This window comes from Micromonospora humi (genome assembly GCF_900090105.1).
GTDB classification, from domain to species: Bacteria; Actinomycetota; Actinomycetes; order Mycobacteriales; family Micromonosporaceae; genus Micromonospora; species Micromonospora humi.
The window spans coordinates 1-57,671 of the sequence record NZ_FMDM01000021.1 but is presented as its reverse complement, the minus strand read 5'-3'; the positions used below and the strand labels follow the sequence as shown (position 1 = coordinate 57,671).

The following is a 57,671-nucleotide window of genomic DNA, read 5'->3' as shown; positions in this document are numbered from 1 at the left end:
GTCCGTGACCTGGTGCGCGACCGACTCGGCACGGACCGGCGGGTCACCGCGCTGCACCGGCTCGCCGGTGGCACCCGCAAGGGCGTCTACCGGATCGGGCTCGACGACGGGTCGACAGTGGTCCTGTACGTCTGGTCGCCGCGCGAGAACTACTGGCCCGCGGCGGAGGCCGTCCCGGACGACCCGTTCACCGAGGCGTCCGGCGCCGAGCTGTTCGCCGTCAACCACGCCGCGCTCACCGCCGCCGGCGTACGCGTGCCGCACCTGATCGCCCGCGATCCCGCCGGCCACCGGCTCGACGCCGACGTCGCGCTGGTGGAGGACGTCGGCGGAGTGACGCTGGAGGCGTTGCTGACCCGCCACCGCGACCGGGCGGCCGAACCCCTGGCCCGGCTCGGGGACGCGCTCCGGCGGATGCACACCACGTCCGGCCCGCGCTGGGGCCGGCTCACGGACGCGGCCCGGGCCACGTCACCGGCCCGGCCCGCCGAGGACGTGGTCCTGGACCGCGCGCTCGGGCACCTCGCCGGCGCGGCGGCCCGCGATCCCCGACCGGCCGCCGCGCGGGACCGGATCGCCGCCCACCTGCGCGGGCTGCGCGACCGGGTGCCGCCACGGCAGGCGTACGCGCTGGTGCACGGCGAACTCGGCCCGGACCACGTGCTGGTCACGGCCGACGGCGCACCGGTGATGATCGACATCGAGGGTCTGACCTGGTTCGACGTCGAGTGGGAGCACGCCTGGCTGCGGCTGCGCTTCGGCGCGGCCTACCCGGCGCTGCGTCCGGTCGCGCTCGACGCCGACCGGCTGGAGTTCTACCGGTACGCGCAGGTGCTCGCGCTGATCGAGGGTCCGCTGCGGATCGCCGAGGGCGACTTCCCGGACCGGCGGTGGATGCTCGACCTCGCCGAGCGGAACATCGCCGAGGCGCTCGCCGCGCTGTGAACGCGGGCGACCCCCGTCGGGCGGCGAGCAGGCCCATGGGCGGCGACGGGAACGGGGTCGGATAGCGTGGGCGCGGGCGGGAGGGGATCGGATGCGGCTGCACGTCGGGTGTGCCATGTGGACGCACCGATCCTGGCCGGGGCAGGTCCTGCCGGCGCACGAACGGCTGCGGGCGTACGCCGGCTGGTGCGACGCGGTCGAGGGGAACACCACGTTCTACGCGACGCCGGCCCGGGAGACGGTGGCGTCCTGGGCGGAGCAGACCGACCCGGACTTCCGGTTCCTGGCGAAGCTGCCCAAGGTGGTCACGCACGAGCGCCGGCTCACCGGCGGCGAGGCGGAGCTGCGGGCGTTCCTGCACGCGATGGAACCGCTCGGGCCCCGGGCGGACACCCTCTGGGTGCAGTTGCCCGGCTCGTTCGGCCCGGGTGACGTGCCCGACCTCGACCGGTTCCTCCGCACCCTGCCCACCGACCACCGCTACGCCGTCGAGGTCCGCCACCCGGCGTTCTTCACCGACGCCGGCGCGGCCCGCACGTTGACGCAGACCCTCGGCCGGGCCGGCGCGGAGTGGATCCCGTTCGACACCACCGCGTTCTTCCGCACGCCGCCGACCAGCGACGCCGAACGGGAGGCGTGGACGCGCAAGCCGCGCCTACCGAGACGCGCCGAGGCGCTGACCGACCGGCCGGTGGTGCGCTACCTCGGCCGCGACGACCCGGCCGCGACGGTCGAGGGCTGGCAGCCGTGGCTGGACGTGGTCACCGGCTGGCTGCGCGAGGGGCGCTCGCCGACCGTGTTCGTGCACACGCCGGACAACGCGGACGCCCCCGACCTGGCCCGCCGGTTCCACGACCAGGTCCGCGCCCGCCTCCCCGAGTTGGCGCCGCTGCCCGAGCCGACTCCGGTCGGCCCGGCCACGCTGTTCTGACGCCGACGGCGCCCGCCGGGTCAGGCCGGCGTGAGCGGCAGCAGCACCACGAACCGGGTGTCGCCGGGCGCGGACTGCACCCGGATGTCGCCGTGGTGCTTGTTGACCACGATCCGGTACGAGATGTCCAGCCCGAGACCGGTGCCCTCGCCCACCGCCTTGGTGGTGAAGAACGGCTCGAAGATGCGCGGGCGCACCTCCGGCGCGATGCCCGGACCGGTGTCGCGGATCTCGACGGTCAGGCGGTCGTCGGTGCACCCGGTCCGGACCGTCAGCGTGCCGTCGCCGGCCATCGCGGCGAGCGCGTTGTCGATCAGGTTGGTCCAGACCTGGTTGAGCTCGGCCGCGTACGCCGGGACGGCCGGCAGGCCGCGGTCGTACTCCTTCACCACCCGGACGCCGGCCGGGATCTTCGCCTGGAGCATGACGAGCGTGGCGTCGAGCAGCTCGTGCACGTCCACCGTCTGGTAGGGCGCCCGGTCCAGTTGGGAGTACTGCTTGGCGGCGCCGACCAGCCCGGAGACCCGGGTGACCGCGTCGTCGATCTCACCCATCAGCAGTTCGGTGTCGATGGTGTAGGTGATCCAGTGCACCGCCGACTCCAGGTCGTCACCGCCGACCGCGGCGTCGACCTGGGCGAGCCAGCCGCTGTCGATGCCGCCGGCGACGAGTGTCGGCGCCAACTCCCAGGCCCCCCGTACCCCGTGCTCCTCCAACCAGTCGCCCAGCTCGTCCTCGGCGTCGCTGGCCGCCAGCGGCGACAGCGCGGTGGCGGCGGCGGCCCGCTTCACCGCCTCCTCCTGCAACGCGACGAGGTCGTGCAGCCGCCGCCCGTCGAGCCGGCCGTCGGCGATCATGGCGAGCTTGTGCCGCATCTTCGCCACCCGCCCGCGCAGCGCCGAGGTGGCCCGGACGGCGGCCGCCGCCGGATTGTTCAGCTCGTGGGTGAGCCCCGCCGAGAGCGCGCCCAGAGCCAGCAGTCGTTCCCGCTCACCGACGATCGTCTGCGTGTTGCGCATCCCGATGAACAGGCCCTCCAACAGGTGGGTGGCCATCGGGAACCAGCCGCGCATGGCCGCCGCGATGATCTCCGCGGGCAGGGCGAACACCGCGGCGTCGGTGACCGCGCGCAGGCTGTTGCGGTAACGCTGCTCGGCCGGTTCCCCGATGTACGCCTGCATGGCGCCGCCGTAGACGCCGCGCTGGCTGGTTCGACTGACCTCCACCTCGTCGCCCTGGACCCGCTGGTGCATCGCCACCGTGCCGTCCAGCAGCACGAAGAAGCAGCTCGCCGGCTCGCCCTCGACGTAGACCGCCTCGCCGGCCCGCCGCCGCTCCACCCGGCCGTGCTCGGCCAGGTGGGCGAGCTGCTCCGGGGTGAGCGACTCGAAGAGGAAGAGCTGCCGCAGCTCGTCCGGGGTCAGCCGGTCGGTCATTGCGCCTCCAGGTAACGGTGCACCAGCGAGACCGCCATCGCGCCCTCGCCGACGGCCGAGGCCACCCGCTTCACCGAGTCGGCCCGCACGTCGCCGGCCGCGAACACGCCCGGCATGCTGGACTCCAGGTGGTAGGGATCGCGGGGCAGGGACCAGCCGGCCGGCCGGTGGCCGCCGCGGGTCAGGTCCGGCCCGGTCAGCACGAAGCCCCGCCGGTCCCGGACGACCGCGCCGTCGAGCCAGTCGGTGTGCGGCTCCGCGCCGATGAACACGAACAGCCACGAGGTGTCGACCTCGCGCGTCGCGCCGGTGCGCATGTCCCGCAGGGTCACCCGTTCCAGGTGCTCCCCCCCGGCGCCGCCGACCACCTCGGTGCACGGGTGGACCTCGATGGCGTCGATCCGGGCGATCTGGTCGATCAGGTAACTCGACATCGACCGGGTCAGGTCGTCGCCGCGGATCAGCAGGTGCACCCGGCGGGCGTACCGGGAGAAGTGCACCGCGGCCTGGCCGGCGGAGTTGGCCCCGCCGACGATGTAGACGTCCTCCCCGGAGCAGCTCGGCGCCTCGCTCGCCACCGAGCCGTAGAAGCAGCCGCGGCCGGTCAGCTCGGCCAGCCCCGGCGCGGGCAGCATCCGGTAGGAGACGCCGGTGGCCAGCACCACGGTGTGCGCGGCGACGCTGCTGCCGTCGCTGAACCGCAGCAGCCGCGCGCCGCCGGCGTCCTCCAGCGACACCACCTCGCGGGCGCTGAGCAGCTCCGCGCCGAAACGCAGCGCCTGCCGGCGGGCCCGGTCGGTGAGCTGCGCGCCGGAGACGCCGTCCGGGAAGCCGAGGTAGTTCTCGATCCGGCTGCTCTGCCCGGCCTGCCCGCCGGTGGCCCGGCGCTCGATCAGCACCGTCCGCAGCCCCTCCGAGGCGCCGTAGACGGCCGCGCCGAGCCCTGCCGGGCCGGCGCCCACCACCACCAGATCGTAGAAGTCGGCGGCCGGCGTGGTGGCCAGGCCGACCTGCGCGGCCAGGTCGGACGGCGACGGCTGCACCAGCGACTTGCCGTCCGCGGTCACCACCAGGGGTACGTCGTTCGCGGTCACGCCCGCCGCGCGCAGCAGCTCGGCGCCCTCCGGCTCGTCGGCGAGCACCCAGCGGAACGGCACCAGGTTGCGGGCCAGGAAGTCGCGCGCCGTGAACGACGGCGCCGACCAGCGGTGCCCCACCACCCGCAGCTCGGGCGTGCCGGTGGTCCCGCCGGCCGTCCACGCCTCCAGCAGCTGGTCCAGCACCGGGTAGAGCTTCTCCTCCGGCGGGTGCCACGGCTTGAGCAGGTAGTGGTCGAGGTCGACCACGTTGATCGCGTTGATCGCGGCGTCGGTGTCGGCGTAGGCGGTGAGCAGGACCCGGCGCGCGGCGGGGAACAGGTCCATCGCCGCCTCGAGGAACTCGATGCCGTTCATCTGCGGCATCCGGTAGTCGGCAATCAGCACCGCCACCTGCTCGCCGCGCAGCTTCAGCTCGCGCAGCGCCTCCAGGGCCGCCTCGGCGGAGTCGGCCCGCACCACCCGGTAGCGGTCGCCGTAGCGGCGCCGGATGTCCCGGGCGACCGCCCGGGAGACGGCCGGGTCGTCGTCGACGGTGAGGATCGCGGGGTTGGGCATGACGTCCATCCAAGCACTCCCCGCCGTCCGCCGGCATTACCCAGGTCACCCGCCTCTTCCCTCGACGGGGTTTCTCGGGTGGGATGGCGGAGCAGGAGACCCCAGGGAGGACGACCCATGAGCGACACCGAGCAGACCGCCGACGAGTGGAACGTGGCCGAGGACGACGGCGTCCTGGACGCCTCCGACACGCTCGACGACTCCGTCGGGGATCCGCTCGACACCGGGATCGCCGCCGCCGACCACTGGACGGCGGCGAACCGGTTCGGCACCACGGCGGCCGAGGAGCGGGCCGGTGACTCACTGGCGCACCTGCTCGCCCAGGAGGAGCCGGACGTCGACCCGTACGCCGAGGAGGCCGACGGCGACGAGGACGAGCTGACCCGCCGGGGCTACGAGCGGGAGACCCGCAGCGGCCGCCTGGTCGCCGACGACCAGGGGTTCGGGGAGGACGAGCAGGCCGACTCGGTCGCCTGGGACGTCGGCATCGACGGTGGGGCGGCCAGCGCCGAGGAGGCCGCCGTGCACGTGGTCGACGATCCGTCCGGCCCGGGGGACGGCCCGCTGCGCTGATCCACCGGCGTCACCGCCGTCCCGGACCTCGACGGCGGCCCCGGGTCGACACGAACTGGTACGACATGGCCGCGAACGCGGGATCCCGCAGCAGCCGGCGGAACGCCTCCAGCTGGCCCGCTGACAGCCCGGCGTCCAGCAACTCCGGTTCCAGCTGCCGGGAGTTCGTGCCGTAGAGCGAGATGCCGAGCGAGCCGCCCGGCCAGCTCTGCGCGTGCGTGACCGTGTCGATGTCGACCAGGCCCGCCGCGGCCTGCTCGGCGTGCACGTCCTGCGCCCAGGCGAGGTCCGCGCCGTGGCTCTGCAGGATGCCCAGCATGGCGTCCGTCACCTGGGCGAAGAGTTTCGCCGCGTCGTCGCTCGGCGCGGTCAGCACCCGCAGCGGCGCGGTGCAGTCGAACTCCTCGACCACCAGCCACCCGCCCGGGGCCAGCGCGCCGGCCAGGGTGCGCAGGACCCGGCGCCGCTCCGGCAGGTGCAGCAGCACCAGCCGGGCGTGGATCAGGTCGAACGTGTCCCCCGGCGGCGGCTCGCGGCGCACGTCGTGCCGGCGCACGTCGAGGTTGGCCGCCGGCCGCAGGTGCGTCACGTCGAGGTCGGTGGCGACCACCCGGCCGGCCGGTCCGACCGCGGCGGCCATGGCCCGGGCGACCGAGCCGCCGCCGGCGCCGACCTCCCAGCACCGGGCGGCGTCCGGGGCGAGCAGCGGCCCGGCGATCCGGCCGGTGGTGATCGGGTCCAGGAAGGCTTCGAGCGCGTGCAGTTGGGGCACCGCGTCGGCGGCGCCGGTGTCGAAGGCGTAGTCGGTCTCGGGGGCGTCGGACGGCATCGCTCCTCATTCCTGTCGCGGTCGGTCGGTTCGTGGGCCCGGCGCGTGGGTCAGCCCGGGCCCGGGCCGGGAGGCCGGCGGCTCCCCGACCGCGGCGACGCTGAGCAGCGCCGCCACCGCGCCCGGGTCGGCCCGGGCCTCGCCGGCCGGTCGGTCGTAGACCACCCGGCCGTACTCCAGCACCGCGATCCGGTCGGCGACCTCGACCGCGTGCCGGATCTGCTGCTCGACCAGGAGCACGGTCGTGCCGGCCCGGGCCAGCGACCCGACCAGCTCACGGATCCGGACGGCCAGGTCGGGCGCGAGCCCCTCGCACGGCTCGTCGAGCAGCAGCACCCGGGGCTGACCGAGCAACGCCCGGGCGATCGCCAACATCTGCTGCTCCCCGCCGGAGAGCTGGTCGCCGCGATGCCGCAGCCGCGCCCCGAGACGGGGCAGCAGCTCCAGCACCCGGGCGACGGTCCAGCCCTCCCCACCCTGGGTCGCCGCCCGCCACGGCGCCGCCGCCAGCACCAGGTGCTCGGCGACGGTCAGCCGGGAGAAGACCCGCCGGCCCTGCGGGACCAGCCCCACCCCGGCGCGGGCGATCCGGTGCGGCTGCCGGCCGGCGACCGGCACCCCGCTGATCTCGATCCGCCCGGCGTGCGGCCGGACGAGGCCGGCCACGCAGTGCACGAGTGTGCTCTTGCCGGCGCCGTTACGGCCCACCACCGCCTGCACCGCGCCGGGTGGCACGTCGAGAGTCACCTCGTGCAGGACGGTGCCGCCGGCGTAACCGGCGCAGAGCGCTTCGATGCGCAGCATCACGTCACCCCCTCCGCGTACGCCTGACGGACCGGGACCGACGCACGGATCTCGGCGGGCGACCCGGTGGCGAGCGTCCGACCGTCGCGCAGCACGGTCACCGTGTCGCAGAGCGCGTAGACCAGATCCAGCCGGTGCTCCACCAGCAGCACCGCGACCGCACGCGGCAGCCCGCGCAGGAACTCCGCCAGCCAGCCGACCTCCACCGCGGAGAGCCCGGCGGCCGGCTCGTCGAGCAGCAGCAGCCGCGGCTGGCCGGCCAGCGCCACGGCGATCTCCAGCTGCCGGCGCTGCCCGTGGGCGAACTGCCCGGCCGGGACGGCGGCGAGGTCGGTGAGGCCAACCCGGTCCAGCAGCGTGTCGGCGGTGCGCCCGGCCGCGCGCCGCCGGGCCGACGGATACCACCGCCCCGCCCGCTCGGCCCGGGGCAGCGCGGCGACCAGCACGTTCTCCCGGGCGGTCAGCGAGTCCCAGACGGCGGGCCGCTGGTGGATGCGGCCGACGCCGCGCCGGGCCCGGGCGGCCGGGCCGAGCCGGGTGACGTCCCGCCCGGCCAGCCGGATCCGGCCGTCCACCGGCCGGGCGGCGCCGGCCACCACGTCGAGCAGCGTGGTCTTGCCCGCGCCGTTCGGCCCGATCAGCGCGTGCCGCTGGCCGAGCGGGACCTGGAGGTCGACCGCGTCGAGCGCGGTCAGCGACCCGTACCGCACGGTGATCGCCTCGGCGGTCAGCAACGGCGTCATGGGCGTACCCCGGTCATGGCGGCGGGCCGGCGCGCGGGGTGCGCGGCCGGGGCGGACGCCCGACCGCGCCGGGTCGCCGGCCGGGCGGACCGGGCGGTGGGCAGCAGGTGCGCGGCCACGACGAACGCCAACCCGAGCACCAGCGGCGCCTGCCCGGGCAGCGCGCCGAAGAGCCAGTCCCGGGCGGCGACGACGAGCACGGCCCCGATCAGCGCGCCGCCGACCGAGGCGGTGCCCCCGACGACCACGCCGAGCAGCAGCAGCGCGGAGGTGTCGAATCCGAAGTCGGCGGGCGAGACGTACTGCTGGGCGGTGACCAGCAGCGAGCCGGCCGCGCCGGCGATCGCGCCCGCTCCGACGTGGACGCCCGCCACCTGCGCCGGCACGCGGTGCCCGCTGGCCCGCAGCCGCGCCTCGTCGTCGCGGCCGGCGCGCAGCAGCAGCCCGGCGCGGGTCCGCAGCACCAGCAGCACCAGGCCGGTGAGCACCGCGACGACCACGAGCGTGTAGAGGTAGCGGGACCGGTCGGTGGCCAGCACCGGCAGCCCCCACAGCGGTCGGGTCGCCGCGATGCCGGCGAGCCCGTCGGTGCCGCCGGTCACCGCGGTCCACCGGCCGGCGAGGACCACCGCCAGCTCGCCGATCGCCAGCGTGATCATCAGGAGCACCACGCCGCGGGCGGGCAGCACCAGCGGCAGCGTCACCGCCGCCAGCGCCGCCCCGGCCGCCGCCGCGACGAGCAGTTGCACCGGCCCGACGTCGGAGAGCTGGCCACCGGCCAGCGCGCCGGCGTACGCGCCGGCCGCGTAGGGCGCGGTCTGGCCGAGCGTGGGCAGCCCGGCGACGCCGGTCAGCAGCGCGACGCCGACGGCGACCAGGCCCAGCGCCAGCGTGCGGGCCAGCAGCGACACGGTGTAGTCGTCCACCGCCCAGGGCGCAGCGACCAGCCCCACCAGCACCCCCGCGCCGACCGCCATCCGCAGCGCCCGCACGGCCCGGCCCCTCACGTCGCAGTCCGTGTCGTGGCCAGGCCGCGCGCCCGGACCGCGAGCACCACCGCCATGGCCGCGAAGAGCAGGAAGGGGGCCGCCGACGGGGCGAGCGCGACGCCGAGCGTCTGGATCTGGCCGACGGCCAGCGCGGCGAGCAGTGTGCCGGTCGTCGAGCCGAGCCCGCCGAGCACCACCACGACCAGCGAGAGCAGCAGCACCGCGTCGGCGGTGTCCGGCCCGGGGCCGATGATCGGCGCGCCGAGCACGCCCGCCGCGCCGGCCAGCGCGCCGGCCGCGGCCAGCACGCCGACCCGGACCGCGGCCGGGCTCACCCCGAGCGTCGCGACCATCTCCGCGTCGTCGACCGCCGCCCGCACCAGCATGCCGGCCCGGGTCCGGCGGACCACCAGGTGCAGCAGGCCGGCGAGCACCGCGGCCACCACGATGAAGACCAGACGGTACGCGGCGTAGCGGTGCCCGGCGACCGCCACCGAGCCGTCCAGCGCGGCCGGCACCCGTACCGGTGGGTCGTCCGGGCCGAACGCGGCCACGAGCAGGCTGCCGCCGGCCAGCGCGACGCCGAAGGTGAGCAGCGCCTGGGTGAGGTGGCCGGCCGCCGCGACCCGGGTGAGCAGCACCGCGACCAGCGCGCCGGCGGCGGTGGCGGCGGCCACGCCGACCGCCAACGCCAGCGCCAGGCTGGGCCAACTTCCGTCCAGCAGCGCCGCCGCGGTGTAGCCGCCGACGGCGAAGAGCGTGCCGTGGGCGAGGTTGAGGATGCCGGCCACGCCGAAGCAGAGCACCAGCCCGGCCGCGGCGACGAACACCAGCAGCCCGTAGGCGACCCCGTCCAGGGCCGGCACGACGTAGGGGTCGACCGGCACGCCCGTCAGCCCCCCACGGTGGCGAGGTCGCCGACCACGGTGTTGGACAGCGCCCGTCCGTCCTGGCGGACCTGACGCAGGTACCACTTCTGCACCGGCGCGTGCGTGGTCGGCGAGAACTGCCAGGTGCCGCGCGGGCTGGCGATCTGACCGAGCTGGCCGATCGCCGCGTTGATCTTCTCCGGGGTCGCGTCGTCGCCGGCCGCCGCGATCGCCCGGTCCAGCACCGCCGCGGCGTCGTAGGAGGCCATCGCGTAGGTGGTCGGCGAGCCGTCGTGCTCGGCCTTCCAGGCGGCCACGAACTCGCGGTTCTCCGCGTTGTCGAGGTCGGGCGAGTAGTTGAGCACCGAGTAGATGTCGCGGGCGGCGTCGCCCTGCGCGTCGAGCACCCCGCCCTCGGTCAGGAAGCCGGCGGCGTAGAGCGGCACGTCCTTGATCTCGGACTGGGCGTACTGCTTGACGAAGTCGACAGCCGCGCCACCGGCGTAGAAGGTGTAGACCGCGTCCGCGCCGGAGGCCTTGATCCGGGCGAAGTACGGGGTGAAGTTGGTGGTCGCCGGGAACGGCGTGAACGTGGTCTTGCCGTCCGGGTTGGCCAGCTTGCCGCCGGCGGCGGCGAACGCCTCGGTGAAGCCGCGCAGTTCGTCCCAGCCGCCCTGGTAGTCCGGCCCGATGGCGTAGACGCTGCCCTTGACGTCGTCGCGCACGTGCGCCGCGATCGCCTCGCCGGGCTCGTCGGAGAGGTAGGAGGTGTGCCAGACCCGGGACACGTCCTTGAGCTCCGGCCGCCCGTTGGAGCCGACGAACGGCACCTTCGTCTCGTTGAGCAGCGGGTACACCGCGGCCACCGAGCCACCGCCGACGACGCCGGTGAGCGCCACCACGCGGTCCTGCTTGAGCAGCTTGGTGGCGGCCGGCACGGCGGTCGCCGCGCCGTTGCCCTCGTCGGCGACGACCAGCTCGACCGTGCGACCACCGAGCTTGCCGTCGTGGCCGGACAGATAGAGCTGGAAGCCGTCGCGGATGTCCTTGCCCACCGACTGGTACGTGCCGGAGAGCGACGCGAGCAGACCGATCTTGACGGTGCCACCGGAGCCGGCGGCGGGACCGTCGTCGGCGCAGGCGGACGCCGCGAGCAGGACGAGGGCGAGCAGCGCCGCGGTGCGGGCACGGCTGCGCCGGGGCAGGGTCAGGGTCATGGTGTTTCTCCTGTGTCAGGGGTGCGGATCCGGCGTGCTGCCGGCGGTCAGCGGCTGCGGCTCAGGGCCGCCCGGGCCGCGGGGGTGAGCGCGTCGCCGATGCGGTTCGCCAGCTCGGTCATCTCGTAGGAGACCTTGCCGACGTCACACCGCGGATCGGCGAGTACGAGCAGGGAGGCGCCGTCGTTGAAGGCCATGGAGAACATGAAGCCGCCCTCCAGCTGGGTGACGTTGGAGATCACCGCGCCGGCGTCGAAGAAGGCCGCCGCGCCGCGCAGCAGACTGACCAGCCCGCTGCCGGTCGCCGCCAACTGGTCGGCCCGGTCCGGCGGGAGGCCGCGGGTGGCGGCCACCATCAGACCGTCGCTGGAGATGGCGATGGCGTGGGTGACCTCGTTGGCACGCTCGGCGAAGGCGTCCAGCAGCCAGCCGAGATCCTGGTGGTCGGTCACGTGCGCTCCCTTGTCGGGTCAGTGGGTGATCAGGTTGGCCCGGCGGCCGGCGACACCGCGGGCGTAGGCGGCCATCGCGGTGGCGACCCGGGCCGGGTCGCGGTGCTCCGTGGCCTGCCGGGGCGCCGGGACGCCACCGGGTACCAGGTGCTCCTGCGGCTGCCGGCGGGGCAGCCCGGACGTGGTGGTGCCGGCGACCCGGTGCTCGTCGGAGCGTGCCGCCGTGCGCCAGGCGTCGTCGGCGGGCCCGGCCCACGACGAGCCGTCACCGTCCGGCCGATCCGCCTGGAACCAGTGGTTGACCTGGTGGAAGATGACCAACTCCTCGGTGGGGGCGTCGCCCGGGCCGGGGCTCGCCGGCTGGAAGACCGGGGCGACCGGGAGCGCCCGGTCGGCGACCGGGCCGCCGGCCCACGGCTGCGGGGCGGGCCGGGCCCCGGCGGGCACGACGGTGGCCCGCCCGGTCGGGGACGTGACGGTGGTGCGGGCCGCCCGACGGGACGGCCGCTCCGGGGTGAGCAGGAACTCCTCGGGTGGCAGCGGCCGGGTCAACGCGGCCGGGAGCGCCACCTCGGCGATGGTGCCGCGACGCGGTCCGGAGCGGAGCTGGACGGCGGCGCCCAGCCGCTTGGCGAGCTGGCCCACCACGACCAGACCCATCGCCCGGACGGTGGCGACGTCGATGGCGGGCGGCTGGGCGAGCAGGTCGTTGAGCTGCTGCCGCCGGTGCGGGGGCAACCCGACGCCCTCGTCGCTGACCTGGACGATCACCCGGTCGCCGAGGCTGCGACCGGTCACCCAGGCCTCGGTCGCCGGCGGCGAGTAGCCGGTGGCGTTCTCCATCAGCTCGGCGAGCAGGTGCACCACCTCGTCGACCGACTCGGCGGCCACCGCGACGTCGCCGTCCACCAGCCCGATCCGGATGCGGGGGTAGTGCTCGATCTGGCTCTGCGCGGCCTGGAGCACCTGCGGCAGCGGCACGTCGTGGTGGCGGACCCGCCCCACGCCGACCCCGCCCAGCACCAGCAGGCTGGCGTTGATCCGGCCCATCCGGGTGGCGAGATTGTCCAGCGCATAGAGCTGGTGCAGCCGGTCCGGGTCGGTCTCGTCCCGCTCGACCTTGTCGACCTGGGCCAGCACGGCGTCGACCAGGCGCTGCTCCCGCCGGCTGAGGTGGATGAAGATCTCCGCGGTGTTGGCCCGCATCACCGCCTGCTCCGCCGCGGTCCGCACGGCGGCGCGGTGCACCGCGCTGAACGCCTGGCCGACCTCGCCGATCTCGTCGTCGCCGGAGACCTCCAACGTGTCGACGGCCTGCCGGCGGGCCAGCTCGGCCGGGTCCACCGACGCGCTGTCCGGCTCCTGCAATCGGGCCACCACCTGGGGCAGCCGTTCGAAGGCGACCGCGTTCGCCGCGTCCCGCAGCCGGCGCAGCCGCCGGGTGATCTGGCGTGCCACCGCCCAGGTGACCAGCGCGGTCAGCAGCAGGGCCAGCACGGCGGCCGCCGCCTCCACGACGGTGCGCCGGCGTTGCTCGGCGTGGGCGGTGCGGATGTCGTCGAGCACCGCGCCGTCGACCCGCAGGCGCAGCTCCGCCAGGCGGACCGCCCACTGCTGGGTGGCGGTGAGCCAGGTGCCCAGGTCCAGCTCGAGGCGGTCACCCGCGGCCGTGCGGGCGACCTGGTCGAGGAGGCGTTGCAGCCGCAGCGCGTTCTCCCCGCTGCCGGCCTGCTCCCACCAGCCCTGCCAGGCCGGTCGGGCGAGCGCCAGGAAGGACAGCGTCGCCTCGGTGAAGCCGGTCCGGGCGGCGGTGATGTCCTGCTGCAACGCGGGTGTCACCTGGCCGGCGGTGACGGCGCGCAGCACGGCCACCTGTTGCTGGCCGACCGCCTCGGCCACCTTGGACAGTGCGGCGGAGGCCCGGATGCCGTCGGCGATCCGCGGCTCGACCACGCCGAGGGTGACGCTCTCCCGCAGGCCGAGCAGGTCCGCGATGACGATGCGGTAGCTGAAGGTCATCGCCGACACGGAGGCGCGCTCGGCGGTGCGTACCTGGGCGCGCAGCGGGGCGAGGCCGGCCAGCGCGGCGTCGATCCGCGGCAGGACGGCCCGTTCGGCGGCGGCGCCGGAGGGCACCCGGGCACGTTGCCGGCGGTATCCGGCGACCGCCGCGTCGGTCGCGGTGGTGGCGTCGGCGAAGGCGTCCTGCTGGGCGGCGGCGCCCCGGGTCAACAGGTCGGCGGCGACGATCCGTTCGTGCTGGAGGCGGTGTGCCAGGCCGCCCGCCTCGGCGCCGAGCTGGGCGAGTTGGCCGAGGTCGCTGGCGCGGGAGGTCTGCCGGACGCTCTCGGTCAGCGCCAGCCCGGCGAAGCCCATCACGGCGACGAGCGGGGCCGCCACGATGAGACGCATCCGGCCGCCGATGCGCCACCGGCGACGGCGGGTCGGGTAGGGTCGGGCCGCGTGGGACCTCGTGCTCGACGCCACTGCTGACTCCCCGCCTTGATCGGCAAAGTTCAATCTGCATTTGCGGATTGCACGTCTCATTGCGCCGGAAGCCGTGCGTCGAGGCCAGACCCGACCGTGGTACAAACAGGCCGTACCAGCATCTGTACCCAGAGTTGGCGACGCCGGTGACCGTCCCGGCGCCGGGGGCCGAGCCCGGTCAGCGCCGGTCCACCACCGGCGGGGTCGGTCCGTCGGGCTCGGGCTGCGCGAGCACCTGACCGATCAGTTCCCGCAGCTCGTCGATCGCCGCCACCACGGCCTGCGGATCGCGCGGGTCGCGCCGCGCGCCCGGCACGCCGGCCGGGTCCGGCCGGGCCGGCTCGCCGAACCGGGGCCCCCGCCGGCCGTCCGCCGCCAACTGCTCCGCCGCGACCTGCGGCCACAGCTCGCACAACCGGCCGCCGGTGGCGAGCACCTCGTCGCAGCGCACGGCGAACTCCTGGCTGCCGAACCGCCGGCCGGACTCGACCGCGGCGACCGTCTCCCGGCTGAACCGCACCCGCTCGGCCAGCGCCCGCTGGGTCAGACCGCGCCCGGTCCGCCAGCGGCGCAGCTCGGCACGGAACTGTTGGCTGGCGGCGGAGGGAGCGGCGTTCGACGCGGGCGTGCGATCCATGTGCTCACCTTCGCGACGCCGGACCGGCATCGGCAGCAGATCGAGGGCGGGTGATTACCGGGCGTTCGCAGGGGGTCATTCTTAACCCACCGGCGCGCGGGTGTGAAGACGTGATCGCGCTGCGTGGTTGCCCGCGTCGACCGCTCGACACCCCCATCGGCCCGGGTCACGCCGCCGGTCGCTGGCCGGACGGGACCGCCGCGGCGACGGTCACCGGCAACGACCGGTGGGCGCGGAACGCCAGGTTGGGCCGGAAGACGCGGCGGTCGCCGCGCGCCGGGCGCAGGTCCGGCAGGGCGGCGGCGAGACGGGCGAGCGCGGTGCCCGCCTCCAGCCGGGCCAGTGCCGCGCCGATGCAGAAGTGCGGCCCGTGGCCGAAGGAGAGATGATCGTGCGCGTCCGGCCGGTCCGGGTCGAAGCGGTCCGGGTGGCGGAACGCGGCCGGGTCCCGGTTGGCGGCGCCGATCAGCAGCAGGCACCGCGCCCCGGCAGGGATGGTGACCCCGCCCAGCGTGACCGGCCGGTTGGTCACCCGCAGCCAACCGTCGATCGCGGGTGCGAAGCGCAGCGTCTCGGTGAGGAACGCCGGCACCCGCTCCGGGTGCTCGGCGAACGACCGCCACCGGTCCGGTTCGGACAGCGCCCGCTCGAGCGCGTGGGCGAGCAGCCCGGCGGTCGTCTCGTGGCCGGCGACCAGCAGGTTGAACACGATGCTGGACACCTCGGCGGTGGTCAGGACCTCGTCGTCGCCGTGCCGGTAGGCCAGCAGTTCGCTGACGTAGTCGTCGCCGCCCCCGTCGAGCCGGCGCCGCACGAGATCCTGGCAGTAGCGCCAGAACTCCAGCAGCCCACCGGCCAGCCGCACCTGCTCGGCCGGGTCCGGTCGGCCCCAGATCAGGGCGATCTGCCCGTCCGCCCAGGCCCGGATCCGCGGCACGTCCCGCGCCGGCACCCCGAGGATGTCCAGCAGGACCAGCAACGGCAGCTCGGCGGTGAACTCGGTGACGAGGTCGACCTCGGCACCGGCCCGGGCGGCCAGCCGCGACACCAGCTCGTCCACCCGGCGGCGGACGATCCGGCCGTAGCGCTGCTCGACGCGTTCCGGGGTGTTGGCGAACGTGACGCGCAACGCCCGGCGGGTCCGCGGGTGCACCGGCGGGTCGGCCGCGGCGGTGGTGGGCGGCGCGTCGATCTGGACGACCAGCGCCAGCGCCTCCGGGCAGACGTCGTAGACCGGCGCGAGGGTGAGGGCGTTGCCGAACGACCGCGCGTCGGCGAGCGCGCGCCGCACGTCGGCGTGCCGGGTGATCAGCCACAACCCGAGTTCCTCGTCGTGGTGCACCCCGCCGCCGTCGTCCAGCAGTCGGGCCCAGACACCGGCCGGATCGGTGAGATACGCTCCCGCGAACGGATTCAACCGCATGACCGCCTCCTGCACTACCGACCACTTTCCTTACCGTGCGCTACCGGACGAACACACGTCAAGATTTGCCGGCATCAATCTATTTCTGCCGCTTTCCCGCAACTTGCGCCCTGCTCCTTGCCCTTGTCAACGCCGCCGGACGGCATGTCAGGATGCGGGAATGCGAGCGGTGGTGTTCGACGAGTTCGGTGCGTGGCCCGAGGTACGACAGGTGGCCGACCCGACGCCGGCGCCGGACGGGGTGGTCCTGCGGGTCGGCGCGACCGGGCTGTGTCGCAGCGACTGGCACGGCTGGCAGGGGCACGACCCGGACATCCGGCTCCCGCACGTGCCCGGGCACGAGTTCGCCGGCGTCGTCGCGGCGGTCGGCGCCGACGTACGCGGGTGGCGCCCCGGCGACCGGGTCACCGCGCCGTTCGTCTGCGCCTGCGGGCGGTGCCCCTCCTGCCTCGCCGGTGACCAGCAGGTCTGCGAGCGACAGACCCAACCCGGCTTCACCGGCTGGGGCTCGTTCGCCGAGTACGTCGCCGTGCGGCACGCCGACGTCAACCTGGTCCGGCTGCCGGACGCGGTGGACGACGCGACCGCCGCCGCGCTCGGCTGCCGGTTCGCCACCGCGTTCCGGGCGGTGGTCGCCCAGGGCCGGGTGGCCGCCGGGGAGTGGGTCGCCGTGCACGGCTGCGGCGGGGTGGGCCTGTCCGCCGTGATGGTCGCGGCGGCGAGCGGCGCCCGGGTGGTGGCGGTGGACGTGGCACCCGCCGCGCTGGAACTGGCCCGGCGCAGCGGGGCCGCGATCTGCCTGGACGGCAGCACGCTCGGCGGCCCCGCCGAGGTGGCCGCCGCCGTGCGGGAGGCGACCGGCGGCGGCGCCCACCTCTCGCTCGACGCGCTGGGCAGCCACGCCACCTGCGTCGCCTCCATCGAGGGCCTGCGCCGGCGCGGCCGGCACGTGCAGGTGGGCCTGCTGCCCGCCGCGCGGGGCCGGCCGGCCCTGCCGATGGAGCTGGTGATCGCGTACGAGTTGGAGCTGCGCGGCAGCCACGGGATGCCGGCGCACGCCTACCCCGAGCTGTTGCGCCTGGTCACCGCCGGGGTGCTGCGCCCGGGCGAGTTGGTCACCGGCACCGTCGAGCTGGCCGGGGCGCCCGCCGCGCTGGCCACCATGGACCGCCCGACGACCGGCGGGATGCGGCTGATCCGCCCCTGACGACCACGGGCCGGCCCGGCGTCGGAGGAACCGACGCGGACCGGCCCGCGGGCCGGGCGGCTCAGCCGGTGACCGTCACCGAGACGGTACGGGGCGGCTGCTGGTACTGCCCGTGGTTGTCCATGCCGCGGATGGTCACCGAGTAGGTGCCGGCCGGGACCACCGGTGACGTGTACGCGAAGTTCGAACCCGGTGAGCCGGGGCTGGTGAGGAACGTGGCGATCCACGTGCCGGCCCGGCCGAACGTGCCGGCCGCGTTCATCCCCTGCCCGGCGCTGTTGGTGATCTGCACCTCCACCCGCTGCATCCCGACGTCGTCGACGGCGCGTCCGGAGACCACGATCCGGCCGCCGGTGTAGGCCTCGCCCTCGACCGGCGTGATGGCCGGCTCCAGCGTCGGGTCGAGGTCACCGGGGTAGACCAGGTACTTCGCGGTGGCGCCGGCGGTCGACCCGTCCTGCTGGCCGGCCGTGTCCACGGCCCACGCCTCGACGCTGTACGTGCCCTTCGTGGGCAGGTCGATCGAGAGCGTGAACGCGGTGCTCGTGGCGTCCGGGTTGGCGAGCGTCGCGTCGACGGTGGCGAACGCGGCGGCCATCGTGCCGTTCGGCTGCACGTAGCGACCGGTGTCCAGGTCACGCAGCGCCACCCGGACGGCCCGGACGCCCTTGTCGTCGGTCGCCGTGCCGGCCAGGTCCAGGTGCAGCCGGTCGACGTCCTGGTCGGTGCCGGTGAAGCTGAGCAGGCCGTTCGGGAAGGCGTCACCGGGCACCTGGGCGGTGACGGTGAGCCGGCCCAGGTCGCCGGTGGCGGTGGTCAGGTCGAGCCGGTCGGTGGCCCGGACCCGGAAGTCGTAGACGCCCGGGGTGAGCGGCACGGTGGTGAACGACCAGTCGAACGTCGCGGCGTCCAGGTTGAGCGGGGAGATCCGGTGGTACGCGGCCACCGAGTCGCTCCCCCAGGTGCCGTCCGCCGCGAGCGCCTCGCGGGTGGTGTTGTTGCGCAGGTAGATCTCGACCGACTTCAGGGCGTCCTCGTCGCGGGCCGTGCCGGCGAACGTGATCCGCGCGCCCGGCGCGACGGTCAGCGGCGCGGCGGCGGTCGGCGGGGTCATCGCCACCGGCGCGGTGATCGCCACGGTCGGTGGGACGCCGGTCGCCGAGATCGTCCAGTCCCGGTCGTCGCTGCGCAGGTCGCTCTGCCCGGCCGTGTCGACCGCGGTGGCGCTCATCTTCCACTGCCCCTCGGTCGGCAGCGTCACCTCGTACTGCCAGGTGGTGGACGTCGCGCCGATCACGTCCGGCTCGCCCCGGAAGGTGTGGTAGACCGCCGCGACGCTGCCGTCGTCCTGCAGGTAGCGGTTGTCCGGGGTGCGGAACGAGTAGACCATCGAGCTGACGCCCTTGTCGTCGGTGGCGGTGCCGGTGGCCACGAAGGTCTTCGTGGCCAGCAGCCCGGCGGCCGGCGCGGTGATCCGGGTCGCCGGCGGCAGGTCGTCGAAGCGGAACGTCTCGATCTTCTTGACCGCCTTGGTGGTGTCGCCGGCGCCGTCGCGGCCGAACGTCTTCGCCTGGATCTGGTAGACGCCGGCCGGCAGGGACACCGGCAGGGTCCAGGTCGTGGAGGTGGCGTTCGGCGCGGCGAGCGTCGCGTTGATGCCCTTGAAGTCGCCCCACGTCGTCAGGTCGGCCTGCAGGTAACGGCCGGTGTTGCGGTTCATGACCTCGACCTGGACCCGGGCCACGCCGGCCGGGGCGAGCCCCTGCCCGCCGAGGTCGAAGGTCTCACCGGCCGGCTTCACCGCGCCCTCGATCGGCGTGGTGACAGTGGTGTCCAGCGACGACGGCGCGGGCGCGGTGGACAGGTCGAAGAAGGCCACCCGGCCGGTCGTCTTGCCGCCCTTGACGTTGCCGTCGCCGCCGACGAGCAGGCCGCGCGAGGTGGCCAGCATCGCCTTCTCCCCCTCGTACGAGTCGGAGCCGGGGTTCCACTCCAGCGCGGTGCCGGTGACCGGGTCGAGCGCGCCGAGGTGGTCGCGGCGGACCACCTGGTCGCCGAGGCCGTAGCCGCTCAGTCCCTGGCCGGTGCCGTAGCCGACGTTGTCCTGGCCGGGCCACGGCACGTTCGAGGTGGGCGACTCCTGCCAGCTGAAGTGGCCGCCGACGTAGACGGCGGTGGCGGTGATGGCGACCGAGTAGATGCTGTCGAAGTGCCGGGAGATCCAGAGCGGCTCGACGTGGTCGTTCCCGGTCAGCGGGTACGCGATCGCGGTGTCGTTGATCGGCGGCCGGTCGCCGCCGGAGCCGCTGGTGACCACGAAGTACGAGTCGTCCGGCGCGATGTCACCGGCGAAGACGCGCTGGACGCCGCCGACGAAGGAGAGGTTGTCCTCCCAGAGCCGGGTGCGCCACGGCAGCAGCGCCTTGCTGGCGGTGCCGATCAGCGCCACCCCGTAGCGGTCCTGGCCGGCGATCTGCCGGCCGGTGTGCACCACCAGCAGCTTGCTCCGGTCGTGGGTGAGCTTGAGCTGCTGCACGGTGAGCAGGCCGCCGACGCCGATGCCGCCGGTGACCGGCAGGTTGAAGGCGGTGTCGACGGCTCCGGTGGTGGGGTTGAGCGCGGCCAGGCCGCTGCGGGCGACGCCGTTGACGGTGGTGAACTGGCCGCCGACGTAGACCGCGGTGGGGCTGACGGCCAGCGCGGTGCCCCGGGCGCTCGCGTTCGCGGTGAACGCGGCGACCGGCGCGCCGGTGGTCGGGTTGAGCCGGGCGATCTTGCGCTTGGTGACCCCGTTGATCGTGTTGAACGAGCCCGTGATGTAGAGCGACGACCCGTCCGGCGCGGCCTCGACGGCCGCCACCGCGCCGTCGATGGTGGGCCGGAAGCCGGTGTCCACCTTCCCGGTGTCCAGGTTGTACGCCGCCAGCGACCGCTGCGCGACCGCCGTGCCGCCGACGTTCGTGATCGACGTGAAGGTGCCCGCGACGAAGACGCGGTTGCCGATCACCTCGATGTCGGTGATCCCGCCGTCGGTGATCCGCGGGGTGTCGGTGCGGGGCACGGTCGGCACGAGCCGGGTGTCCCCCGGCGTCGTCAGCGCCCTGGTGGCGACCGTACGCGCGGCGTCCAGCGCGGCGCTGCTTCCGGTGGCCCGTACGCCGGTGCGCCCGGTGGCGCCGGCATCCGCCACGGTGACGGTGGCGGCGAGCGCCGGCACCCCCGCCACCACGACCGCGCCGGCGGCGAGCACCGCGACCGCGCGACTCCAAACTCGCATCGAGACAACTCTCCCTGTCCGCCCGGACGGCGCCCTCGGGTGGGTCCCGACTCCTCCCGTCCGCGTGCCGGACGTCACCGTAGGAGGCAAGGACTTCTCGCGATACGCCGCCGCACCGGTTATCGACCGCTCGTCATCAATTCCGGCCACACCGGCGGGTCCCGTCCACCGATCGGGTGGCTGCCACCTGCCGGCGGGTCCACCGCGCCGACCCGTCCGCCATCCCCCGCGCCGAGGCCGGCGAGGCGGTGGCCTTCCCCGGCCGGGATCCCCACCACCGCGGCGAAATGGTGCCGGTCAATCACGCCCTGACATTCGGCGGACCGATTCCACGCGAAATGTCGACAGAAATCGCAGGAGACGCGCCGAGGGGCGGATTTCCGACACGTCAGCCGGAACCCGAGGCAATTGTCGAATCAGAGACAGGACCGGCGGGGTCGCCCGACGATTGCCGTGACGCCGATCCCTCCACAATGCCCTCGGAGCGGGCGGAACTGCCGATGACCGATACGGGCGACATCACCTCGGCGGCCGACCCGAACCGCGGCGTCGGAGGCGCAATCGCATTTCTTACCGGCACCCGGGAATTGGCCGAACGTGTTGCCTCAGGCACCGAACGCGCCGACCGCCGACACGATCCGGGGATCGGCGGGTGAAGATCGCCGGTGCCATGATGAGCGAGGTTCCCCATCGAGGAATCCTGATCTTTTCCATCACCCGGCCGTTCCGGGCGCGGCTGTCCGCGCCCGGACGGAGCCCACCCGGCGGCCGGGCAGTGACGAAGGCGGAGGCGATGACCGACGTCCTGCGGACCCGGCGACCGGCCACACCGGAGCGGCCCGACCCCGGCCGCCCCGCGCCGGCCACCGCGGCCCAGCGCCAGATGTGGCAACTGGACCGGCTCGACCCCGGTTCGGGCGGCTATCTGGTGCCGTTGGCCTACCGGCTGCACGGCCCGCTCGACGTACCGGCGCTCTCCGCGACCCTCGACGACCTGGTGGCCCGGCACGCCGCGCTGCGCACCACCCTCGCGCCCGCGCCCGGCGGCGACGGCACCCGGCTGGTCCAGGTGGTCCACCCACCGCGCCCTGGGCTGCTGCGGGCGCACGACCTCAGCGGCCTGCCGAGCTGGCAGCGCGATCGGGAGGTGGCCACCCGGCTGCGGGCCGCCGCCCGCGAGCCGCTCGACCTGACGCGGGGGCCGCTGCTCCGGGCCGAGCTGGTGCGCTGCGCGCCGGAGGAGCACGTACTGCTGCTGACCATCCACCACGTCGCTGTCGACGAATGGTCGCTGGGCATCCTGCACGAGGAGTGGGAACGGCTCTACGCGGCCCACCGCGCGGGGCGGCCGGCGGCGCTGGACCCGGTGACCGGCGACTGCCGCGACCACGCGATCCGGCAACGGGACTGGCTCGCCGGGGCGGAGGCCTCGGCCCAGCTCGACTACTGGCGGGAGCAGCTCGCCGGCGCGCCGACGGCGCTCGACCTGCCCACCCGGGGACCACGGCCGGCGGTGCCGTCCCACGCGGGCGCCACCCTCGCGGTGCCGCTGGAGGTGCCCGCCGAGGAGCTGGCCGCGTTCTGCCGGCGCGCGCGGGTGTCGCCGTACATGGTGCTGCTGGCGGTGCTGCACGTGCTGTTGGCCCGGTGGACCGGCGAGCGGGACGTGGTGGTCGGCACGCCGGTGGCCGGCCGGCGCGGTCCGGAGACCCGGCGGCTCGTCGGCCTGCTGCTCAACACCGTCGTGATCCGGGCCCGGCTGGACGACGACCCGTCCTTCGACACGGTGCTGGGCCGGGTGCGCGACGCCGTGCTCGACGCCCTGAGCCGGGAGGAGCTTCCCTTCTCGACGGTGCTGGAGACGCTGCGCCCGGCCCGCCGGGCCGGCTTCGACCCGCTGTTCCAGGTGATGTTCGTGTACGGCCGCGAGGCCGCCCCGCCCCGGCTGGACGGCCTCCAGGTGAGCGCCGTCGAGGTGCCGGCGCAGACCGCCAAGTTCGACCTGACGGTCGCCGTCCGGGAGGACGACCGGGGTCTGCGGACCGTGCTGGAGTACCGCACCGACCTGTTCGACACCGAGACGATGACCCGCCTCGCCGGGCACTACCAGACGCTGCTGACGTCGCTGCTGGCCGACCCCGGCGCGCCGGTCGGCTCGGCCGCGATGCTCACCGCCGCCGAACACCGGCGGCTGGTCGACGAGTGGAACCGCACCGCCACACCCGACGGGTCGGACGAGCCGGTCCACGTGCTGATCGAGGAGCAGGCCCGGCGTACCCCCGACGGGGTGGCGGTGACCGACGACGTGGCCGCGCTGAGCTACCGGGAGCTGCACGCCCGGGCCGAGGCGCTGGCGGAGACGCTGCGCGCGCGGGGCGTCGGCGTCGGCGGCCTGGTCGGGGTGCTGCTGCCCCGCACGGTCGGATTCACCGTGGCGGTGCTGGCGGTGCTGCGGGCCGGCGCGGCGTACGTCCCGCTGGACCCGGCGAACCCGCCGGCCCGGCTGCGGCACCTGATCGACGACACCGCGGCCCGGACCGTGCTCACCTGCGCCGAGCTGGCGCACCTGGTGCCCGGGGACGCGGCCCTGCTGGTGCCGGACACCACGGCGACACCGGCCGAGCCGGCACGCGGCGGACCGCGACGACGGCCGCGACGACGGCCCGCGCCCACCCCGGACGACCTGGCGTACGTCATCCACACCTCCGGGTCGACCGGCCGCCCGAAGGGCGTCATGGTGACCCACCGGGGGGTCGCCAACTACGTGCGCTGGGCCACCCAGGCCTACCGGCTGCGCGCCGGCGACGTGGTCCCGCTGCACTCGTCGGTCGGGTTCGACCTGACCGTGACGAGCCTGCTGGTGCCGCTGGCCGCCGGCGCCACGGTCCGGATGATCGGCGAGCACCTCGGCCCGGCCGCGCTGGGCGAGGCGCTGCGCGACACCGACACCCCGTTCGGCCTGGTCAAGCTCACCCCGGCCCAGTTGGAGCTGGTCACGCACCAGCTGCGCCCGGCGGAACTGGCCGGGCGGACCCGCTGCTTCGTCATCGGCGGCGAGAACCTGCGCGCCGACCAGGTCGCCCCGTGGCGGGCGCACGCGCCGGAGACCGCGCTGGTCAACGAGTACGGCCCGACCGAGACCGTGGTCGGCTGCGCCGCGTACGAGGTGGCGCCGGACACCCCGACCGACGGCTCGGTGCCGATCGGCCGGCCGATCGCCAACACCGCGCTGCACCTGCTCGACACGTGGGGCAACCCGGTGCCGGTGGGTGTGGTCGGCGAGCTGTACGTCGGCGGCGCCGGGGTGGCGCGCGGCTACCTGGGGCAGCCGGACCGCACCGCCGAACGGTTCCGGCCGGACCCGTTCGCCGGGCCCGGCGCGCGCCTGTACCGCACCGGCGACCTGGCGCGCCGCCGCCCGGACGGGGTCCTGGACTACCTGGGTCGTACCGACCGGCAGGTCAAGGTGCGCGGCTACCGGATCGAGTGCGGCGAGATCGAGGCGGCGATCCGGCGGCACCGGCCGCGCGCCGACGTGACCGTCCAGCTGCGCCACGACGACCCGACCGACCCGCGCCTCGTCGCCTACCTGGCCGGCGACGGGGCGGACCCGGCGGGGTTGTCCGCCACGCTCGCCGCCGAGCTGCCGTCCTGGCTGGTGCCGGCCGCGTTCGTGCGGCTCGACGCGCTGCCGCTGACCGGCAACGGCAAGGTCGACCCGGACGCGCTCCCCGCACCGGGCCCGCGCGACGTCCGCCGGTTCACCGGCGTGACCGGTCCCGGAACCGCGGCCCCGGGCGATCCCGCGACCACCGTCCGGACCGGGCCCGAGGCCGCCGGTCGGGAGCCGGCCGGCGCCGGCACCAGCACGTCGGGACGGTGGGACGCCGACCGGGTACGCCTGGAGCGGCTGGTCACCCGGGTGTGGCGCGAGGTGCTGGGCGTCGACGAGGTCGGCCCGCGGGACAACTTCTTCGACCTGGGCGGGCACTCGATGCGGCTGCTGGCCGTGCTCGACCGGCTCCGGGACCGGCTCGGCGACGTGCTGACCGCCACCGACCTGTTCCGCCATCCCACGCCCGAGTCGCTGGCCACGTACCTCGTCGGCGTGACGTCGACCGGCGCGGACCCGCAACCGGCGGCGCCGCCCGTCCCGCGGCCGGCCCCGACCGCCGGCCCGGCCGACGGGCCGGTCGCCGTGGTCGGCATGGCCTGCCGGTTCCCCGGCGCCCGCACGGTGGACGAGTTCTGGGCGAACATCCGCGACGGGGTGGAGTCGGTGGGTGAGTTCACCGTCGAGGAGATGCTCGCCGACGGCGCGGACCCGGCCCGGATCGACGACCCGGCGTACGTGCGGGCCGGCACCTTCCTGCCCGGCATCGACGAGTTCGACGCGTCGTTCTTCGGCGTCACCCCGCGCGAGGCGGAGACGCTGGACCCGCAGCACCGGCTGCTGCTGGAGTGCGCCTGGCACGCGCTGGAGCACGCCGGCCACGACCCGTCCCGCCACCCCGGCCGGGTCGGGCTGTTCGCCGGCTCGGGTCGCAGCTCCTACCTGCTCGACCACCTCACCGGTCACCCGGAGCTGACCGACGGGCTCAGCGAACACCAGATCTCGCTCGGCAACGACAAGGACTTCCTGCTCAGCCGCGTCGCCTACCAGCTCGACCTGACCGGCCCCGCGGTCACCGTCGCCACCGCCTGCTCGACCTCGCTGGTGGCCGTGCACCTCGGCCGGCAGAGCCTGCTCACCGGTGAGTCCGACGTGGTGCTGGCCGGTGGCGTCAGCGTCTTTCCCGCCCAGCGACGCGGCTACCTCTGGCACGACGGCGGCATCTACTCCCCCGACGGGCACTGCCGGCCGTTCAGCGCGGACGCGCGCGGCAGCATCGAGTCCAGCGGCGTGGGCGTGGTGGTGCTCAAGCGGCTGGCCGACGCGCTCGCCGACGGCGACACGGTCTACGCGGTGATCCGCGGCTCGGCGATCAACAACGACGGGGCACGCCGCACCGGCTACACCGCGCCGGGCGTCGCCGGGCAGGTCGAGGTGATCAGCCGGGCGCTGGCCAGCGCCGGGGTGAGCCCCCGCTCGGTGGGCTACGTGGAGGCGCACGGCACCGGCACCAGCCTCGGCGACCCGATCGAGGTCACCGCGCTGACCGAGGCGTTCCGGCGCGGCACCGACGCGCGGGGCTTCTGCGGGCTCGGCTCGGTGAAGGCCAACATCGGGCACACCGACGCGGCGGCCGGCGTGGCCGGCCTGATCAAGACCGTGATGGCGCTGTGGACGCGCACCCTGCCGCCGACCATCAACGTGGACCGGCCGCACCCGGCGATCGACGTCACGACCGGCCCGTTCCGGCTCGACCGCGCCGCCGGCCCGTGGGCGGCCGACGGTCCGCGCCGGGCCGGGGTCAGCTCGTTCGGCATGGGCGGCACGAACGCGCACGTGGTGCTGGAGGAGCCGCCGGCGGCGCCGGCCACGGAGCCGGTTCCGGCCGCGCCGGGGCCACGGCTGCTGGTGGTGTCGGCGCGTACCCCGGCGGCGCTGGAGCGCGCCACCGGGCAGCTGCGCGACCACCTCGACGCCCGCCCCCAGGTGGCGCTCGCGGACGTCGCGGCGGCGCTGGGCCGCCGGCAGCCGATGACCCACCGGCGGTACGTGGTGGCGGCGGACCCGGCCGACGCGGTGTCCGCGCTGGACACGCCGGCCCGCCGGTTCACCGGGGCGCACCCGGGCGGCCGCCGGACGCTGGTGTTCGCCTTCCCCGGGCACGGCGCCCAGCACGTCGCGATGGGCGCCGGGCTGCACCGGGCCGGGCCGACCTACCGGGCCGTGGTGGACGAGTGCGTCGACCTGCTCGGCGCCGACCTGGGCCGGGCCCTGCGCACCGTGCTCGACCCGGCGCCGGGCGCACACGCGGCGGCGCAGCGGCTGCTCGACCGTCCCGCCCTGGTGCAGCCCGCGCTCTTCGTCACCGAGTACGCGCTGGCCCGCACGCTGCTGGCCCGGGGCGTCACCGGAGACCTGATGGTCGGGCACAGCCTCGGCGAGTACGTGGCCGCCTGCCTGGCCGGCGTCTTCTCCCTCGCCGACGCGCTGCGCCTGGTGCGGGTGCGCGGCGAGCTGGCGGAACGCACGCCGGCCGGGGCGATGCTCGCGGTGGGGCTGCCCGAGGCGGCGGTGACCGGGCTGCTCGACGACGGGCTGTCGCTGGCCGCGGTGAACGCCCCGGAGCTGTGCGTGGTCTCCGGCGACCCGGCGGCGGTCGGCCGGCTGCGGGACCGGCTGACCGCCGACGGCGTCGACTGCCGACCGCTACGGGTGGCCCGCGGCTACCACTCCGCGCTGCTCGACGAGATCCTGGACGAGTTCGCCGCGCACGCCGCCACTGTCGACTACGCCGAGCCCGAGCGGCCCTTCCTGAGCAACCTGACCGGCGGGCCGGTCACCCCGGGCCTGGTCACCGATCCGGCGTACTGGGTGCGGCACCTGCGGGAGCCGGTCCGGTTCGCCGAGGCGGCGGCGCTCTGCGCCGAGCAGGAGGCGGCCGTGGTGGAGCTGGGCCCCGGGCACGCGCTCGGCGGCCTGGCCCGGCTGGCCGGGGTGCGCCCGACCCACGCGGTGGCGGCGATGCGGCATCCCCGCGCCGACGCCGACGACCTGACGACGCTGCTCGACGCGGTGGGCCGGCTCTGGCTGGCCGGCGTCCCGCTCGACGTGGACCGGTTCCACGGCGACGGCGACCGGCGGGTCCCGCTGCCCGGCTACCCGTTCGAGCGGCGCCGCCACTGGATCGCGCCCGCTCCGCGACCGGGCACGGTCCCGGCGGCGACCGGGCCGGGCCCGGCGGCGGTCACGCCGGCGCCCGACGCGCCGGCCGAGGTGGAGCCGGGTGACACCGGCAACCGGCCGGAGCTGAGCACCGCGTACGTGGCGCCGGCCGGCCCGGCCCAGGAGGCGGTGGCCGAGGTCTGGGCCGACCTGCTCGGCATCCGGCCGATCGGCGCGCACGACGACTTCTTCGAACTGGGCGGGCACTCGCTGCTCGCCACCCAGGTGGTGGTGCGGCTGCGCGCCCGCCTCGGCGTAGCGGTGCCGCTGGAGACGGTCTTCGCCCGGCCCACCGTCGCGGCGCTGACGACGGCGCTGCCGGTGCCCGGCGACGTCGACCGGCCGGCACCGCGCGCGGCCGACCCGTCCCCGGCGGAACCGCCCGCCGGGGAGCGCATCCCCCGCGCCGCGCCGGACGCCGGCCCGGCGCCGCTCTCCTCCGGCCAGCACCGCCTGTGGTTCCTCGACCAGGCGTACGCGCAGAACGCCTACACCGTCGGCACCACGCTGCTGCTCGACGGCGTGCTCGACCGGGACGCGCTGTGCGCCGCGCTGGCCGGGCTGGTGCGGCGGCACGAGGCGCTGCGCACCGTGTTCCCGCTCGGCGCGGACGGCGACCCGGTCCAGCGGGTGCTCCCGGCCGGGCCGGTGGAGCTGCCGGTGCTCACCGCCCCGGCCGACCCGGACCCGACCGTACCGGTGAGCATCGTCGAGCCGGCGGTGGCCGGGACGCTGCCCGGCTGGGTGCACGCCGCCCTCGCCGCCGACGTGCGACGCCCCTTCGACCTGACCGACGGGCCGCTGTTCCGGGCCGTGCTGCTGCGCGTCGCCGACGACCGGCACGTGCTGTCGCTGACCATGCACCACGCCGTCTCCGACGGCTGGTCGCTGGGCGTGGTGGCCCGCGAGGTGGCCCTGCGCTACGCCGCCGCGCGGGAGGGACGCGCCGACCCGCTGCCCGAACCGGACGTCCAGTACGGCGACTACGCGCGTTGGCAGCGCGGCCGGCTGGCCGCGAAGGACAGCCCGGACCTGGCGTACTGGCGGGCGCAGCTCGCCGGGGTGCCGGCCGCCCTGGAACTGCCCACCGACCGGCCGCGCCCGCCGGTGCAGACGTTCGACGGCGCGGTGAGCACGCTGGTCCTGCCCCGGCCGGCCGCCGACGCGGTGCGCCGGTTCGGTCAGGAGCACGGCGCCACGCTGGCGATGACGTTGCTGGCCGCGTGGCAGACGTTGCTCTTCCGGTGGAGCGGCCAGCGCGACGTCTGCGTCGGCACCCCGGTCGCCGGCCGGGTCCGCGCCGAACTGGAGCCGCTGGTCGGCTTCTTCGTCAACATGCTGCCGATGCGGACCGTGCTGGACGGGGACTGGACGTTCACCGAACTGCTCGGCCGGGTCCGGCGCACCGCGCTGGACGCGTACGCGCACCAGGAGGTGCCCTTCGAACGGCTGGTGGACCTGGTCGACGCGCCCCGCGACCTGAGCCGCAACCCGCTGTTCCAGGTGATGTTCAACCTGCTCAACGTGCCGGAGCAGCGGGACGTGGACGCGGCCGGGGTCCGGATGACCCCGTTCGCGGTCGAGCCCGGCATCGCCCAGCAGGACCTGGCGCTGTACGCGTACGAGGTGCCCGAGGGGCTGCGGTTCCGGCTGGAGTACAACACCGCGCTGTTCGACGCCGCCACCGCCGAGCGGATGGTCGGCCACCTGGAGACGCTGCTCGCCGCCGCGATCGCCGCCCCGGACACCCGGCTGGCGGCGCTGCCGCTGCTCACCGCCGCCGAGCACGCCCGACTCGCCGAGTGGAACGACACCGACGCGCCGGCCGGCTGGGACACCCCGCCCGGCCGGGTGCCGACGCTCGTCGACCTCGTCGCCCACCAGGTGGCGACGAACCCCCACCGGCCGGCCGTGACGTTCGGTGCCGCCACACTGGACTACGCCACGCTGGACGCCCGTGCCAACCGGCTGGCGCACCGGCTGCGCCGGGCCGGCGTCGGCCCGGACGTGCCGGTCGCGGTCTGCCTGCCCCGCTCGGCCGAGCTGCCGGTCGCGCTGCTCGGCGTGCTCAAGGCCGGCGGCGCGTACGTGCCGGTGGACCCGGAGTACCCGGTGGAGCGGCAACGTTACGTGCTGACGCACAGCGGCGCCCCGGTGCTGGTCACCGAGCCGGGCCTGGCCGACCGGTTCGCCGGCTTCGACGGGACGGTGCTGACGCCGGACGCGGCCGGGGAGCCGGACACCGCACCCCCGCCGTCGGCCGGGCCGGACCACCTGGCGTACCTGATCTACACCTCCGGCTCGACCGGGCGGCCCAAGGGTGTCCGGGTCACCCACGGGGCGGTGGTCAACACGCTCGCCGCGATGCGCGCGCGCCCCGGCCTGACCCGCGACGGCACCATGCTGGCGATGGCCAGCTTCGCCTTCGACATGTCCGTGCCGGAGCTGTTCCTGCCGCTGGTGGTCGGCGCCCGGATGCTGCTGGTGGACCGGGACGTCGCCTACGACGCGTCCCGGCTGGCCGCGCTGCTCGCCGCCGAGCGGGTCACGCTGGCCCAGGGCACGCCGACGACCTGGCGGCTGCTGATCGAGGCCGGGTGGACCGGCACGCCCGGGCTGACCGCGGTCTGCGGCGGCGAGGCGGTGCCCGCGCCGCTGGCCCGGCAACTGGCCGGCCGGGTCGACGCGCTGTGGAACCTGTACGGGCCGACCGAGGCCGCGGTCTGGGCCACCATGGACCGGATCACCGCGGCGGAGACCCGGCCCACGATCGGGCGGCCGATCGGCAACATGCGGGCGTACGTGCTCGACGCGGCGGCGCGACCGGTCCCGGTGGGCGTGCCCGGCGAGATCCACCTGGGCGGGCCGGGGCTGGCCCGCGACTACCACGGCGACCCGGCGCTGACCGCCGCGCGGTTCGTGCCCGACCCGGCCGGCGGCGGCCGGCTCTACCGCACCGGCGACCTCGGCCGGCGGCTGGCCGACGGCCGGATCGAGTTCCTCGGCCGGGGCGACTCGCAGGTGAAGGTGCGCGGCTTCCGGATCGAGCTGGGCGAGATCGAGGCGGTGCTGCGCCGGCACGACGCGGTCCGCGACGCGGCCGTGGTGGTCCGCGAGGACGCGGGCGAGAAGTCCGTGGTGGCCTACCTGACCCTGGCCGGCGGGCCCGAGCCGGACGCCGGGAGCGCGCTGACCGCCGACTTCGCCGCCGATCCGGCGCCCTGGCGGGCGTACGCCCGGACCTGGCTGCCGGACTACATGGTGCCGTCGGCGTTCGTGCCGCTGAACCGGATGCCGCTCAACGCCAACGGCAAGGTCGACCGGGGGGCCCTGCCGGCGCCCCGGCGCGACCGGGCCGCGGCGGGTGCCGGCGAGCCGGACACCCCGCTGCGGGCGGCGCTGGCCCGCCGCTGGGCGGAGGTTCTCGGGTACGACCGGGTCGGCATCGACGACGACTTCTTCGACCTGGGTGGCGACTCGTTCCGCGCGATCAAGGCGCTGGCCGGCAGCGACCCGGCGATCAGCGTGCTGGACCTGTTCCGCCACCCGACCATCCGGGCGCTGACCGCGCACCTGGACGCCACCGGCGGCTCGGCCGGGAGGCTGCTGCACGAGCTGACGCCGGCCCGGCCGGGCACCACGACCACGCTGACGCTGCTCTGCGTACCGTTCGGCGGCGGCTCCGCGATCACCTTCCAGCCGCTCGCGGACGCCCTGCCGGCCGGGGTGTCGCTCTACGCCCTGGAACGCCCCGGGCACGACCTGAACCGCCCGGACGAGCCGATGCTCGACCTGGACGAGCTGGTGGACCGCTGCGTGGCCGAGGTGGTCGGGCAGATCACCGGCCCGGTGGCGGTGTACGGGCACTGCGTCGGCGGCGCCGAGGCGGTGGAGCTGGCCCGCCGGTTGGAGGCGGCCGGCGTCGAGGTGACCGGCGTGGTGATCGGCGCGCACTTCCCCGCGCCCCGGCTGCCCGGCCGGGTGTTCGGCTGGCTGCGCCGGTGGTTCCCGGTGGAACGCTGGGCGTCGAAGCGGCGCACGCTGGAGTCGCTGCGCGCGATGGGCTTCTTCACCGAGGTCTTCGACGCGGCCGAGAAGGACTTCGTGATGCGGGTGGTCCTGGCCGACTCGGCCCGGGGCGAGGACTACTACACCGACGTCTACGCCGCCGGCCTGCCGGCGAAGCTGTCCGCGCCGCTGGTCTGCGTGGTCGGCGGCGGCGACCGGGCCACCGAGCTCTACCAGGAGCGTTACCTGGAGTGGGAGTTCTTCGCCGACCGGGTGTCGCTGGAGGTGATCGACGGCGCCGGCCACTACTTCGCCAAGCACCAGCCGGCCGAGCTGGCCGCGATCATCCTGGCGCACTGCGCCGCCGCCCCGGACGGCGCCACCGCCCGATCCGGGCCGGAGGACGCGGCCCGACCTGCCGCCGTACCCGGAAAGGCCGGGCCGGAGCAGGCGGCCCGGACCGCCCCGGCGGGCGCGACCACGGCGGACGTCGCGACGCGGCGGGCGGCGCCCAGCCTGGCGGTGTTCTACCTGGTCGCGATCGGCCAACTGGTCTCGCTGATCGGCAGCGGACTGACCGCGTTCGGCATGGGCCTGTGGGTCTACCAGCGCACCGGCTCGGTGTCGCTGTTCGCCACCGCCACCGTGCTGGCGTTGCTGCCGGCCGTGGTGCTCTCGCCGATCGCCGGCGCGCTCGCCGACCGGTGGGACCGCCGGCGAATCATGGTGCTCGCCGACTGCCTGGCCGCCACCGGCACGGTGAGCCTGGCACTGCTGCTCTGGCTCGGTCAGCTGCACCTCTGGCACATCCTCACCGCGATCACCGTCACCGCCGTGGCCACCGCGTTCCAGCAACCCGCCTACCAGGCGGCGGTCACCCAGCTGGTGCCGAAGCGCTACTACGGGCGGGCCAACGGCATCGTCTCGCTCGGCACCGCCACCAGCACCGTGCTGGCCCCGCTGGTCGGCGGCGCGCTGGTGCTCGCGGTCGGGCTGCGCGGCATCGTGGTGATCGACCTGGTCACCTTCGTGGTGGCGGTGACCGTGACGCTGTCGGTCCGCTTCCCGGACACGCTCTTCGTCCGGCGGGAGGAGCCGTTCCGGCGCGAGGTGCTGGGCGGCTGGCGGTTCATCGTCCGGCGGCGCGGGCTGGTCGCCCTGGTCGTCCTGGTCGCGTCGCTCAACTACTTCTTCGCCATGGTCGAGGTGCTGGTCACCCCGCTCACGCTCTCCTTCGGCGACCCGGCGGTGCTCGGCCGGGTGCTGGCCGCCAGCGGCGTCGGCATGGTCGTCGGTTCGGTGCTGATGGGCGTCTGGGGCGGCACCGCCCGGCGGACCACCGGCATCCTGTCCGGCGTCGTGCTGCTCGGCGTCTCGCTGCTCACCGTCGGGCTGCGGCCGGACCCGCTGTTCCCGGCGCTCGGCCTGTTCGGCATGGGCCTGGCCACCGCGCTGGTGAACACGCACTGGCTGGCCATCGTGCAGGCCAAGGTGGGCCTGGAGTTGCAGGGGCGGGTGCTCGCCATGGCGCAGATGCTGTCCTGGCTGATGGTGCCGGCCGGTTTCCTCAGCGCCGGGCCGCTCGCCGAGCACGTGCTCGCCCCGCTGGCCCGCCCCGGCGGCCCGCTGGCCGGGTTGGTCGGCACCGGGCCGGGGCGGGGCATGGCGCTGGCCGCGATCCTGGCCGGGCTCTGCGCGCTGGCGCTCGCCGCCGGCGGCATCGCGTACCGGCGGATCCGGCGGCTGGAGGACGAGCTGCCGGACAACGACCCGGGCCGCGTGGTCCTGGCCGACAAGGACCGGATCCAGGAGGAGGCGGACCGCCGCCTCGCCGCCGTGGGTGGTGCCCGGTGAGCGCGCCCGCCCGGCCCGCCGGACCCACCCGACGCGCCGCCGCCCGCCGCCCCGGCGGGGTGTCGACCACTGTGGACTGCCTGCACCGGATGGTCGCCGCGCAGGCCGCCCGGACCCCGGACGCGGAGGCGGTCCGGCGGGGCGACACCGCGCTCTCCTACCGGGACCTCGACGAGGCGGCGAACCGGCTGGCCCGGGTGCTGCTGGCCGACGGCGTCGCGCGCGGCGACCGGGTCGGCGTCTGCCTGCCGCGCACGCCGGACCTGGTGGTCGCGCTGCTCGCCGTGCTCAAGGCCGGGGCCGCGTACGTGCCGCTGGACCCGGCGTACCCGGCGGCCCGGGTGGCGTTCATGACCGCCGACTCGGGGGCCCGGCTGGTGCTGACCACCGCCGGCCTCGCCGACCGGTTCCCCGGCCCGACCGTGCTGACCGACCGGCTCGACCCGGCCGGCGACGCCACCGACCCGGCGGCCCCGGTCGCCGCGGACGACCTGGCGTACGTCATCTACACCTCCGGCTCCACCGGGCGGCCCAAGGGCGTGGCGATCGAGCACCGCTCGGCGTCGACGCTGCTGCACTGGGTGCGCCAGACCTTCGACGACACCGAGCTGGGCGGGATGCTCGCCGCCACCTCGGTCTGCTTCGACCTGTCCGTCTTCGAGATCTTCGGCCCGCTCGCCTGGGGCGGTCGGGTGCTGCTCGTCGACGACGTGCTGGCGCTGGCCGCACCGGGCGCGGACCGGCTGCCGGTGACGCTCGTCAACACCGTGCCGGCCGCGATGGGCGAGCTGCTCACCGCCGGGGCGCTGCCGCCGGGCGTCCGCACGGTCTGCCTGGCCGGTGAGCCGCTGACCGCCGCGCTGGCCGCCCGGGTGTGGGCGCGTCCACACGTGCGCCGGCTGTGCAACCTGTACGGCCCGTCCGAGGACACCACGTACTCGACCTGGGCCGAGGTGCCGCCGGACGGCGGTGATCCGCCGATCGGCCGGCCGTTGCCGGGCACCCGGGCGTACGTGCTCGACCCGGACGGCCGGCCGGTGCCGCCCGGCGAGTCCGGCGAGCTGCACCTGGCCGGCGCCGGGCTGGCCCGCGGCTATCTGGACCGGCCGGCGGAGACCGAGGCCCGGTTCCGGCCGGACCCGTTCCGCCCCGGCGAGCGGATGTACCGCACCGGCGACCGGGTCCGGCTGCGCCCGGACGGGCAACTGGCCTACCTGGGCCGGCTCGACGACCAGGTGAAGCTGCGCGGCTACCGGATCGAACCGGGCGAGGTGGCCGCCCGGCTCGCCGCCCTGCCCGGCGTACGCGAGGCGACCGCCGCCGTCCGGCCCGGCCCGAGCGGGGACCCGCTGCTGGTCGGCTATCTGGTCGGCGACCGGCGCGACGACGTCCGGGCCCGGCTGGCCGAGGTGCTGCCGGCGCCGCTGGTGCCGGCTGCCGTGGTCTGGCTGGACCGGCTGCCCACGCTCCCCAACGGCAAGGTGGACCGGGCGGCCCTGCCCGCGCCGGACCTCGGCTCCGCCCCCGGCTCCGGCCGGCTCGACGCGACCGGCGCGCTGGTGGCGGCGGTGTGGCGGGAACTACTCGGCGTCCCGGTCAGCGGCCCGGACGACGACTTCCTCGCGCTCGGCGGCGACTCGCTGCTGGCCGTCCGGTGCGCCACCCGGCTGACCGACGTGACCGGTCACCGGATCGACCCCGGCGACCTGTTCGCGCACCCGACCGTCGCCGCGCTCGCCGCCCACCTCGACGCGCTCGCCCCGGCCAGGGATGAGCCGGCAGCGGCCGGATCCCCGGCCGGTGACCGGCCGGCGCCGCTCTCCGCGGCGCAACGGCGGTTCTGGTTCCTGCACCGGCTCGACCCGGCCGACACGTCCTACCTGCTGGCGTTCGCGGTCCGCTTCGCCGCGCCCCTGGAGGCGGACCGGCTGACCCGGGCGCTGCACCGGGTGGTCGACAGGCATCCCGCGCTGCGTACCGTCCTCCCCACCGGGCCGGAGGGGCCGGTGCAGGTGGTCCGCCCGGACGCCCGGCCGGACCTCGTCGTCGCGCCGCCCGAGCCGGGCGTCCCGCTCGACGCCCGGCTCGCCCGGCTGACCGTCGAGGCCACCGCGACGCCGATGGACCTGGCGACCGGGCCGCTGCTGCGCGCACACCTGCTGCCGGACGCCGCCGGCCGGGCGGAGGCGCTGCTGCTGGTGGTGCACCACGCGGTCGCCGACGACTGGTCGTTCGGGGTGCTGGTGCGGGACCTCGCGGAGGCCTACGACGACCCGGACGCGCCCGCCGAGCCGGCGCCGGGGCCGGCCGCCCTGGCCGCCGCGCAGCACGCCTGGCTGGCCGGCGCCGCCGGCCGGCGCGCCCTCGATGAGCTGCTGCGCGAGCTGCGCGGCGCCCCCACCCTCCTGGAGGTAAGGCGGGGCCCCCGCTTAACGCCTCCGGTAGAGGAGGGGGCCCCGCTTAACAACCGCGGCCGGGTGGCCGGGGCCGCGCTGCGGACCACTGTGGACCCCGCGACGGCGGTGGCGGTACGGGAGTTGGCCCGTACGAGCCGCGCCAGCCTGCACATGGTCGGACTGGCCGGGTTCGCCGCGCTGCTCGGCGCCGCCACCGGCCGGGACGACCTGCTGGTTGGCGTCGCGTTCGCCGGGCGTACCAGCGTGGCCGCCGAGCGCGGCGTCGGTTGCTACGTCAACACGCTGCCGCTGCGCCTGCGACCGGCCCCGGACCGGACCTTCGCCGACCTGCTCGCCGAGGCGCGACGGGTCACGCTGTTCGCCGCCGCCCGCCAGGACGTCCCGTTCGACCTGCTGGTGGAGCGGCTGCGCCCGGACCGCCTTCCGGACCGCAACCCGCTGGTCCAGGTGGCGTTCGGGGTGCAGAACGCCCCGCCCGCCCGGCACCGCAGCGTGGCCGGTGGCGAGTTCACCGGCGTCGAGCTGACCCCGGACGCGGCCCGCCTCGACCTGACGCTCTGGCTCGACGACCGGCGGGACGGGCTGGACGCGCTCTGGACCTACCGCACCGACCTGTTCGACCACCACACCGTGGTGGCGTGGCACCGCCGCCTCACCGCGCTGCTGCGTACCGCCGCCGCCGACCCCCGGCGCAGTCTCGCCGACTGCGTCGACACCGCTGGGAGTGAGAGATGACCGATCAGATCCGGGTCGCGCGGCCCGTCCCCCGCCGCGGCCGGGAACGGAACCTGGTGGACGTACGACCGGACTGGCCCGGCGGCCCGCTGCCGGCGCTGGTGCGCGCCACCGTGCCCGACGTGGACCTGGCCGGCTGGCTGGCCGGGCACCGCGACGAGGTGGACGAGCTGGCCCGCCGCGCCGGCGCGGTGCTGTTCCGGGGCTTCGCGGTGGCCGGCGCGGACGACTTCCGCGCGGTGATGGCGGCGCTCTCCGGCGACGTGCTGGCCTACGGCGAGCGGTCCTCGCCGCGCAGCCGGGTCACCGAGGGCGTCTACACCTCCACCGAGCACCCGGCCGACCAGCCCATCGTGCTGCACAACGAGCAGTCCTACACGGTCACCTGGCCGCTGCGCATCGTGTTCCACTGCGAGGTCGCGCCCGCCGCCGGTGGGCGTACGCCGCTGGCGGACAGCCGCCGGGTGCTGGCCCGGCTGCGCCCGGAGACGGTCGCCGGGTTCGAGCGGCGGGGCGTGCTCTACCGGCGCAACTACCTGCCCGGCATCAGCCTGTCCTGGCAGACCGCGTTCCAGACCGACTCCCGTGCCGAGGTCGAGGCGTACTGCGCGCGTGCCCTGATCGACGTGGAGTGGGTGGGCGAGACGCAGTTGCGCACCCGGCAGGTGCGCCCGGCGGTGCGGCGGCACCCGGTCACCGGGGAACGCACCTGGTTCAACCACGCGTTGTTCTTCCACGTCACCTCGCTGCCGGCGGACGTGAGCGCCGGCCTGCGGGCCGCGCTGGCCGAGGAGGACCTGCCCTACCAGACCGCGTACGGCGACGGCACGCCCATCGGAGACGAGGTGCTGGCCGAGCTGCGGGCCGCGTACGCCGCGGAGACCCGCTCGTTCGACTGGCGGGAGGGGGACGTGCTGCTGGTGGAGAACATGCTCGCCGCGCACGCCCGGGAGCCGTTCACCCCGCCCCGGCGGATCCTCACCGCGATGTCCGACCCGGTGGCCGCGCCGGAGCTGGGCCCGGAAGGCGGCCGAGCATGAGCGCCCCGGGACCGCGCCGCCGCGCCGTCGGCGGCACCGCCACCGCGCCGGTGACCCGCCGCACGCTCGGTCCGGACGACTTCGTGCTGCTGGTCGAGGCCGCCGTGCCCGACCTCGACCTGGCCGGCTGGCTCGCCGGGCGGCGGGCCGAGCTGCTGGCCGACCTGGACCGGCACGCCGCGGTGTTCTTCCGCGGCTTCGACGTGCGCAGCGCCGACGACTTCGGTCGGGCGGCCCGGGCGGTCGGTCCGGAGCTGCTCGGCTACCTGGAGCGGGCCGCGCCCCGGCACGAGGTGGCCGACAAGGTGTTCACCTCCACCGAGTTCAACGCCGCCCAGTGGATCCCGCTGCACCATGAGATGTCGTACTCGCACAACTGGCCGACCCACCTCTACTTCCACTGCGCGCAGCCGGCCACCGGCAGCGGCGGCGCGACCCCGCTCGCCGCCGAGCGGGTGATCACCCCGCTGATCCCGGCGGAGGTGCGGGAACGGTTCGCCCGGGACGGGGTGCGCTACGTGCGCAACTACGGCCCGCACCTGGACCTGCCCTGGCAGGAGGCGTTCCAGACCACCGACCGGGCGGAGGTGGAGGCGTACTGCGCCGCGTCGGCGACGGAGTTCACCTGGCTGGGCGACGACGGGCTGCGGACCGTGGCACGGCGGCAGGCGACGGCCACCCACCCGCGTACCGGGGAGACGGTGTGGTTCAACCACGCCCACCTGTTCCACGTGTCGAACATGCCGCCGGAGGTGGCCGGCGCGCTACTGCGCGAGTACGGCCCGGAGGGGCTGCCCCGCAACGCCCACTACGGCGACGGCGAGCCGATCCCGGACGAGGTGGTCGGCGGCATCCGTGAGCTGTACCGGCAGCACGCGATCTCCGTGCCCTGGCGGCGCGGCGACGTGCTGGTGGTGGACAACTTCCTGGCCACCCACGGCCGGGAACCCTTCACCGGCGACCGGCAGATCCTGGTCGCCATGTCCGACCTCTACGTCAACCGGAGTGTGTGGTGAACGGATACCGTCTGTCCCCGGTCCAGCGGCTGGCCTGGGCCGGCAAGCAGGACCTGGTCCGGGCCCGGGTGCGGCTGGACCGGCCGCTCGACGCGGCCCGGCTGCAGGCCGCCGTCGACGCGGTGGTGGCCCGGCACGAGGCGCTGCGGCTGACCCTGGTGCACCACCCCGGCCTGCGGGTGCCGCTGCAGGACGTGGACGACGACCGCACCGTCACCGTCGGCGCGCAGGGCGAGCTGTCGGTGACGCTCACCGACGACACGCTGGAGCTGGCCGCTACCCCGCTGGTCGCCGACCCGGCCAGCCTGCGCCTGGTCCTGGCCGACCTGGCCCGGGCGTACGCGGGTAACCTGCCGCCGGCCGAGGAGGAGGCGTTGCAGTTCCTCGACGTCACCGAGTGGCAGGTGGAGGAGCGGGAGCAGGCCCCGAGGCCGGCACCGGTCGCGCCGGCCGCCCGGCTGGTCGAGCCGCACGGCGACGACCCGGGCGCGGTGGTCACCGCCACGCTGCCCGCCGCCGACCTGGCCGGGCTCGCCGAGGCCGCCGGCTGCGCCGTCGACACGGTGCTGCTGGCCGCCTGGGCGCTCGCGGTGGCCCGCCGGGCGGAGGCGCCCGACGAGGCCGACGACGCGGACCTGGTGTTGGCCCGCTGGCACGACGGCCGGCGGGCCGAGGGCACCGCCGGCGTGGTCGGCCCGCTGGGTGGTTACGGCCCGCTGCGGCTGGCCCTGCCGCTGCCGGCCGCGCCGGCCGAGCTGCTGGCCGCGGTACGCGCCGCCGAGGCCACCGCCGACGAGACGTTCCACCTGGTCGACCCGGTCGACGAGAGCACCGGGGCGGTCGCCGGGTTCGCGGTGCAGCCGGCCGTCGCCCCGGACACCCTGGCCGCCCTGGGTGCGCCGACCGCCGAGGTGCCCGTCCCGCCGCCGCCGACCGGCCCCCGGCTCACCGTGAGCCCCGGCACCGGCACCGGCAACAGCGGCGGCGACGAGGTCACGCTCCGGGTCACCGGCGGGCAGTGGCTGCTCGACTCGCTGGTGGCGGTGTTGCGCAGCCTGCCGGCCGCGCTGGCCGGGGACGCGCCGCTGGCGGTGCTGGGCGCCGGGGAGGCGAGCTGGCTGTCCGAGGCCGGCGGCACGGCGGGCGCGGCGTCCACGCGTACCCTCGTCAACCTGCTCGACGCGGGCCTGGCCGGGATGGCACCGCAGGCCCCGGCCGTGGTGGCGGCCGACGGCGCGTACCCGGCCGGGGAGCTGGACCGGCGGGCCGCGCGGGTGGCCGCGGCGCTGGCCGCGCGCGGCCTGGCCGGCGCGCCGGTGGGCGTGCTCGCGGCCCGCTCCCGGGACACCGTGGTGGCGTTCCTCGGCGTGCTGCGGGCCGGCGCGGTGTTCGTGCCGCTCGACCCGGACGCTCCGGGGCCCCGCCTGGCCGCGCAGCTGCGCGCGGTCGGCGCGGAGTGCGTGGTCGGCGTCGGCGGGCCGGCCACCGTGTCGGTGGGCGAGCTGGTCGCGGCCGGCGGTCCACCGCCGGTCGCGCCCGCCCCGACCGACCCGGCGTACGTCATCTTCACCTCCGGCTCGACCGGCACGCCCCGGCCGGTGCGGGTGTCGCACGCCGCCGCCGCGCACCTGGCCGGCGCGCTGGAGGCGACGGTGTACGCGGGCCGTCCGGCCGGGCTCCGGGTGGCGGTGAACGCGCCGCTGACGTTCGACGCCTCGGTGAAGCAGCTCGTGCAGCTCGCCCAGGGGCGGAGCCTGTTCCTGGTGCCGGAGGACGTGCGCCGCGACGGCGCCGCGCTCGCCGCCACGCTCGCGGAGCACCGGGTCGACGTGCTCGACCTGACCCCGTCGCAGGCGCGGATCCTGCTCGCCGGCGCGGGTGACGCCCCGCTGCCCGGGCTGCTGCTGCTCGGCGGCGAGGCGGTCGGCGAGGACCTGTGGGCCGAGGTGGCGGCGCTGCCGGGCGTGCGCGCGGTCAACCTGTACGGCCCGACCGAGTGCACGGTGGACACCACGGTCGCGGCGATCCGGGCCGGCGAGCCGCCGACGATCGGTCGCCCGCTGCCGGGCGTCGCGGTCCGGGTGCTCGACGAGCGGCTGCGCCCGGTGCCGCCGGGCGTGGCCGGGGAGCTGTGCGTGGTCGGCCCGCAGCTCGCCGACGGCTACCCGGGCGACGACGAGGCCACCGCCCGCCGGTTCGTGGCGCTGCCGCTGCCCGACGGCGGCGTCGAGCGGGTCTACCGCACCGGGGACCGGGTCCGCTTCGACGCCGAGCGGCGGCTGCGCTACCTGGGCCGGCTCGACGACCAGGTGAAGATCCACGGCTTCCGGGTCGAGCCGGGCGAGGTCGCCGCCGTGCTGCGCGGCCACCCGGAGGTGGCCGACGCCGCCGTGGTCGCCCGCGACGACGACGGGTACGGCGACCGGCTGGTCGCCTACGTCCGGCCCCGCGCCGGGCTGGACCTGACCCGGGTCACCGGGATCAACCCGCACGAGACCCGCTACCTGTACGACGAGATCTTCACGCAGCGGGTCTACCTGCGCGACGGGATCGTGCTGCGTCCCGGCGCGACGGTGTTGGACGTGGGCGCGAACATCGGCATGTTCTCGCTCTTCGTGCACCAGGTCTGTCCGGACGCGACGATCCACGCGTTCGAGCCGGTGCCGGCGGTGGTCGAGGCGTTGCGCCGCAACGTCGCCGAGTTCGGCGTGCCGGCCACGGTGCACGCGCACGGGCTGTCCCGGGAGCCGGGAGACGTGTCGTTCACCTACTACCCGGGCTACTCGATGATGTCCGGCCACGCCGCGTACGCCGACCCGGACGTCGAGATCGGCGTGATCAAGCGGTACCTGGCCAACGAGCGGGACGCCGGCGCGGGTGAGCGGGACGTGCTGCTCGACCGCGCCGACGAGCTGCTCGCCGAGCGGTTCGCCGGCCGGGAGCTGACCGTGCCGGTGCGACCGCTGTCGGCAGTGCTGGACGAGCTGGCCCCGGCCCGGGTCGACCTGCTGAAGATCGACGTGCAGCGCGCCGAGGCGGACGTGCTGGCCGGGCTGGACGACCGGCACTGGCCGCTGGTCGCGCAGGTCGCCATGGAGGTGCACGACGCGCCCGGCACCGCCACCGCCGGCCGGCTGGCCGCGCTGGTGGCGCTGCTGGAGGCGCGCGGCTTCACCGTGCTCACCCGCCAGGACGACCTGCTCGCCGGCACCGACCGGCACACCCTGCACGCGGTCCGCCCGGAGTACGCCGCCGCGGGTCCGGTCGTGGACGCGGCGCCGGCTGCCGGATCCGTCGCGCCGCCCCGGGAGTGGCTGGCCGAGCGGCTGCCGGCGCACCTGGTGCCGGCCGCGGTGGTGGTCCTCGACGAGCTGCCGCTGACCCGCAACGGCAAGCTCGACCGGGCGGCGCTGCCCGCGCCCGCGCCGGCGCGCCCGACCGGCGACCCGGCGGCGACACCGGCCAACCGGGCCGAGGAGATCCTGGTCGAGGCGTGGCGCGAGGTGCTCGGGGTGGCCACGTTCGGCGTGACGGACAGCTTCTTCGCGCTCGGCGGCGACTCCATCCGCAGCATCCAGATGCAGGTGGCGGCGCAGAAGCGCGGGTTGTCGTTCCAGCTCAACGACATCTTCACCCACCAGACCATCCGGGAGCTGGTCGCGCACGGCCGGATCACGCTCGACGGCGTCATCCCCGAGCCGGCCGCCCACGACGGCCGGTTCACGCTGGTCGGCGCCGCCGACCGGGAGCGGCTGCCGGACGGGCTGGCCGACGCGTACCCGATGACCGCGCTCCAGCTCGGGATGGTCTACCACGGCGAGCTGACCGGTGACCCGGCCGTCTACCACAACGTCACCGCACACGAGGTGGCCGCGCCGCTGGACGGGCCGGCGCTGCGCCGCGCGCTCGCCGCCCTGGTGGACGCGCACCCGGTGCTGCGGACCGGTTTCGCGCTCGGCAGGTACGCCGAGCCGTTGCAGCTCGTGCACGCGCGGGTGCCGGTCGACCTGCCGGTGACGGACCTGACCGGCCTCGACGCGCCGGCCCGCCGGGCCCGGGTCGACGCGCTGGTCGCCGAGGAGCGCCGCCGCCCGTTCGACTGGACCCGACCACCGCTGCTGCGGCTGCACGCGGTCCGCACCGGCGGCGACGGGTTCACGCTGCTGGTCGCCGAGCACCACAGTGTCCTCGACGGCTGGAGCCTGCACCTGCTCCTGTCCGACCTGCTCGCCGGGTACGACCGGGAGCGGGCCGGCACTCCCGCGCCCGTCGACGCCGGGCTGCCGTTCCGGGAGTACGTGGCGGCCGAGCGGGCGGCGCTGGCCGACCCGGCGACCCGCCGGTTCTGGTTGGACGGCGCGGGTGCCGCGCCGCCGCTGCTGGTGGGTGGCGCGCAGCCGAGGACCACCACCACGCAGCGGGTGCCGCTGCGGGCCGGCACCACCGAGCGGGTGGCCGAGGGCGCCCGGGACGCCGGCGTGCCGGTCAAGTCCTGGCTGTTCGCCGTGCACCTGCGGTTGCTCGGGGAGCTGGCCGGCCGGGACGACGTGGTCAGCGGCCTGGTGGTCGGCGGGCGGCCGGAGGGCGAGGGCAGCGCGGCCACGCTCGGGCTGTTCCTCAACACGCTGCCGGTGCGCCTCACGCTGGGCACCCGGTCGGTGGCCGAGCTGGCCGCCGAGGCGTGGCGGGCCGAGCGGGAGCTGATGGGACGCCACCGCTTCCCGCTCGCCGAGATCGTCCGGGCCGGCGGCGCGGGCCCGCGCTTCGACCACTTCTTCAACTGGACGCACTTCCCGCCGCGTCCGGCCGGCGACGGCAGCCGCATCGTGGACAGTCGTGGGGTGACCGTGGACGTGGCGTTCAGCCTCGCCGTCGACGCCGAGCTGAACGCCGGGCGGCTCGGGCTGATGGTCCAGTACGACCACCGGCACGTCCCGGCCGACCGGGTGGACGCGCTGGCCGACGGCTTCCGCCGGTTGCTGGCGGCCGACCCGGACGCGCCGCTGCCGTCGGTGGCCGGTGACACGCCGGCACCCGGCGGCGATGCCCGGCAGGAGTGGGCGGAGCGGGTGGCGGCGGCCTGGCAGGAGGTGCTGGGCACCGCGCCGCGCGACCCGGAGTCCGGTTTCCTCGCCGCCGGCGGTGACTCGCTGCGCGCACTGCGGCTGGTCACCGTGCTGCGCCAGCGCCACGGCAGCGACCTGACGCTGCCGGAGTTCACCGCGCTGGGCAGCTACCGGGCGCTGGTGGACCGGGTGGCCCGCACATGACCGGGTTCGGCACCGCCGCGGTGCACGGCGACGACGGCCTGGTCCCGGGCGGGGCGGTCGCGCCGCCGATCGTGCAGAGCGCCACGTTCAGCGCCGAGTCCGACGAGCGGTTCACCGAGATCGCCACCGAGGCGCGCGGCAGCGCGTTCTACACCCGCTACGGCAACCCGAACCACGCGCAGGTGGCCGCCGTGGTCGCCGCGCTGGAGGGCGCGGAGACCGGGCTGGTCACCGCGTCCGGGATGGGCGCGATCAGCACTGTCGCGCTGGCCCTGCTCGCCGCCGGCGACCACGTGGTGGTGCAGCGCAGCACGTACGGCGGCACCACCTCGCTGGCCACCGGGCTGCTGCCGCGCTTCGGTGTGGACTGCACCCAGGTCGACCAGACCGACGCCGACGCGTTCGCCCGGGCGCTGCGGCCGGAGACCCGGCTGGTGCTGGTGGAGACGCCGAGCAACCCGCTGCTGGAACTGACCGACCTGGCCGCCGTCGTCGAGGTGGCGCACGCGGCCGGCGCGCTGGTGGTGGTGGACAACACGTTCGCCACCCCGGTGAACCAGCGCCCGCTGGCGGCCGGCGCGGACCTGGTCTGGCACAGCGGCACGAAGTTCCTCGGCGGACACTCCGACGTGTCCGCCGGGGTGGTGGCCGGCGGCGCGGAGCTGATCGAGCGGGTGTGGCGGACGTCGATCGTCACCGGCGCCACGCTCGGCCCGGTGGACGCCTGGCTGCTGCTGCGCGGCCTGCGCACCCTGTCGCTGCGGGTGGAGCGGCACAACGCCAACGCGCTCGCGCTGGCCGAGGCGCTGCAGGGCCACCCGGCGGTGGCCCGGGTCCGCCATCCCGGGCTGCCCTCGCACCCCCAGCACGAGCTGGCCCGCCGGCAGATGACCGGGTTCGGCGGGGTGCTCGGCGTCGAGCTGACCGCCGGCCGCGACGGCGCGGCGGCGCTGCTGGCCGGGCTGCGCCTGGCGAAGCGGGCGGCCAGCCTCGGCAGCGTCAGCACGCTGGTGGTGCACCCGCGCTCGATGTGGGCCGGGATCGTGGACGCCGAGCAGCTCGCCGCGACCGGGATCGGCGCGGGCCTGGTGCGCGTCTCCACCGGCATCGAGGACACCGCCGACCTGGTGGCCGACTTCCTGACTGCGCTGGAGAGGGTGCCGACCTGACCGCTCAGGGCGCCTCGTCGCCGCGCTTCTCCTCCTGGGCCAGCACCGCGTCGCGGCGCTGCGGGTCGGCGTGCTCGGCCAGTTCGGCCAGTTCGGTGGCGAGCCGTGGGTCGCCGGCGAGGCGCTCCCGGTTGCGGTGCAGGAACGCCTCGAAACCCCCGGTGTACGGGCACGCGTCGTCGCCGAGCGTCTCCTTCGGCACGTAGCGGCAGCCGCCGCAGGGCGCGCCGATCCGGTCCAGGTGCGCGCCGTCGAACGCCCACGGGTGGGTGTCGATGCGGGCCAGGTCGGCGTACTGGCTCATGCCGATGACGGTGGCGTTCATGACCCAGTCGGTGCCGTCGACGAAGCTGCGCCGGAACCAGTCGGCCAGCTCGGCGGGGCGCCAGCCGCGTTGCAGGCCGTAGTTGCCGAGCACGGTCAGCCGGGCGGTCTGGTGCGCCCAGCCGGTGTCGCGCACGCCGGCGAGCACGTCGGCGAGGCAGCGCGCCTCCACCGCGTCCGCGTCGAGCCGGTCGAACCACTCGGGCAGCGGCCGGGTGGCGCCGAGCCAGCCGGTGCCCCGGTAGCGCGGCTCGAAGTACCAGTAGAGCTGCCACAGGAACTCGCGCCAGCCGAACAGGCCGCGCACGAACCGGTGCACCGCCGCCGCCGGCGCGGCGCCGGTGCGGCCGGCGCGCTCGGCGGCCCGGATCGCCGGTTCGGGGTGGAGCAGGCCGAGGTTGAACGAGGACGACAGCACGCTGTGCGCGAGTAGGCCGTCGCCGAGCGCGCCGTCGGTGTCGGCGTACGCCGGGAGCCGGTGGTCGAGGAAGTGGGCGAGCCGGGCCCGCGCCTCGGCGTGCGTGGCCGGGTAGCGGCGCGGGGCGTCCCGGCCGACGAAGCGGATCCCCTCGGCCTGCCAGCGGTCCAGGTCGCGGCGCACCTGCGCGTCGATGTCGTCCTCGACGACCGGCGGCGGTGGCGGCGCCTCGGCCGGCGGGCGGTGGCGGGGCCGGCGACCCGGGGCGGGCAGGTCCCGCAGCACGCCGTGCCGGCCGCGCGCGTACCGGTAGAAGTCGGCCATCCGGAGCTGGCCGCGCCGCCGGTCGGCCCAGGCCGCGAAGTCGGCCCGGTCGGTGACGAAACCGCGCGGCGGCAGCACGGTCAGCCCGTCGACGGTACGGGCGAACGCGAGCGCCGCCCGCGACGACGGGTGCACCACCTCGACCGGCTCGCCGAGGGCGGTGAGCGCCTCGCGGAAGGTGTCGGCGCGGATCAGGCGCGCCCGGTCGCCGAGTTCCGCGGCCCGGTGCCGCAACGCGGACAGGGTCAGGTGCGCCTTCTGCCGGTGCAGCGGCCGGTGGGCGAACAGCGACCGGGTCTCCACCAGCAGGACGCGTTGCGCGTCGTCGTCGAGGAAGTGGGGACCCAGCTGGTCCGCCAGGAGCCAACGCCAGCGTGACATGTCCACCATCTTTCCCTCTCCGGCCGTCAGCCGCCGCGCACGCTGGGGCGGCGGTGGTCGGTCAGCCGCAGCCCGACGCCGCGTACGGCGACGACAGTGACCCCGGTGCCCAGCTCGTGGAGCTTGCGACGCAGCCGCTTGACCAGGGACTGCACGTCGGCGCGGCGCCGGGTCGGCGCGTCGTGCCAGACCGCGTGGTGCAGTTCGGCGTAGCTCCACACCCGTACCGGCTCGGTGGTCAGGCAGGTGAGCAGGTCGCGTTCCAGCCGGGTGAGGACGACCTCCCGGTCGCCCCAGCGGGCGGTGGACCGGGCCGCGTCGATCACCAGCGCGCCGTCGGGTGGCGGCCCGGGGATGTCCGGCGGGGGCCCCCGCCTGACGTCCTCCGCGGGGGCGATCAGCTCGCGTAGCTCGTCCAGGTCGGCCACCAGCAACAGCGGTGCCACGCCGTCCAGCAGCTCGGTGAGCCGCAGCCGCTCGGCCGGGGACGGCGTCACGCCGATCACGAGCGAGAAGGGATGCTCCGCCGGGTCGGTGCCGGCGGAGGTGGTATTCGTGTGGTCGTCTGTCACCGCGCCCCCACCGTGACAATGACTGTCAACCGGGCCCTCGATCGGTAAACCTGTTGGTGACAAGTTGCTCACGTACGGTCATTGATAGCCCTTTGGTGTCGATCATAGTGTCCACACAGGTGACCGGCGTAGACCCGCACGGCGCCTAGGGGGCCTGGGGGGTTCGTTTCAAACCGGTGTGACCAGTCGGGAGCGCGTGCTCCTGGCCCTTCCGTCATGGCTCGATCATCCGCGGGTCATTCTGGAGGAGGCAGCACCGATGCTGAGACGTCCACACGGAAGGGGCCCGGCCCGACGGCTGGTGAGCGCGGGCGCCGCACTGGTCCTCGCCGCGACCGCGCTGGCCGCCACCGGCGCTCCCGCGCAGGCCGGCACCGGCACCGGCGCGGCGGCCGGTGACAAGATCCGCCCCGAGGTCACCCGCCAGCTCCAGGGCAAGAGCGAGGGCGACTTCTGGATCCACTTCGCCGATCGGGCCGACCTGGGCAAGGCCACCGCGGTCAAGGACTGGGACCAGCGGGGCGCCGCGGTCGCCGCGACGTTGAAGAAGACCGCGGCCGACAGCCAGGCGAAGATCCGCGCCGAGCTGGACCGCTCGGGTACGAAATACCAGACGTTCTGGGCCACCAACGCCATCAAGGTCAGTGGCGGTTCGCTGACCATGGCGCAGAACTTCGCCGCCCACGCCGAGGTGGACGGCATCTACGCACCGGTCGACTACAAGCTGCCGGAGACCACCCCCGGCACCAACGAGAAGTCGACGAACGCCCTGGAGTGGGGCATCGCCAACATCAACGCCGACGACGTCTGGTCCCAGTACGGCGTCAAGGGCGCCGGCATCACCGTGGCCAGCATCGACAGCGGGGTGCAGTTCGACCACCCGGCGCTGGTGAACTCCTACCGGGGCAACAACGGCGACGGCACCTTCGACCACAACTACAACTGGTACGACGCGGCCGGCGAGTGCGCCACCGCGCCGTGCGACTCCGACGGGCACGGCACCCACACCATGGGCACCATGGCCGGCTCGGACGGCGCCAACCAGATCGGCGTCGCCCCCGAGGTCAAGTGGATCGCCGCGAACGGGTGCTGCCCGACCGACGCCGCGCTGATCTCCTCCGGGCAGTGGATGCTGGAGCCCACCGACCTGAACGGGCAGAACCCGGACGCCAGCAAACGCCCCAACATCATCAACAACTCGTGGGGCACCACGCAGCCGTCCAACGAGCCGTTCATGGAGGACGTCACCAACGCCTGGACCGCCTCCGGCATCTTCGGGGTCTGGTCCAACGGCAACAACGGCCCGTCCTGCCAGACCAGTGGCTCACCGGGCAGCCTGGCCAGCAACTACTCGGCCGGCGCGTACGACATCAACAACAACATCGCCAGCTTCTCGTCCCGGGGCACCGGGCAGAGCGGCGAGATCAAGCCGAACATCTCGGCGCCCGGTGTGAACGTGCGCTCCAGCGTGCCGAACAACTCGTACGCCAGCATCAGCGGCACCTCGATGGCGGCGCCGCACCTGGCCGGCGCGATCGCGCTGCTCTGGTCGGCGGCGCCCACCCTGGTCGGCGACGTCACGGCGACCCGCGCGCTGCTGAACGACACGGCGGTGGACAAGGCCGACACGCAGTGCGGCGGCACCGCCGACGACAACAACGTCTACGGCGAGGGCCGCCTCGACGCGCTCGCGCTGGTCGCCGCCGCCCCGATCGGCGACAACGGCACCCTCGCCGGCAAGGTCACCGACGCGTCCGGCGCGCCGATCGCCGGCGCGACGGTCGCCCTGACCGGCGCGGCGGACCGGACGCTGACCACCGGCGCCGACGGCACGTACTCCTCGCTGCTGCCCGCCGGCGACTACCAGGTCGTCGTCTCCGCCTTCGGGTACGCGAGCCGCACGCTGACCGCGACCGTCACCAAGAACACCACCACCACGCTCGACGTCACGCTCACCGCGGTGCCGAGCGTCACGGTCAGCGGGCAGGTCACCGACGGCTCCGGCCACGGCTGGCCGCTGTACGCGAAGGTCAGCGTCGAGGGCACGCCGATCTCCGACTACACCACGCCCGCCACCGGCCGCTACAGCCTGAAGGTGCCGGCCGGGGCGACCTACCGGCTCAAGGTCGAGCCACAGTACGCCGGCTACCTGACCGTCACCAAGGAGGTCACGGTCGGCGCCGGCAACCTGACCGCGAACATCGCGGTGCCGGCGAACCCGGAGGCGTGCACCACCGCGCCCGGCTACACCACCAGCTCCGACGGCGTGTACGAGACGTTCGACGGCACCGGCGTGCCGGACGGCTGGTCCGTGGTGGACAACGCCGGCACCGGGCAGGTCTGGGAGTTCGACGACAAGGGCGAGCGCGGGAACCTGACCGGCGGCAGCGGCAACTTCGCCATCATCGACAGCGACAACTACGGCAGCGGCGGCCGGCAGGACACCTCCCTGGTCAGCCCGGTGGTCGACCTGACCGGGGTGAGTGCCCCGGTGATCCGGTTCAACCAGGACTACAACTGGCTGAACAGCGACCGGGCGGACGTCGACCTGAGCCTCGACGGCGGCACCACCTGGAGCAACGTGCTCCGGCAGGCCGCCGACGTGCGCACCAAGGTGACCGAGGTGCCGATCCCGCAGGCGGCGAACCAGTCGCAGGTGCGGGTGCGCTTCCACTACTACGACGCCAGCTGGGAGTGGTGGTGGGAGCTCGACAACGTGCTGATCGGCAGCAAGCTCGTCTGCAAGCCGGTCGACGGCGGCCTGGTGCTCGGCCACGTGCGCGACAAGAACGACAACGGCTACGTCAACGGCGCCACGGTGACCAGCAAGGACCGCCCGGCGGAGAAGGCCACCACGGTCGCCACCCCGGACGACACCGAGTTGCCCGACGGCTTCTACTGGATGTTCTCGTCGCTGACCGGCACGCACCCGTTCACGGCCAGCGCCGGCAACTACGTCAGCCAGACCAAGCAGGTGGACGTCGAGACCGACTGGGCCACCACGGCCACCTTCCAACTGGCCGCCGGCCGGCTGTCGGTGCAGCCGACATCGCTGACCGGCACGGCCCGGATGCCCAGCGGCAAGGTCAGCAGGACGTTCACGGTGACCAACACCGGCGGGGCGCCGGTCGACGTCGAGTTCTCCGAGCGTGACGGCGGGTTCGTGCTGCAACGCGCGGACGGCTCCCAGCTGTCCGAGCAGGCGCTGCTCGGCTCGACCGGCGCGCCGGCGCAGCGGCTGACCGCGGGGACGTCGTTCGCGGCCCGCTCGTCCGGCAAGTCGTCCACCTCGGTGGCGTCGGCCGCGCCGCAGGCGGACCCGTGGACCGCCATCCCCGGCTACCCGGTGAACGTGATGGACAACCGGGTCGTCAACGTCGACGGCAAGGTCTATTCGATCGCCGGCGGCGACGGCACCACGTCCAGCGCGAAGAACTACCGGTACGACCCGGTCGCGCAGACCTGGTCCGCCATCGCCGACCTGCCCGGCGCCCGCAACGCCGTGACGGCCGGCGTCGTCGACGGCAAGATCATCGTCACCGGCGGTTGGGGCGCCTCCGGGCCGGACGCCGCCACCTGGTCGTACGACCCGGGGGCCAACACTTGGACGGCGAAGGCGGCCAACCCGGCGCCACGGGCGGCCGCCGGGCAGGCGGTCGCCGGCGGCAAGCTGTACGCGATCGGCGGCTGCACCACGGCCAACTGCCTGCCCATGTCCAACACCGTGGTCCGGTACGACCCGGGGGCGAACACCTGGGAGACCCTGCCGGCCTACCCGAAGTCGGTGGCGTTCCTGTCCTGCGGCGGGATCGACGGCACCGTCTACTGCACCGGCGGCAACGACGGCACCAACTCGCAGAAGTCGGGTTACGCCTTCGACCCGGGCGCCAACGCCTGGACCGCCATCCCGGACGCGCCGGCCGACAACTGGGCCTCCTCGTACGCGGTGGCGAACGGCAAGCTGCTGGTCGTCGGCGGGTCGCAGGGCGGCGCCATCACCAACGCCGGCTTCGCGTACGACCCGGCGACCAACTCCTGGGCCAACCTGCCCAACGCCAACGCGCCCCGCTACCGGGGCGGCGCGGCCTGCGGGTTCTACAAGGTCGGCGGCTCGTCGGGCGGCTTCACGGCCACCAAGGACAGTGAGGTCCTGCCCGGCTTCGCCGAGTGCGCCGAGGGCTCGGCCGACGTCAGCTGGCTGACCGTCGACAAGTCGAAGGTCACGCTGGCACCGGGTGAGAAGGTCACGGTCACGGTCGGCATGACCGCGAACGTGGACCAGCCGGGCACCTACTCGGCGTCGGTCGTCATCAAGGAGAACACCCCGTACACGGTGGCACCGGTGGCGGTCACCTTGATCGCGCAGCCGCCGACCACCTGGGGCAAGCTCTCCGGGACGGTCACCGGCCGGAGCTGCCAGGGCGGCACCGCTCCGCTGCCGGGCGCGACGGTCCAGGTCGACTCCTGGGCGAACTCCTACACGTTCACCACGGACGCCGACGGCAAGTACGCCTACTGGATGGACCGGCGCAACAACCCGCTCACGTTGATCGTCGCCAAGGACGGCTGGAAGCCCCAGACGCGCCAGACGAAGATCAACTCGTCCACGCCCACCGTGGAGGACTTCACCCTCTCCCCCACCCGCTGCTGACCCAGCGGCCCGACAGGTCCGGCCCGCCCGGTGCACCCCACCGGGCGGGCCGCTCCCCGCCCCCACCCCCCACCCGCCCACCCCGGCCCGGCGCGACCCGGGCCCGGCGCGACCCGGCCCACCCCGGTCCGGCTCGGCGCGGCGCGACCCGGCGCGGCTCGGCCCGGCCCACCCCGGCCCGGCGCGACCCGGCCCGGCTCGGCGCGACCCGGCGCGACCCGGCGCGGCTCGGCCCGGCGCGGCGCGGCTCGGCCCGGCCCGGCTCGGCCCGGCCCGGCTCGGCCCGGCTCGGCCCGGCGATCTTGCACTTTCTGCCCCGACGAAGCGGACATAAGCCATCTTCCACGGGCCCAATCTGCAAGATCGGCGCACCCACACGGGGCGAAATCAATCGATCATGAAGTTAGCCGCCCCCGGCGCCCGATTTGTCGCCCGCTAACTTCATGATCACCTGGGACGAGCCGGCCGACGCCCCCACCCACCCCGATGCGGTGATCAAGGAGTTTGTGTCGCGCGAGGGGCCGGGTGGCGACACGAACTCCTTGATCGCGCGCTGCGGCCGGCGCGAGGGCGAGCGCGAGGGTGAGGGTGAGGGCGAGGGTGGGTCAGGAGGGGGCCAGGCGGAAGCCGACGCCTCGGACGGCGTGGATCGTGGCGGCGGCGTCCAGGCGACCCAGCTTGTGTCGAAGGCGGCGGACCACCGAGTGCATGTCGGAGCGTCGGCCGAGGTGGTCGTTGCCCCAGACCGCGCGGTGCAGCCGGGCGTACGTCCACACCTGACCCGGGGTGCCGGTGAGACAGACCAGCAGGTCGTGCTCCAGCGGGGTCAACCCGACCTCCCGTTCACGCCAGCGCAACACTCGCCGGTCGGAGTCGACGGCCAGCTCCGGTGCGGACGGACCAGACGATCCGGCGGCGACGACGTCAACCAGGCGCCCGCTCCCGGCACGCGCCGGGACCGCGTCGGCATCCACCCGGACCGCGCCGGCGCCCACCGGAACCACGCCAGCACCCACCGGAACAGCGCCGGCGCCCACCGGGACCACACCGGCGCCCACCGGAACCACGCCAGCACCCACCGGGACCACGCCGACATCGACCGGGGCGAAGCCGGCGCCCAACGGAACAGCGCTGGCGTCCACCGGGACCACGTCAGCGTCCACCGGGACCGCGCCGGAAGGCGACCGCTCGGGCTCGGCGCCCGCGAGAACGGGCCCGTCCGTCGTGGTCGTCGGCGCGGCGGTCGGGGTCATGGGTGCCCGGCTGCCCGGCCGGCGGACCAGGTCGAGGAACCGGCGGGCCTGGTGGGCACTGGAGACGATCAGGAATGCCTCGGTGCCGCCGAGCAGCTGGGCGAGCTGCCGGCGCTCGGTGGCCGTTGTCGCGATGCCGATGACCAAGGACGGGACCGTCGTCATCCGTTCCCACCCTTCCGGCAGGCTGACGCAGCGCCCGGCAATTTCCGAGCCAATTTCGGCGCGGCCGGTCGGACCGTCCACCATTGCGGTGCACCTGGCGCGGCGGGCGGTCTGAGGCGTGCTGGAGCTGCTGTTTCGTGAGGCGTCGGGCGGAGCTACCGCGGATCATATAGCCGTGCACCGATGATTGGTATAGCAGTTAACGTCGATGTAACTGCGTTCGGCAAGATGACCGGAGGAAATTGCGCCGACGGCCCGCAGGCAATCGAGGACGGCGGCAGTGACCGAGCCGCAGACCGCTGCGGGCAGCGTGCTCTGGCACTTCACCGTACGTTGGACGACGGCTTCGTGGCCGGCCCGCACCACGAGATGGAGTGGACGACCGGCCGCACGGTGCGCCCGGCTCTGCTCGACGAGTACGTCGCGACGACCGGCGCGGTGCTGGCCGACCGCAGCGCGTGCGACGCCGCCCCGGACCACCACCGCCCGTACGGCGGCGCCTGGCAGGGGCGGGCCTTCGTGCACACCCGGAACCGGAGGATGCCGACGGCGAGAGCGTCGAGGTGTGTTCGTCGAGCATCGGCCGGCAACCGCTCCAGCGGGGCTTGCTCGACGAGATCGACCTGCGCGTCGCGCCGATCCTGCCCGGCGGGGGCGTCCGCCTCTACGACAGCCCCGCCGGCGTCCCGATCCGCCGGGCCCGGGTCGGCGGTGACGGCCCCGCATCCGCTGTCGACGCGCGCTACCGGCCCCGGCTGGCCCGAACACGCACCGACCCGCCGATCCAGGCACCGCCGGTTGTTAACAGGGGCCCCCTCCTATGCAGAATGCGTTAAGCGGGGGCCCCTCCTTACATCGCGGAGCAGCCGCATGGAGCGGATCGCCGAGCGGATCTCCTGGAGGTACTCGACGGTGGCCAGTGGCGCCCGCAGGCGCGCGTCCGGGGCCGCCGCCGGGTCGAGGCCGACGGTTTCCACCGCGCACCCGTACGGGATGCCCAGCGTCCGGATCGCGTCGGCCTGTTGGAACGGCACGAAGTGCTCGGTGGTGACCAGCAGGACGCGCTCCCCCGCCACCGGTGTCGACCGCGATCCGGCCCAGTACGCGCAGGTGTCGGCGGTGTTGGCGCGCCGGGTCGGGTCGGAGGAGGGCGCCGCCAGCACGCTCAGGCGCCGGCCGTCGGGCGTCTCGTAGTCGTGGCGCAGGGACGGGTCGCCGGGCAGCCGGCGCAGGCCGGTGAACGCCGACCGGACCGCGAAGTCCATGGCGGCGAACTCGGTGGGGCAGTCGTCCGCGCCCCGTTCCGCCGCCAGGGCCCGCTCCGGTTCGGAGGTCGGCCGGACGCTGCCCAGGCCGCACACGGTTCCGCCGGTGAGGTGCCGGTCGAGCAGCGTGGCCGCGTACCGGGCCCGGAGCAGGCAGCTGCGGAACAGGCCGCCGTGGATGAGGACGTGGTCGTACCGGTCCCGGCTCGGCGTGTCGCGGTGGCGCAGGCCGAGCGCGCCGGCCGCCGCGCGTACCCGCTCGGTCACGTGGGCCGGGAACTCCCGGCGCAGCGCGGTGGCGCGTTCGCCGCCGCGGCGGAAGTCCCAGTGCCGGGCCGAGATCTCGACCAGCCCGTCGAGCACGTCGCCGGTCGGCCACCTCTCGCCGAAGCACTCCACCAGGTCACGCATCGCGGTAGAGGTCGCCCAGTCGGCGATCTCCGCCGGCAGGGCGTCCGGACCGACCTGCGGGTCCCAGCGCGGCAACCCCACCGGGGCGTACGTCGTCATGGTCCTCGCCTTCCACGAGAGCGATGAGTACGGGGCCGTACGCCGGTCTTATCGGCGTGACCACCCTCGTGCTCCGGCTGGCCGGTCCGACGCCGACCCGCGCGGACATCGCGGTCCGCTGTGCCGAGCTGGCCGGGGCGCTGCGGGGCCGCGACCGGGGGGTGGTGGTCTGCGACGTGTCCGCCGTGACCCGGCCGGACCTGGTCACGGTCGAGACCCTGGCCCGGCTCCGGCTGACCGCCCGGCGGTTCGGGTGGCGGCTGGAGATCCGGGGCGCGACAGTGGACCTAGGCGATCTGGCCGGCCTGCTCGGGCTGGCCGACACCCTCCTCGAGCCGGTCCGGCAGCCCGAAGAGCGGGAACAGGCGGTCGGTGTCGAGGAAGTGGTTGAGCGAGGTGATCCGGCCGCCGGAGAGCCCGATCACGATCAGCGACCAGGGCACGTGCCCTGAGTCGGGGTCGCGCCGGTACTGCCCGAACGCCGGCATGCCGTTGGCGGCGACCGGCACCAGGCGGGAGCCGCGGCAGCCGCTGCCGGTGCCGGTCATCCAGGCCACGATGTCGTCGGGACCGCGCATCCACAGCGGCACCGGCGGCATCGACAGCGTCGCGTCCTCGTGCAGCAGCGCGGTGAGCGCCGTCAGGTCGTATTCCTCGAACGCGCGCACGTAGCGGGCCAGCAGCGCCTGCTGCTCCTCGTCGAGCGGGCGGCGCACCTCGGCGCCGGTGTCGGCGGACGCGATGGTGGCCCGGGCTCGTTGCAGCGCGCTGTTCACGCTCGCCACCGACGTGTCGAGCAGCTCGGCGACCTCCTGGGCCGACCAGGCCAGCACCTCGCGCAGGATGAGCACGGCCCGCTGCTTCGGCGGAAGGTGCTGCAACGCGGCGACGAACGCCAGCCGGACGGATTCCCGCCCGGCGACCACCTCGGCCGGGTCACCGGCCGAGGCCAGCACCCGGTCGTCCGGCACCGGGCCGAGCCAGATCTGTTCCGGGCGCGGCTCACCGGGATGCGTCGCGGTGCCGCTGCCGGCGGGGCCGAGGTCCATCGGGCGGACCCGGCGTTGCGCGCTGGCGGTCATGTTCAGGCAGACGTTCGTCGCGATCCGGTAGAGCCAGGTCCGCAGCGCGGACCGCCCCTCGAAGCGGTCGAAGTTGCGCCAGGCCCGGACGAACGTGTCCTGCACCGCGTCCTCGGCCTCGAACGCCGAGCCCAGCATCCGGTAGCAGTAGCCGGTCAACTCCGGTCGGTATGCCTCGAGTTGCGTCTCCACGGGGACGCTCGCCACCTCGCTCACCTGTTCGAAACTAGACCACATGCTGCGCGAACGCGAGCACCCGGCGCGCACCGATGAGTTCGCCGCGCCCGCCCGGTCCATGGTTCGTCACCACGGAACACCGAAGGAGCACCCGATGACCACCGTTGAGACCAACGCCCCCGGGCAGTACGCCGACGTGAACGGCATCCGCCTCTACGTCGAGACGCACGGCGCCGGACGGCCGATGATCCTGCTGCACGGCGGGCTCGGCTCGGGCGAGATGTTCGCGCCGATCCTGCCTGTCCTGGCCGCCGAGCACCAGGTGATCCTGGTCGACCTCCAGGGGCACGGCCGCACCGCCGACATCGACCGGCCGCTCGACGTCGCGCTGATGGCCGACGACATCGCCGCGCTCATCGACCACCTCGGCCTGGACCGGCCGGACCTGGTCGGTTTCTCCCTCGGCGGCGGGGTGGCGATGCACGTGGCGTTCCGGCACCCGGAGAAGGTGGGCCGGTTGGTCTCCGCGTCGGCCAACATCCGCCGCGACGCCATCTACCCGGAGATGCTGGCGCAGCAGGGCCAGGTCAACGGTGCGGCGGCCGAATTCATGAAGGAGACCCCGATGTACGAGCTGTACCAGCGGGTGGCGCCACGTCCGGAGGACTTCCCCCGGCTGCTCGACAAGATCGGCGAGGCGATGCGGGTGGACTTCGACTTCAGCGAGCAGGTCCGGGGCCTGCGGGTGCCGACGCTGGTGATGGCCGCCGACGCCGACATGGCCCCGCCGAGCCACTACGTCGAGGTGTTCACGCTGCTCGACGGCGGGCTGCGCGACGGCGGTTGGGCCGGCGAGGGTCGCCCGGCGGGTGGGCACGCGCTGGCGATCCTGCCCGGCCTGAGCCACTACGACATCCACGACTCGCCGCTGTTCGCCGCCGTCACGCTCGCCTTCCTCGACCAGGGTCGCTGACCGGGGGCGCCACCCCGACTATGCGGAGCACACGCGTCGCGCGGCTGCGGCCGCCTCCGCCGACTGCCAGTCGCGCAGCGCGGTCTTGATCCGGCGGTTCTCGTCGTGCGCCAGGTGGAGTTGGTGGGATCGTTCGGCGAGTTCGTGGGCGAGGCGGTGCAGGATGGCGTCGACGTCCTCGGTGCGGTAGCCGCGTCGTAGTCGTGACGTCAGTGGCAGGCGGATGGCGTCGATGCGGCCGGGGGTGAGTGGTCCGGTGAGGGCGTGGCGGCTGCGGTAGACGGCCATCACCGCTGTCCGATGGTGGGTAGGTGCTGGTGGTCGGCGGGCACGTCGGCGGTGCTCAGCCACCGTCGGGCGGCGGCGAGCATGGCGGGTGGGCCGCAGGCGTGCACGTGTTGCCCGGGTCGGTGGTGGTAGGTGGCCAGGGCGATGGCGGTGCCTTGCTCGGCGGGTGGGGCTTCGGGGTCGGCGGAGAACGCGGGCACGATGCGCAGCCAGTCGTGGGCCTGTTGGAGTGTGTCCAGCGCGATCGCGTCGTACAGGTCGGTGAAGGTGCGGGTGCCGACGATCAGGGTGACCCGCCGGCCCTCGGGTGCGGCGGCGACCTGCTCGGTCAGGGCGCGCAGCGGTGCCAGGCCGGTGCCGCCGGCGACCAGCAGCAGGTCGCCGGCGTGGGTCAGTTCCAGCCCGGAGTCGTGCGGCGCGCCGAGGTGCAGCAGTTCGCCGGGGCGTACCTCGTGGACCAGGCTGTGGGA

At 75.2% G+C, this 57,671-nt stretch carries 33 protein-coding genes and 1 pseudogene (1 of these 34 running past the window's edge); 14 read left to right on the top strand and 20 right to left on the bottom strand.

Going from position 1 to position 57,671, the window contains the following annotated elements; all coding sequences use genetic code 11:
- Positions 1–945, top strand: the 3' portion of a protein-coding gene (locus tag GA0070213_RS28635) for a phosphotransferase family protein (RefSeq protein WP_091071463.1). 30 nt of this gene lie to the left of the window's left edge; 945 of the gene's 975 nt are visible here — the last part of the coding sequence; its start codon lies off the left edge, out of view; it ends in the stop codon at positions 943–945.
- A gap of 115 nt (positions 946–1,060) precedes the next feature.
- Positions 1,061–1,876, top strand: coding sequence for a DUF72 domain-containing protein (locus GA0070213_RS28630; protein ID WP_217628673.1), 816 nt, complete (start codon positions 1,061–1,063; stop codon positions 1,874–1,876).
- A gap of 20 nt (positions 1,877–1,896) precedes the next feature.
- Here GA0070213_RS28630 and GA0070213_RS28625 read toward each other — a convergent pair whose 3' ends face one another.
- A complete protein-coding gene (locus GA0070213_RS28625) occupies positions 1,897–3,312 on the bottom strand; it encodes an ATP-binding protein (RefSeq protein ID WP_091071458.1) in 1,416 nt (471 codons plus the stop codon).
- On the bottom strand, positions 3,309–4,976 hold the full coding sequence (locus tag GA0070213_RS28620; RefSeq protein ID WP_245716598.1) for an NAD(P)/FAD-dependent oxidoreductase: 1,668 nt from the start codon (positions 4,974–4,976) through the stop codon (positions 3,309–3,311). Before GA0070213_RS28620 ends, GA0070213_RS28625 begins: the two co-directional genes overlap by 4 nt.
- 108 nt (positions 4,977–5,084) lie before the next feature.
- Between GA0070213_RS28620 and GA0070213_RS28615 the strand changes: the two genes are divergently transcribed.
- Positions 5,085–5,540 (top strand): DUF5709 domain-containing protein, encoded by a 456-nt coding sequence (locus tag GA0070213_RS28615; protein WP_091071456.1) that lies wholly within the window; start codon positions 5,085–5,087, stop codon positions 5,538–5,540.
- A gap of 10 nt (positions 5,541–5,550) precedes the next feature.
- Here the strand turns inward: GA0070213_RS28615 and GA0070213_RS28610 are convergent, their stop codons facing one another.
- From GA0070213_RS28610 to GA0070213_RS28565, 10 genes are all read right to left on the bottom strand, one after another.
- On the bottom strand, positions 5,551–6,369 hold the full coding sequence (locus tag GA0070213_RS28610) for a class I SAM-dependent methyltransferase (protein WP_091071454.1): 819 nt from the start codon (positions 6,367–6,369) through the stop codon (positions 5,551–5,553).
- Between the two features lie 6 nt (positions 6,370–6,375).
- Positions 6,376–7,173, bottom strand: a complete 798-nt coding sequence (locus GA0070213_RS28605; RefSeq protein ID WP_091071451.1) for an ABC transporter ATP-binding protein — start codon at positions 7,171–7,173, stop codon at positions 6,376–6,378.
- A complete protein-coding gene (locus GA0070213_RS28600) occupies positions 7,173–7,916 on the bottom strand; it encodes an ABC transporter ATP-binding protein (RefSeq protein ID WP_091071448.1) in 744 nt (247 codons plus the stop codon). Before GA0070213_RS28600 ends, GA0070213_RS28605 begins: the two co-directional genes overlap by 1 nt.
- The gene (locus GA0070213_RS28595; RefSeq protein WP_139128744.1) at positions 7,913–8,923 is read right to left on the bottom strand and encodes a branched-chain amino acid ABC transporter permease; all 1,011 of its coding nucleotides are present in this window, start codon (positions 8,921–8,923) and stop codon (positions 7,913–7,915) included. The genes GA0070213_RS28600 and GA0070213_RS28595 overlap by 4 nt, the downstream gene beginning before the upstream one ends.
- Positions 8,920–9,792 carry a branched-chain amino acid ABC transporter permease gene (locus GA0070213_RS28590; protein WP_245716597.1) on the bottom strand — a complete coding sequence of 291 codons (873 nt, stop codon included), beginning with the start codon at positions 9,790–9,792 and terminating at the stop codon, positions 8,920–8,922. The genes GA0070213_RS28595 and GA0070213_RS28590 overlap by 4 nt, the downstream gene beginning before the upstream one ends.
- Positions 9,793–9,797: 5 nt before the next feature.
- Positions 9,798–10,991 (bottom strand): ABC transporter substrate-binding protein, encoded by a 1,194-nt coding sequence (locus GA0070213_RS28585; RefSeq protein ID WP_091071444.1) that lies wholly within the window; start codon positions 10,989–10,991, stop codon positions 9,798–9,800.
- 47 nt (positions 10,992–11,038) lie between these two features.
- Entirely contained in the window at positions 11,039–11,443 is a 405-nt protein-coding gene (locus GA0070213_RS28580) for a roadblock/LC7 domain-containing protein (RefSeq protein ID WP_091071442.1), read from the bottom strand.
- 18 nt (positions 11,444–11,461) lie between these two features.
- Positions 11,462–13,855: a sensor histidine kinase gene (locus tag GA0070213_RS28575; RefSeq protein WP_175441544.1), complete on the bottom strand. Its 2,394-nt coding sequence runs from the start codon at positions 13,853–13,855 to the stop codon at positions 11,462–11,464.
- A 253-nt stretch (positions 13,856–14,108) separates the two neighbouring features.
- Positions 14,109–14,567: a helix-turn-helix transcriptional regulator gene (locus tag GA0070213_RS31760; protein ID WP_175441543.1), complete on the bottom strand. Its 459-nt coding sequence runs from the start codon at positions 14,565–14,567 to the stop codon at positions 14,109–14,111.
- Positions 14,568–14,733: 166 nt separating this feature from the next.
- Entirely contained in the window at positions 14,734–15,990 is a 1,257-nt protein-coding gene (locus tag GA0070213_RS28565; protein ID WP_139128743.1) for a cytochrome P450, read from the bottom strand.
- 160 nt (positions 15,991–16,150) lie between these two features.
- Between GA0070213_RS28565 and GA0070213_RS28560 the strand changes: the two genes are divergently transcribed.
- Complete coding sequence (locus GA0070213_RS28560; protein WP_091071436.1) at positions 16,151–17,197, top strand: zinc-dependent alcohol dehydrogenase family protein; 1,047 nt, start codon at positions 16,151–16,153, stop codon at positions 17,195–17,197.
- Positions 17,198–17,258: 61 nt separating this feature from the next.
- Here GA0070213_RS28560 and GA0070213_RS28555 read toward each other — a convergent pair whose 3' ends face one another.
- Positions 17,259–20,474 (bottom strand): phage tail protein, encoded by a 3,216-nt coding sequence (locus GA0070213_RS28555; protein ID WP_091071434.1) that lies wholly within the window; start codon positions 20,472–20,474, stop codon positions 17,259–17,261.
- 176 nt (positions 20,475–20,650) lie between these two features.
- On the opposite strand from GA0070213_RS28555, the gene GA0070213_RS31260 reads away from it, so the two are divergent.
- The 7 genes from GA0070213_RS31260 to GA0070213_RS28525 all read left to right on the top strand — a co-directional run bounded on the left by GA0070213_RS31260 (position 20,651) and on the right by GA0070213_RS28525 (position 44,818).
- Positions 20,651–21,130 carry a hypothetical protein gene (locus tag GA0070213_RS31260; RefSeq protein ID WP_139128742.1) on the top strand — a complete coding sequence of 160 codons (480 nt, stop codon included), beginning with the start codon at positions 20,651–20,653 and terminating at the stop codon, positions 21,128–21,130.
- A 137-nt stretch (positions 21,131–21,267) separates the two neighbouring features.
- A complete protein-coding gene (locus GA0070213_RS28550; protein WP_175441542.1) occupies positions 21,268–33,171 on the top strand; it encodes a non-ribosomal peptide synthetase/type I polyketide synthase in 11,904 nt (3,967 codons plus the stop codon).
- Positions 33,168–36,323, top strand: coding sequence for a non-ribosomal peptide synthetase (locus GA0070213_RS28545; protein WP_139128741.1), 3,156 nt, complete (start codon positions 33,168–33,170; stop codon positions 36,321–36,323). Before GA0070213_RS28550 ends, GA0070213_RS28545 begins: the two co-directional genes overlap by 4 nt.
- Positions 36,320–37,363 (top strand): TauD/TfdA family dioxygenase, encoded by a 1,044-nt coding sequence (locus GA0070213_RS28540; RefSeq protein ID WP_091071428.1) that lies wholly within the window; start codon positions 36,320–36,322, stop codon positions 37,361–37,363. Before GA0070213_RS28545 ends, GA0070213_RS28540 begins: the two co-directional genes overlap by 4 nt.
- Positions 37,360–38,379 carry a TauD/TfdA family dioxygenase gene (locus tag GA0070213_RS28535; protein WP_091071425.1) on the top strand — a complete coding sequence of 340 codons (1,020 nt, stop codon included), beginning with the start codon at positions 37,360–37,362 and terminating at the stop codon, positions 38,377–38,379. Before GA0070213_RS28540 ends, GA0070213_RS28535 begins: the two co-directional genes overlap by 4 nt.
- Positions 38,376–43,649, top strand: coding sequence for a non-ribosomal peptide synthetase (locus tag GA0070213_RS28530; RefSeq protein WP_139128740.1), 5,274 nt, complete (start codon positions 38,376–38,378; stop codon positions 43,647–43,649). Before GA0070213_RS28535 ends, GA0070213_RS28530 begins: the two co-directional genes overlap by 4 nt.
- Complete coding sequence (locus tag GA0070213_RS28525; protein WP_091071420.1) at positions 43,646–44,818, top strand: trans-sulfuration enzyme family protein; 1,173 nt, start codon at positions 43,646–43,648, stop codon at positions 44,816–44,818. Before GA0070213_RS28530 ends, GA0070213_RS28525 begins: the two co-directional genes overlap by 4 nt.
- A gap of 4 nt (positions 44,819–44,822) precedes the next feature.
- On the opposite strand, the gene GA0070213_RS28520 is transcribed toward GA0070213_RS28525, so the two are convergent.
- Positions 44,823–46,265, bottom strand: coding sequence for a cryptochrome/photolyase family protein (locus tag GA0070213_RS28520; RefSeq protein ID WP_091071543.1), 1,443 nt, complete (start codon positions 46,263–46,265; stop codon positions 44,823–44,825).
- A gap of 26 nt (positions 46,266–46,291) precedes the next feature.
- On the bottom strand, positions 46,292–46,837 hold the full coding sequence (locus tag GA0070213_RS28515; RefSeq protein WP_091071417.1) for a winged helix-turn-helix domain-containing protein: 546 nt from the start codon (positions 46,835–46,837) through the stop codon (positions 46,292–46,294).
- 259 nt (positions 46,838–47,096) lie between these two features.
- Between GA0070213_RS28515 and GA0070213_RS28510 the strand changes: the two genes are divergently transcribed.
- The gene (locus tag GA0070213_RS28510; protein WP_091071415.1) at positions 47,097–51,488 is read left to right on the top strand and encodes a S8 family serine peptidase; all 4,392 of its coding nucleotides are present in this window, start codon (positions 47,097–47,099) and stop codon (positions 51,486–51,488) included.
- A gap of 605 nt (positions 51,489–52,093) precedes the next feature.
- Here GA0070213_RS28510 and GA0070213_RS32380 read toward each other — a convergent pair.
- Positions 52,094–52,906 (bottom strand): winged helix-turn-helix domain-containing protein, encoded by an 813-nt coding sequence (locus GA0070213_RS32380; protein WP_245716596.1) that lies wholly within the window; start codon positions 52,904–52,906, stop codon positions 52,094–52,096.
- Positions 52,907–53,724: 818 nt separating this feature from the next.
- On the bottom strand, positions 53,725–54,681 hold the full coding sequence (locus GA0070213_RS28490) for a hypothetical protein (RefSeq protein WP_091071413.1): 957 nt from the start codon (positions 54,679–54,681) through the stop codon (positions 53,725–53,727).
- Between the two features lie 23 nt (positions 54,682–54,704).
- Here GA0070213_RS28490 and GA0070213_RS32840 point away from each other — a divergent pair.
- Positions 54,705–54,938 (top strand): annotated as a pseudogene (locus GA0070213_RS32840) (hypothetical protein); the annotation flags it as partial.
- A gap of 30 nt (positions 54,939–54,968) precedes the next feature.
- On the opposite strand, the gene GA0070213_RS28480 reads toward GA0070213_RS32840, so the two are convergent.
- Positions 54,969–56,000: a sigma-70 family RNA polymerase sigma factor gene (locus GA0070213_RS28480; RefSeq protein WP_091071410.1), complete on the bottom strand. Its 1,032-nt coding sequence runs from the start codon at positions 55,998–56,000 to the stop codon at positions 54,969–54,971.
- A gap of 94 nt (positions 56,001–56,094) precedes the next feature.
- Here GA0070213_RS28480 and GA0070213_RS28475 point away from each other — a divergent pair, with 94 nt between their 5' ends.
- On the top strand, positions 56,095–56,913 hold the full coding sequence (locus GA0070213_RS28475; RefSeq protein ID WP_091071541.1) for an alpha/beta fold hydrolase: 819 nt from the start codon (positions 56,095–56,097) through the stop codon (positions 56,911–56,913).
- Between the two features lie 18 nt (positions 56,914–56,931).
- On the opposite strand, the gene GA0070213_RS28470 is transcribed toward GA0070213_RS28475, so the two are convergent.
- Complete coding sequence (locus GA0070213_RS28470) at positions 56,932–57,204, bottom strand: DivIVA domain-containing protein (protein WP_425412873.1); 273 nt, start codon at positions 57,202–57,204, stop codon at positions 56,932–56,934.
- Positions 57,201–57,671, bottom strand: a 471-nt coding sequence (locus GA0070213_RS28465) for a ferredoxin reductase domain-containing protein (protein ID WP_483819064.1), incomplete at its 5' end; no start/stop codon positions are given. The genes GA0070213_RS28470 and GA0070213_RS28465, both read right to left, overlap by 4 nt.

What these genes read in the sequence shown, in the direction of transcription:
- GA0070213_RS28630 (WP_217628673.1), top strand. Translation starts at nt 1,061, where the DNA reads ATGTGGACGCACCGATCCTGGCCGGGGCAGGTCCTGCCGGCGCACGAA.
- GA0070213_RS28625 (WP_091071458.1), bottom strand. Translation starts at nt 3,312, where the DNA reads ATGACCGACCGGCTGACCCCGGACGAGCTGCGGCAGCTCTTCCTCTTC.
- GA0070213_RS28620 (WP_245716598.1), bottom strand. Translation starts at nt 4,976, where the DNA reads ATGGACGTCATGCCCAACCCCGCGATCCTCACCGTCGACGACGACCCG.
- GA0070213_RS28615 (WP_091071456.1), top strand. Translation starts at nt 5,085, where the DNA reads ATGAGCGACACCGAGCAGACCGCCGACGAGTGGAACGTGGCCGAGGAC.
- GA0070213_RS28610 (WP_091071454.1), bottom strand. Translation starts at nt 6,369, where the DNA reads ATGCCGTCCGACGCCCCCGAGACCGACTACGCCTTCGACACCGGCGCC.
- GA0070213_RS28605 (WP_091071451.1), bottom strand. Translation starts at nt 7,173, where the DNA reads ATGCTGCGCATCGAAGCGCTCTGCGCCGGTTACGCCGGCGGCACCGTC.
- GA0070213_RS28600 (WP_091071448.1), bottom strand. Translation starts at nt 7,916, where the DNA reads ATGACGCCGTTGCTGACCGCCGAGGCGATCACCGTGCGGTACGGGTCG.
- GA0070213_RS28585 (WP_091071444.1), bottom strand. Translation starts at nt 10,991, where the DNA reads ATGACCCTGACCCTGCCCCGGCGCAGCCGTGCCCGCACCGCGGCGCTG.
- GA0070213_RS28575 (WP_175441544.1), bottom strand. Translation starts at nt 13,855, where the DNA reads ATGCGTCTCATCGTGGCGGCCCCGCTCGTCGCCGTGATGGGCTTCGCC.
- GA0070213_RS31760 (WP_175441543.1), bottom strand. Translation starts at nt 14,567, where the DNA reads ATGGATCGCACGCCCGCGTCGAACGCCGCTCCCTCCGCCGCCAGCCAA.
- GA0070213_RS28565 (WP_139128743.1), bottom strand. Translation starts at nt 15,990, where the DNA reads ATGCGGTTGAATCCGTTCGCGGGAGCGTATCTCACCGATCCGGCCGGT.
- GA0070213_RS28560 (WP_091071436.1), top strand. Translation starts at nt 16,151, where the DNA reads ATGCGAGCGGTGGTGTTCGACGAGTTCGGTGCGTGGCCCGAGGTACGA.
- GA0070213_RS28555 (WP_091071434.1), bottom strand. Translation starts at nt 20,474, where the DNA reads ATGCGAGTTTGGAGTCGCGCGGTCGCGGTGCTCGCCGCCGGCGCGGTC.
- GA0070213_RS28550 (WP_175441542.1), top strand. Translation starts at nt 21,268, where the DNA reads ATGACCGACGTCCTGCGGACCCGGCGACCGGCCACACCGGAGCGGCCC.
- GA0070213_RS28540 (WP_091071428.1), top strand. Translation starts at nt 36,320, where the DNA reads ATGACCGATCAGATCCGGGTCGCGCGGCCCGTCCCCCGCCGCGGCCGG.
- GA0070213_RS28535 (WP_091071425.1), top strand. Translation starts at nt 37,360, where the DNA reads ATGAGCGCCCCGGGACCGCGCCGCCGCGCCGTCGGCGGCACCGCCACC.
- GA0070213_RS28525 (WP_091071420.1), top strand. Translation starts at nt 43,646, where the DNA reads ATGACCGGGTTCGGCACCGCCGCGGTGCACGGCGACGACGGCCTGGTC.
- GA0070213_RS28520 (WP_091071543.1), bottom strand. Translation starts at nt 46,265, where the DNA reads ATGTCACGCTGGCGTTGGCTCCTGGCGGACCAGCTGGGTCCCCACTTC.
- GA0070213_RS28510 (WP_091071415.1), top strand. Translation starts at nt 47,097, where the DNA reads ATGCTGAGACGTCCACACGGAAGGGGCCCGGCCCGACGGCTGGTGAGC.
- GA0070213_RS32380 (WP_245716596.1), bottom strand. Translation starts at nt 52,906, where the DNA reads ATGACGACGGTCCCGTCCTTGGTCATCGGCATCGCGACAACGGCCACC.
- GA0070213_RS28490 (WP_091071413.1), bottom strand. Translation starts at nt 54,681, where the DNA reads ATGACGACGTACGCCCCGGTGGGGTTGCCGCGCTGGGACCCGCAGGTC.
- GA0070213_RS28480 (WP_091071410.1), bottom strand. Translation starts at nt 56,000, where the DNA reads ATGTGGTCTAGTTTCGAACAGGTGAGCGAGGTGGCGAGCGTCCCCGTG.
- GA0070213_RS28475 (WP_091071541.1), top strand. Translation starts at nt 56,095, where the DNA reads ATGACCACCGTTGAGACCAACGCCCCCGGGCAGTACGCCGACGTGAAC.